Here is a 56665-nt window from a genome sequence, read left to right on the forward strand (position 1 = left end):
CCGCGAAGCTTCGCGGACCGCCGCCGGCCGCCGTCAGGGCCCGCTCTGCGACCGGGGCGCGAGCACGAGCATCGTGACGTCGTCCCGGATGTCCGGGCAGTGCCGGACGAGGTCGTCCCACACCCGCTCGGCGAGCGCCGCCGGCTCCTCCTCGGCGAAGCCCGGCAGCCGTTCGGCCAGCGGGTAGAAGACCCCGTCCGCGTCCCTGGCCTCGGTGACCCCGTCGGACGCGAGGAAGAGCCGGTCACCGGCGCGCAGCCGCACCGAGACGACCCGGGGCGGAGTCGCCTCGGCGAGACCGAGACCGAGCGGTGTGCACGGCTCGATGTCCAGCTCGACGGCCCGCCCGTCGCGCAGCAGCAGCGGCCCCGACTGCCCGCAGGCCACGATCCGCACCACACGGGCGTCGTCGGAGAACCCGAGCAGCACCGCCGTCGCGAACAACTCGGCGTGCGGCACTCCCGCCGAGTCCGCCACCAGCCTCCGGTCGAGCCGGGCCGCCACCGCCTCCGGATCCGGGTGGTCCAGCACCGCCTCCCGGAACGCCCCCAGCAGCGACGCGACCGTGGCGACGGCCGACAGACCGTGTCCCTGCACATCGCCCATGACCGCCCGGACGCCGTAGGGGCCCGCCCGTACGTCGAAGAAGTCGCCCCCGACCAGCGTCCCGCTCTGCGCGGCCCGGTACAGCCCCGCGCACCGCACCGGCCCGACCCGTTCCCGCAGCGGCGGCACGACGGCCCGCTGCGCCGCCTCGGCGACGGCCCGTTCGGTGACCAGCTGGGCGTCACGCCTGCTGCGGACGAACGACAGCAGCACACTCAGGACGGCCACGAAGCACACGGTCAGTAAATCGGTGCTGCCGGGGTCGTTCAGGCTGAACACCGGGATGGTCAGCACGACCACCACCAGCGCGCCCAGCACCGCCGTCGCCAACGGTCCGTGCGCGAGCACGGCCAGCGGCGGGATGGCGCCCAGCAGGAAGCCGATGTCGAGCGGCTCCGGACTGATCAGCTCCGCCGCGCACACGCCCGCCAGCAGCGCCGACGGCAGCACCCGAGCCCAGCCCGGCGGGGGCGCGCCGCGCAGCCAGCCGCGCCGGTCCCGGTCCCGGCGCGACAGCCGGCCGCGCACACTGCTCACACCACCACGCTGCTACGCCCGCCCGGGCGCCGCACGCCGGGCCCGCGCGTACGCCCCTGGGCCGGCCGGAGGGCGCGAGCCCCAGCCGGGCGTCGTGGTCGGTCAGGCCGCACGGCCACTGGGGCCGAGCCGGTAATTCAGTGGACGGTCCGTCGGCGGCCCCGTAGCCTGTGGCGCGCCACGCCCCGAGACCGTGGAAGGAGGGCAGAGCCGTGCAGTTCACACCGTTCCAGCGCTCCCTGCTCCCCGTCCCCGGCGTGTCTCGACCGACCTGACCGGGAGCGCTCCTCGCAGCATGCTTCCCGGAGGAAGTCCATGACCGACGTGGTCATCCGCGCGCTCGACGCGAGCGCCGCCGATCTCTTCGACACCCTGCCCGACCCGCTGGGCGCCCGTGAGGGCCACAAGCGGACCCTGCACCGCCCCGACTGGAAACGGGTGGCCCTGCGCGACGGCAAGGTCGTCGCACGCGGCGCCTGGTGGGGCGGCCCCGACGACACCGAACCCGTCAACCTCAACTGGTTCGACGTCGCGGAGGGCGAGGAGGAGGCAGGCGCCGCACTCCTGCGCTCCGCGCCCTGGCAGGTGGAACTCGAACTGAACCTGCCCCCCGGCTGGCGCGACACCCCGGCCCTGCGCACCGCCGCCGAGACCCGCTTCACCGCCGCACGGAAGGCCGGCTACGACCTTCTGGTCGAACGCCTGCTGTACCGATGGACCCCCGAGCACGGCCTGCCCGAACGGCCCGGGCGCCTCGTCTTCCGGGCCGAACCGGACGACGCCGTGTTCTTCGACGCGCTGCGCCGTATCCACTCCGTCACCCTGGACGCCCACGCGCTGAAGGACATCGAGGAGGGCGGACTCGACCGGGCGGCCCAGGAGGAACTCGACTTCTTCCACTGGTGCCCCTCGCCACGCGAGTGGTGGCAGGTCGCGTACACACCGGAGGGCGAGCCGGCCGGCATCCACATCCCGGCCCACAACCCGTCGGGCCCGTGCATCGGCTTCATCGGCGTCCTGCCGGACCAGCGAGGCCGCGGCTACGCCTACGACCTCCTGGTCGAGTGCACCCGCTTCCTGGTCGAACAGGGCGCGGAGTTCGTCGCCGCCGCCACGGACCAGGGCAATTTCCCCATGGCCGCGAACTTCGCCAAGGCGGGTTTCCCGGTGGTCAAGGAACGGCTCAACTTCCACCCGGTGTAGACAGGTGTTCGGCGGCGACGCGGACTAGCGTGCGCCGCCGTTCAGCAGGTCGTCGGCCGCCGTGAGGATCTCCGTGACACGGAGGCCGAACGCCGCGTCGCACGCGTGCGGACGGCCGGTGCGGGCCGCGGTGAGCAGGGCGTCCGCGGCCCGCGTCAAGGCGGGGACCGCTCCGTCGGAACTCTCCGGCAGGACCGCGACCCCGGCCTCTCCCCGCACCTCCAGCGCGGCACCGGCCGCGGCGGGCGGTGCCGTCAGGCTCAGGGTGAGGGTGCTCGACGCGCCACCGGAGTGGTCGAGGACGACATGCACCGTGTCCCCGGGGCCGTACGCGGCCGCCGTCACGCGCCGCACGTCGCCGAGCACGGGCAGCAGCACGGACAGGGCGTGCGGCCCGACGTCCCACAGGGCGCCCTTCTCCCGCCGCCACGGCGTCGCGAAGGGGCTCTCGCTGGTGAACACCGCCCCGAGCCACTGCGCGTGGGCCGTGAACCAGCCCGGCACTCCGGCCTGCTCGGTGATCCACGCCTCCGGCTCGGGCTGGAAGCGGGTCGTGAAGAACACGACCGAGGCGACCCCCGCCTCCTCGACGGCCTCGACCACGGCCCGCCCCTGCTCCACCGTCGGCGCGAGAGGCTTGTCGAGCAGCAGATGGCACCCGGCCCGCGCCGCGCGCGCGGCGAGTTCGGCCTGCACCTGGGGAGGCAGCGCCACGGCGACCGCGTCCACGTCGGCGAACAGCTCGTCGACGTCGTCGTACACTGGCACGCCGTGCCGCTCGGCCAACTCCTTCGCGGCCTCGGGGCGGCGGCCCCACACCCCGGCGAAGTCCAGCCCCTCGTGTCGGCTCAGTGCGGGTGCGTGGGCCATCTGCGCCCACGGTCCGGTGCCCAGCAGTCCTATCCGCATACCGCCGCCTCTCCACGGTGCCTGAACGAAGAGAGTGCCACACCAAAGGGACCGGCGACCGGGAGGGCCGCACAACAAGAAGGGCAAGGAGACGTCTCCTTGCCACTCTCAACTTATAGCGCACGGGGGGTCTTGCGGCAAGGCCCCCGTCGTGCCGCAAACTGTCCGGCCTAAGCCCAGGATCTGCGGAAACGGGAGCATCACGTGACCCCCCTGACCATGAGCGCGTTCGATCTTCCCGACCGGCTCTCCCACAAGTCCGACCCTGTGCTGATCGCCGGGGACGAGCGGCACTTCGCCGCCGTCGCCGAGTGTCTGAAGCAGTCGATCGCCGAAGTGTCCGACCGGCTGGTGGCCGAGCGGCGGGCACCCGGCGGCAAGGGCCGGCAGGCGATGGACCGGGACGCGGAGATCCACCGGCTGACCACCCGTCTGCGCGCACTGCGCCGCTTCGGACTGGACCTGTGCCTCGGGCACATGGTCGGTGCCGACGACTCCGAGCCCGTGTACGTGGGACGGCTCGGCCTCACGGACAGCGAGGGGCGCCGGCTCCTGGTCGACTGGCGTTCCCCCGCCGCCGAGCCGTTCTTCGGAGCCACCCACGCCGACCCCATGGGCCTGGCGAGCCGCCGCAGATACCGCTGGACCGGCGGCCGGATCGGCGACTACTGGGACGAGGTGTTCACCGCGGACGGCATCTCCGGCCACGCAGCGCTCGACGACCAGTCCGCCTTCATCGCCAGCCTGGGCACCGACCGCTCGCCCCGGATGCGGGACGTGCTCGGCACCATCCAGGCCGACCAGGACGCCATCATCCGCGCGGGTTCCCGCGGCGCCCTCGTCGTCGACGGCGGCCCGGGTACCGGCAAGACCGTCGTCGCCCTGCACCGCTCCGCCTACCTCCTCTACTCCGACCCGCGCCTCGGCCACCGCAAGGGGGGCGTGCTGTTCGTCGGCCCGCACCGGCCCTACCTGTCCTACGTCTCCGACGTCCTGCCCAGCCTCGGCGAGGAGGGTGTGCAGACCTGCATCCTGCGGGACCTCGTCGCCGAGGGAGCCACAGCGAGGGACGAGGCCGACCCGGACGTGGCGCGTCTGAAGTCGTCCGCGGACATGGTGGGGGCGATCGAGAAGGCCGTCAGGTTCTACGAGGAGCCGCCCACCGAGAAGATGACGGTCACGACCCACTGGTCCGACATCCACCTGAGCGCCCGGGACTGGGCCGTGGCCTTCGAAGCGGCCGAGCCCGGCACTCCGCACAACGAGGCACGCGATCAGGTCTGGGAGGAACTGCTCACGATCCTTCAGGACAAGCACGACGGCGACGTGTCGGCCGGCCTGCTCCGCAGATCGCTGTCGCAGAACAGGGAGCTGCGCACGGTGTTCAACCGCGCCTGGCCGCTGCTCGAAGCGAGCGACCTCGTGTCGGACCTGTGGTCGGTGCCCGCCTATCTGCGGATGTGCGCGCCCTGGCTCAGCCGGGACGAGGTCCAGACGCTGCAGCGCGCGGATGCCCAGGCCTGGACCGTGTCCGACCTGCCGATCCTGGACGCCGCACGGCAGCGGCTGGGCGACCCGGAGGCGGCCCGGCGCAAGCGCCGGAACAAGGCCATCCTCGCCGACCAGCGCGAGCACATGGCGCGCGTCGTCGACACCCTGATCGAGGCCACGGCCAACTCGGGCGCCGACGGTGACGAGGGCGAAGGCCTGGTGTCCATGCTGCGCGGCGAGGACGCCCAGGTCAGCCTGGTCAACGAGGCCGAATTGACCACCATCGAACCGGACGTGCTCACCGGCCCCTTCGCGCACATCGTCGTGGACGAGGCCCAGGAACTGACCGACGCGGAATGGCAGATGCTGCTGCTGCGCTGCCCGTCCCGGAGCTTCACCATCGTCGGGGACCGCGCCCAGGCCCGGCACGGCTTCACGGAGTCGTGGCGGGAACGGCTCGAACGGGTCGGGTTCGGCCGCGTCGACCTCGCGTCCCTGAGCATCAACTACCGTACGCCCGAGGAGATCATGACGGAGGCCGAGCCGGTCATCCGGACCGTGCTCCCGGACGCCAACGTGCCGACCTCCATCCGCAGCGGCGGCGTCCCCGTCGTCCACGGAGCCGCCGCGGAGCTGAGCTCGGTCCTCGACACCTGGCTGGCCGCCCATGGCGACGGGATCGCCTGTGTCATCGGCGATCCCGCGTTCCAGCCATCCTCGTCACGCGTCCGGTCGCTGACCCCGGAGCTGTCGAAGGGGCTGGAGTTCGACCTGGTCGTCCTCGTCGACCCGGAGGACTTCGGCACCGGCGTCGAAGGAGCGGTCGACCGCTATGTCGCGATGACCAGGGCCACCCGGCAGCTCGTCGTCCTCACGACCCCGCCAGCTCCTTCCGGATGCGGTCCAGCATGAACGCCGACGACTCCCGGGCCCGCTCCTCCCAGGCGAAGACACAGGCCGTGGCGACACCGTCGAAGCCCAGCTCGCGCAGGGTGCCGAAGAAGGCGTCCCAGTCGACCTCGCCCTGACCGATGTCGAGGTGCTGATGGATCCGGGCCGGCGTGCCCGGCGGGTTGAGGATGTACCGCAGACCGCTGGAACCCTTGTGGTTGAAGGAGTCCGCGACATGCACGTGCTGGAGCTTGTCACCGGCGTAGCGCATCATCGCCGCGATGTCCGCCGTCGGGTCGGAGCCCGAGAGATGGAAGGTGTGCGGGGCGCAGTACAGGTAGTTCACCCACGGCTTGTTGATCGCGCGGACGAGATCGACGGCCGGGGTGTTCTCCTCGCAGAAGTCGTCCGGGTGGGCCTCCAGATTCAGGGCGATGCCCTCCCGCTCGAAGACCGGCAGCAACTCCTCCAGCGAACGCCAGAAGGCGGACTCGCTCTCGGCGGCGCGCTCGGGCCGGCCGTTGAACTCCGAGTTCATCAGGGGGCATTCGAGATCCACGGTGATCTCGATCATCCGCTTCCAGTAGCGGACGGCCGTCTGCCGCTCGGTCTCGTCCGGCGAGGACCACTTGTACAGCGGCAGCACCGAGGACAGCAGCACACCGTACCGGCGCAGCGACTCCTTCAGCTCCGTCACCCGCGCGTCGTCCGCCCGCGGGTGCAGGAAGAACGGCATGAAGTCCGCACGCGGCGACAACTCGATGTGCTCGTAGCCGAGTTCGGCGACCGTGCGTACCATCTCGTCGATCGGCAGGGCACGGAACATGTACGGGTCGAGGGCGATCTTCACGCGGTGCCTCCGTAGAGCGCGGGGCGGGGCTTGATGTCGACGGTGACGATCTCTCCGCCGCCGGCCTCCTGGGAGCGGACGGCGGCGTCGGAGATGACCGTGGCGGCGTAACCGTCCCAGGCGGACGGGCCGGTGGGCTCGGTGCCGGCCGCCACGGTGGCGACCCACTCGCGGAACTCCGTGTCGAAGGCCTCCGCGAACCGGTCCTTCCAGTCCTGCAGCACACCCGTGCCGTGCCGGGCGGCGGTGCGGATCCCGACGGCCGCCGGGTCGGGCAGCCGGACCAGGCCGTCCTCGCCCACGACCTCGCACTGGATGTCGTAGCCGTACTGGCAGTTGACGAAGACCTCCAGGTCGATACGGACGCCCTCGCCGGTCTCGAAGACCATGATCTGCGGGTCCTTCAGGTGACCGAACCGCTTGCTGGTGGCGCGCGGGGTGATCACCTGGGCGGAGACGATCTCGTCGTCGAGCAGCCAGCGCAGCACGTCGATCTCGTGGACGGCGGTGTCCTGCGCGGCCATCGCGGAGTGGTACGACTCCGGGACGGTCGGGTTGCGGTGGGCGCAGTGCACGATCAGCGGGGCACCGAGCGAACCGGTCGACAGGACCTCCTTCATCTGGCGGTACCCGGCGTCGAAGCGGCGCATGAAGCCGACCTGCACCAGCCGGCGGCCGTGCGCCCGCTCGGCCTCGACGATCCGCAGACAGTCCTCCGCGGTCGTGGCCAGCGGCTTCTCGCAGAACACCGGCTTGCCGGCGGCGATCGCGTTCAGGACGTGCTCGGCGTGGGTCGGCCCCCACGAGGTGACGAGGACGGCGTCCACGTCGGGGGAGGCGACCAGATCCGCGCCGGTGGGCAGCGCGGTGGCACCGCACCGGGCCGCCACCTCGGCGGCACGCTCGGTGTCGACGTCGGCCACCGCCGTGACAGTGGCCCCGGTGACGACCTCGGTGAGCCGCCGGATGTGGTCCTGGCCGATCATTCCGGCGCCGATGACGCCTACACGTACGGTCATGGTGAACTCCTTGGAAGAGGTCAGGAAAAGCGCGTCCGGAGCTCCGCCTCGAGCGTCTCGAGGGTGCGGCCCTTGGTCTCGGGGACGTACAGCTTCACGAAGGTGAGGGACAGCAGGCCCGCCACCACGAACAGGAAGAAGGTGTTGGAGATCCCGATCCCGGAGACCAGGGACGGGAAGACAAGACCGATCACGAAGTTGGTCAGCCACAGCACCACGGCCGCGACGCCCATGCCGAAGCCGCGCATCCGCATCGGGAAGATCTCCGACAGCATCAGCCAGGTCACCGGCGAGATCGCGCCCTGCTGGAAGGCGAGGAACGTGACGGTCATCGCGAGCACGGCGAACGCCCGCGGATCACCCGACGGCAGCACGAGGGAGAACACGCCGATCAGCAACAGGGCCACGGTCGTGCCGAGCTGGCCGGTCATCAGCATCGGCCGGCGGTTGACCCGCCCGAGCAGCCAGATGCCGACGAAGGTGGCCAGCACCGAGATCACCCCGTTGGCGATGTTCGCCGTCAGCGCGCTGTCGGCGGCGAAACCGGCGTCGGTGAGGATCTGCGTGCCGTAGTACATGATCGTATTGACGCCGGTGATCTGCTGCACGATCGCGATGCCGAACCCGACGAACATCAGCTTCCGCACCCACGGCGTGCTCTTGATGTCCTGCCAGCCGCCGAGCTTCTCCCGCTCGTCCTTGACGGCCAGCGCGGAGACCTCCTTCAGCTCGGCCTCGGCCCGGGCCCGCGACCGCACCTGCTTGAGGACTTCGAGGGCCTCGCCGAAGCGGCTCTGGGAGGCCAGCCAGCGCGGGCTCTCCGGCATCACCAGCATGCCGAACCAGAGCACCACCGCCGGCAGTGTGGCGATGACCAGCATCCAGCGCCACACACCGCCGGACTCCCCGCCCACCTGCGCGATGATCGCGTTGGACGTGAACGCCAGCAGCTGACCGGAGACGATCATCAGCTCGTTCCGGGTGACGAGAGCACCGCGCCGCTCCGCGGGGGACACCTCCGCGAGATACACCGGCACGGTCACCGAGGCGCCGCCGACCGCGAGACCGAGCACGAGGCGCGCCACGATCATCACCTCGGTCGTCGGGGCGAGCGTGCAGCCGAGCGCGCCGACGAAGAACAGCACGGCCAGCAGCAGGATGTTGCGCCGCCTGCCGCGCGCGTCCGACAACCGGCCGCCGGTCACCGCGCCCAGCGCGGCACCCAGCAGCAGCGAACTGGTGACCATGCCCTCGGTGACCGGGGTCAGGCCGAGGTCGTCGGTCATATAGGGCAGGGCGCCGTTGATGACGCCCGTGTCGTAGCCGAAGAGCAGACCACCGAACGTGGCGATGATGGTGATCATCCGCAGCCGCCGGGAGACCGCCGGCGGGGTCTCGTCCGCGACGCCGGTGGCCGGGGCCGGTTCGGATGCTGGTGTCGTGCCGTCCTTGACGTCCATGGCCGCTCCTTACCTGCCGATGGCCGGGCGGCGGGTACCCGAAAGACCGCAGTCGGCCAGGTGCTCGCGGGTGCCGACCGCGATCGGCAGCGGCACCTCGGGAGCGCACGGGTACAGGTCCTGCTCGACGATCACGAACAACTCGGCATCGAGCCCCGCCAGTTCACCCACCACATCGGCCGGGGCCGGCACCCCTGCGGGCGGCGACACGCACACCCCGCGCTTCACGGCCTCACTGAAGGACAGGTCCTCGGCCACGACCTGCGCCAGGATCTCCGGATCCATCTGCTTGATGTGCACATAGCCGACCCGCTCACCGAACCGGCGGATCAGATCGAGGTTGTCCCCACCGCCGTACGCCACATGCCCCGTGTCCAGGCACAGGTTCGTGTAGCGGCTGTCGGACTCGTTCAGCAGCCGCTCGATCTCCGGCTGTGTCTGGAGGTGACTGTCGGCGTGCGGATGGACGACCAGCCGTACGTCGTACTCCTCCAGCAGCAGCCTGCCCAGCCGGTCGGCGGCCCGGCCGAACCCGGCCCACTGCTCGGCGGTCAGCTCGGGCGACTCGGTGAACGCGCCCGTCTTCTCGTCCCGGTACATGGGCGGAATGAAGACCAGATGACGCGCCCCCGCGGCCGCGGTCAGCGCGGCGACCTCACGGACATGGGCGAGCATCTCGTCCCAGGCCTCGGGCCGGTGCAGCGCGCCGAACGCGGTACCGCCGGAGACCTTCAGCCCCCGGGCGTCCAGCTCGGCCCTCAGCCGCCGCGGGTCGGTGGGCAGATAGCCGTACGGGCCGAGCTCCAGCCACTCGTATCCGGCCTGGACCAGCTCGTCGAGGAAACGGGTGTACGGCACCTGGTGCTCGTCCTCGGGGAACCACACCCCCCAGGAGTCGGGGGCGGAGCCGAGGCACAGATTGCCGACAGTGGTACGGAGAGGGACGGGCGCCGTTGCCATGGTCAGTGTCCTTGGAGGAGAGGGGGAGGGTGTCTGAGCGATGTGACGCGCGCTACTAGCGCGCTCTAGTCGAGTACGATGACCCCTGTCCAAATGTCATGTCAATAGGTTGTTGCCGGGAGATTGCGGGGCCCCATGGCGGGATCCCCGCGCGGGACACCCCGTAAGGTGGGCGCCGTCGGAGGGTGGGTTCACAGGTGGATGCATCGGGCAGGCAGCGGCCCACGATGGCGGACGTCGCCGAGAAGGCGGGCGTCTCCCGCGCGCTCGTCTCGATCATCTTCCGCAACCAGGCGGGAGCCGGCCGGGAGACCCGGGAGCGGGTCCTGCGCGTGGCCGACGAGCTCGGTTACCGGCCGGACAGCGCGGCCCGGCTGCTGGCCCGTGGCCGCAGTCGCACGCTCGGCGTGATGTTCACCGTGCACCAGACCTTCCACACGGATCTCATCACCGGCATCTACCCGGAGGCCGAGCGGCTCGGGTACGACGTCCTGCTCTCCGGTTCCACCCAGGGGCGCAGCGAGGCCAAGGCGGTCGAGGCGCTGCTCAGCCACCGCTGCGAGGCGGTGATCCTGCTCGGCCCGGACGCCCGGCCCGGCTACCTCGACGAGCTCGCGCAGCGCACGGTCACGGTCTCGGTCAGCCGCCGCGTGCCCCAGGCCCATGTCGACTTCGTCCACTCCGCCGAGGGCAAGGGCGTCCGGCAGGCCATGGACTACCTGGTGGAGCTGGGGCACCGCCGGATCGTGCACATCGACGGCGGACGCGGTCCCGGTTCGGCGGAGCGGCGGCGTGCCTACCGTGCGGCGATGCGCCGCCACGGGCTGGAGGACCGGGCCCGGGTGATTCCCGGCCACCACACCGAGGACTCCGGTGTCGAGACCGGCCGTCTGCTCCTGGCCGAGCGCGACAGCGGGCAGCCCTTGCCGACGGCGGTCCTCGCCGGCAACGACCGCTGCGCCATGGGTCTGCTGATGTCCCTCACCCGGGCGGGCATCGACGTCCCGCGCGATCTGTCCGTCGTCGGCTACGACGACAGTCACCTCTCCCACCTGATGCCGACCGGCCTGACCACGGTCCGCCAGGACGCGGCCCTGATGGCCGAGCACGCCGTCCGCTTCGCCGTCGAGCGGCTGGAGAACGGCGAACTGCCGCCGCGCGAGGCGGTGCTGGATCCGAAGCTGGTGGTACGGGGCACCAGCGGGCCGGCCCCGGCGGAGTAGGCGCGTCGCCAAGGCCGCCCAGGTCCGCCCAATGCCGCTCTAGCGCGTCCCCTTCTTCGCGAACTCCGCGACGGTGTCGGCGTTGTCCTTCGTGATGAACGCCGGCCCGGTGAGTACGGGAGCCGTGCCGCCGCCGCTGAAGTTGCCGTTCGTCCTGTACAGCCACAGTGCGTCGACGGCGAGATAGCCCTGGAGGTAGGGCTGCTGGTCGACGGCGAACTCGATGTCGCCGCCCTGGACGGCGGTGACGAGGTCCTTGTTGAGGTCGAAGGTGGCGACCTCGGCCTCGCTGCCCGCGTCCCGCACCGACTGCACGGCGGTCAGGGCGATCGGGGCGCCGAGCGTGACCACTTGGTCGATAGTGGAGTCCTTCTGGAGCTTGGCGGTCAGCGTCGACTTCACGGAGGGCATGTCGGTGCCGTTGACGTACAGGTTCTCCGTGGTGCCCTTGAAGCCCTTCTTCAGGCCGGCGCAGCGTGCCTCCAGCGCGACCTGGCCCTGCTCCTGGACCACGCAGACGGCGTGCTCGGCGCCCAGCTGGTTGAGGCGCTCCCCGAAGGCCCGGCCGGCGATGTTCTCGTCCTGGCCGAAGTACTCGAGCATGCCGAGTTCCTTCCAGTCGTCCAGGCCGGAGTTGAAGCCGACGACGGGGATGCCGGCCGCCTTGGCCTTGGCCACCGCTGCCTTCATGGCGTCGGGCTTGGCCGCGGTGAGCGCGATGCCGTCGACCTTCTGGTCGATGGCGTTCTGCACGAGGTTGGCCTGGTTTCCGGCGACGGGGTCGCTGGAGTAGACGAGCTTGATGTTGTCCTTCGCGGCGGCGGCCTGGGCGCCCTTGCGGATCAGGTCCCAGAAGGTGTCGCCGGGCGCCGCGTGGGTGACCATGGCGACGGTCATCCGCGGGGTGGTGGCCTTGCCCGCCGCGGCGTCGGTGCCCCCGGTCTCGGACTGCTTCCCGCCGGAGCCGCTGGAGCAGCCGGCGGCGAGCAGCGCGCCCACGAGGGCGGCGGCGGTCAGGGCGGCGGGTCTGTGGTGTCTGCGCATGTCGGGTGCACCTCGCTGTGCGGGGGAGAAGGGGGCCGCGGCCGGTCCGGGGCGGGATGGCTGGAGCGCGTTACTAGCGCGCTCTAGTGGCAGGTACTATGCGACCGCCTTCTGGGGATGTCAACAGCTTTGTCAGGACGTACCAACAAAGCGGAGGCGGCGGCACAGCGGAGCCGCCCGTGCGCGCCGGCCTGGGGGCGGCGTGTACGGGCGGCTCTGAGGCGGACGGTCCTGGAGCGTCCCGGTCGGTCCTGCTCAGCTCTCCGGTCTGCCGATGTTGACCATCCATGGGGTGCCGAAGCGGTCCGTGCACATGCCGAACTCGTCGCCCCACATCTGCTTCTCGAGCGGCACCGACACCGAGCCGCTGTCGGAGAGCTTCTCCCAGTAGCCGCGCAGCTCGGCGTCGTCGTCACCGCTCAGGCTCACGGAGAAGGGAGTGCCCGGCGCGGACTCCATGCCCGGCGGGTTGTCGGCGCCCATCAGGGTGAAGCCGCTGGTGGTCTCCAGCATGCCGTGCATGATCTTGTCGGCGTTCGGGGCGTCCGCCTGGCCGAAATCGCCGTAGCTGTTGAGGGTGAGGTTGCCGCCGAAGACCTCCTTGTAGAACTCCATCGCCTGCCGGGCTTCGCCGTTGTAGGTGAGGTACGGATTGAGGCGCGTGACCATGTGAACCTCCCGGAGGGACAAAAGGGTCATGTGCGCGCAGCGTAGCGCCGGGCACTGACAATGGCTCGCCGAGCGCGTCGCGCAGGGGGCGGGGGAGCGGGGTGCGAGGCGGGCGCCGGAAGGCCGGTGTGGACGTCAACCGACTTGTTAGCGTCGGCCCTTGAGCAGAGGGGGATGGAGACAGCTCATGACATCGACCACCTTCCGCGTCGGCGGGGATCTGGACGTACGCCGGCTCGGTTTCGGCGCCATGCATCTGCCGGCCGAGCCCGGACCCGATCGGGAGAACGCCCTCGTGGTCGCCCGGCGGGCCGTGGAGCTGGGCGTCACCCTGATCGACACGGCCCACCTGTACGGCGAGGGAGCCAACGAGGAGCTGCTCGCCGAGGCGTTGTACCCCTACCCGGAGGGGCTGCTGATCACCACCAAGGTCGGTGTCGCGCGCACCGGCCCGGGAGGCGAGTGGAAGTACGACGGACGGCCCGAGATCCTGCGCGCCCAGGTCGAGCAGGCGCTGCGCCGGTTGCGGGTCGAGCGGATCGAACTGCTCCAGCTGCACCGCATCGATCCCGACACACCGCTCGCCGACCAGCTCGGCACGCTGCGGGAGCTTCAGACCGAGGGCCTGGTCGGACGGATCGGGCTGTCGGAGGTCACCGTCGACGAGCTGGCCGGGGCCCGGGAGATCGTCGACGTCGTGAGCGTGCAGAACCGCTACAACCTGCTCGACCGCGAGCACGAGCCCGTTCTCGCGGAGTGCGCGGCGGCCGGTATCGCCTTCCTGCCGTGGCGGCCCGTGGCGTGGGGGAAGGCGGGTGCCGAGGCCGAGATCGCCGCCGTGGCCGCCGACCTCGGGGCCACGCCCACGCAGGTCGCCCTCGCCTGGCTCCTCGACCGCGCACCGGTCGTCCTGCCGATCCCCGGTACGGCCCGGATCGAGCACCTGGAGGAGAACCTCGCCGCGGCGGACCTCGACCTGACGCCCACCCAGCGAGCCCGCCTCGACCGGCTGGCCGAGGGGGCGGGGGCCGAGTCGGGGGCGGGCTAGGCAGAGACCTGTGTGTCGCGGGGAGGGGCAGACGCCTCGGTGAGTATGTGAGGGCGGGACACATCCGGGGCCGGGCCTGGAGGGATGCGCGGAGGGGCGCGTGCCTCGTCGGATGTCGGAGGGGCAAGGGCCGAATCGGGGGCGGGCGGGGCAGAGTCCGGGGGCCTCGCGGGGAGGGGTGCGCGCCTCGGCGGGTGGCTGAGAGGCAAGGGCCGAAACCGAAGCGGACCAGGGCAGGGCCCCGGGCGTCGCGCGGAGGCTCATGCCTCGTCGGAGCCGGACTCCCCGTTGTTCCAGTCGTACGGGCCTCCGCCGCGCCACTCGATCAGCTCGGTGTCGTCGACGGCCGTGTCGGCGGTGGGCAGGCCCTCGCGGTGCAGCAGGTCCAGTACGTCGAACAGGCTGTAGGCGACGCCCATGCGCTCGCCGTGGATGGTCACCAGCCGTCCGCCGTCCGACGCGGGCGGCTGCACGACCACGGGGGGTTGACCGTCCATAGCCCCACCATGCCCCCGAAACGGGCGGTTCGCAGCTCGGCCTGGACCATACGCGGGACGAACCGGCACGGCGCGTCGGTCCCGAGCCCCGGTGCCGGGTGCTCTGTGCGCCGGTGACAAGGCGCGACCGGGAAACTGAATTCTCGTCAGCACCCCCTGAGGGCCCTCCCGCCACCGCCCTAGCGTCCGTGGCATGGACATGAACCGCAGGAGCAGAGGGAAGTGGCGCGGTGCCGCACTCGCGGTACTGCTGACCGCCGGGACACTCACGGCCGCCGCCCCGGGCGCCCGGGCCGACGGGGCGCGGACCGAGACGCCCGTCGCCTCGACGTCCCCCGTCACCGGGGTGACCGAGTCGGTCGTACGGGTGAAGGTACCGCTGCCGGAGTCGGCCGGGCCTCGTCCGGCCGCGTGCGACTGGCTGTCGTATCTGCGCTACCGCTCGGCCGACGGGCCCGCCGCGTCGGCCGGCGCGGACCGGATCCTCATCGCCCAGCCCGGCATCCTGGAAGGCGCCGGGGCGTTCGACAGCGTCGCCCGCAACACCGTCACCAGGGCCGCCGAGCAGGGCGCGCACATCGAGTTCTGGGCGCTGGACCGGCGCTCCAACTGCCTGGAGGACCGCACCGGCATCGCCTCCGGCGACCAGCACAGCGCCGTCGACTACTACTACCGGGGCAAGCAGGTCGACGGCCGGACCTTCGGCGGCTACGCGGGCAACGGACAACTGGGCTGGATGGCGAAGCTCGGGATCGAGCAGACCGTACGGGACCAGTACGACCTGCTCACCGCCGAGTTGCCCGACCAGGCACAGCGCAAGCGGAAGGTGCTGTGCGGCGGGCACTCGCTGGGCGGTGTCGTCACCGGGTACTTTGCCGCCGCCGACTTCGACGGCGACCGGGCCACCACGGCGGACGCCGGGTACAACCAGTGCGCGGGCTACTTCGCCCTCGACACGACCGTCTCCACCTCGCTCGCCGACCTCAGCGGCAGCCTGCCCGACGACACCGACCTGCCCGACATCGGCCTCGGTTACGGCGTGGTCCAGGCCGGTCTGGACAGCGGGCTGCTGTCGCGCACCCTGTCCGCGCCGGTGCTGCTCAACCCCGAGACCATGACCCTGCTCGGCATCGCGGGCCTCGGCGCCCTCAAGGACCTGGAGGGTGAGGCCGACCTGCCGAGCTATCTGCCCTCCAACCTCAACGTCGAGGCCACCAACCGCTTCCTGTTCGCCAAGGACACCGCCGCCTTCCTCAGCGGCTCGCCGGCGGTGAAGGACTTCCGGCTCACCAACGGGGCGGTGCTCGGGGCGCTGCTGGACGACAACTCCGTACCGCTGGCGTTCCTGCAGACCAGCGTCGGCTTCTTCGACGGCGGGCCCATCGCCGACAAGAGCTTCCCCGTCGCCAACGGTGCGCGGCAGCCCGGTCTCTACGGCACCGCGTACAAGGCCATCCCGGACCGGCCGCGGGGTCCGCTCTACACCTGGCGCACCTACGACCGCGTCGGCGACCCCGACGACCCCGGCTACCGGTCGGCCGACGGCACCCCCTTCACCGGTGCGGGCGAGGAGGTCACCGACATCCGGCAACTGGCCCGCAGCCTCGCCGAGCAGCCGCTGGACTTCACCGAGCAGTACTTCCCGACCAAGCTGGTCACGGACATCCAGCTGTCCACCTCGCCGCAGGTCAAGAAGCTCGTCGTCCACCCGGGCGGGCTCACCGCCAACCCGGTGCTCACCGTCCTCGCCGGTGAGGGACTGCTGGCCGGCCGGGTGCCTCCCGAGCTGCATCCCGTGGTCGCCGACGGCTACCAGCACCTCGATGTGCTGACCGCCGCGCCCACGCAGAACAATGGCGAGCCCGAGATCGTCTCCACCAGCCTCGCCGGGTTCGCCCGGTCACCCCGCTAGACACCGGAAACGGGGCCCGGGAGGAGATCCTCCCGGGCCCCTCGGTGTGCCGGTGATGCTCAGAGCCTGGCCGCGGCGAACGTGGCGGCCGCGTCGGCGTCGTCGCGGTAGCTCAGATGCGCCCCGACGTCACCCCCGCCGTTCTCGCAGACGGGGTCGCCCTGGGCGCAGAGGTCCAGGGTGCGGCTCTGGTAGGTGCCGGTGACGCTCTTGCCGAGGGCCCGGATCGGGTTGCCGAACAGCAGCACCGCTGCGACCTTCGGCTCGACCGCTGCGGGCAGCGTGGCCACGATGGGGCTGCCGACCACCGCGCCCGCGCTGCTGATGCCGATCGAGTTGTCGACGACGTTGGCGCCCTGCGAATAGCCGACGAGAACGAACTTCTGGTTCGGGCAGGCGGCGGCCTGGCTCTTCACATGGTTCACCAGGTCCAGATTGCCCTGCGCCGCCGAGGTCGGGGAGAGGTCGGCGGGATAGTTCACCTTGTAGCTGGTCAGGTTTTTGCCCGCTGCTTTCTTCTGCAGGGCGGAAAGCACCGGGTCGCCGACGATGAAGCCGAGCGTCCCGGGCTCGAAGGTGCCGCGTGCCGAGACGAGTTCCACGTCGGAGCAGGCCGCGGCCGAGGCCGGGGGAGCCGAGAGGGTGGCGAGCCCGGCCCCGCCGACCAGCGAGAGCGCGGCGAGACACAAACGGATACGCATGGGGGATCCTCCGCGTGTGAGGCGCGTGAAGCGCCTGCGAAAAAGGACGGCCCGAACGTATTCGCTTTCCCTCGCCGGGAGTTATGGACGGGATTATGGAAACCCCGCCGTTTTTTGTCGCCGATTGAGTACGACGCCGAATGCGATCGTCAGTTCTGCGGTGTGTGCAGGGATTCCGCGCGCAACGCGAGAATGAGATCGAGGCGGGTGCCCGGATCGTGCAGGGCGTCGCCGAAGAGCTTCTCCAGCTGGCGCAGGCGGTAGCGGACCGTCTGCGGGTGGATGTGCAGCCGCGCGGCCACGTCCGGCACGTTGCTACCACTGAGCAGCCAGGCCAGCAGTGTCTCGGCGAGCCGGTCGCGCTGCCCCGCCGAGACCGTGTCGAGTGGCGCCAGGACGCGCGCCTGGAGCCGCTCCAGCAGCGGCTCGTCGCCGTACAGCAGCAGGGTCGACAGATGGTCGGAGCAGCGCTCCACGCCCTGGCGGGGCAGGATGCCACGTCCCATCAGCCCGAGCGCCCTGGTGGCCAGGCGCAGCGATCGCGCCGCCTCCGTGACCGCCACCGTCGGGCCGATCGCGGCGGGCCGGCCGCGCAGGGCGAGCGTGAACGCCCGGCCGAAGCGGCCGGAGCCGTCCGGTTCGGGCACCAGCATGCGCGGCGGCCGGGACTCCATGTCCACCAGCGCGCCCGCTGCCGCCAGCGGCCTGTCCTCCTCCCGCCGGTCCGGCGCCGCCGCGAGCGCCACCACGGCGACCGTCCGGGGCACCGGCCAGCGCGCACCGTGGGCCAGATCCTGCACGGCCTCCAGCGCCACCGGGCCGTCCTCCAGCAGCAGGTCGAGCAATCGCCTGCGACGTCGCTCCAACTCGTCGGTGCTGCGCAGCTGGGCCTCCGCGTAGCCGGCCGCGGCCGCCTGGGCGACCTCGTGCACGGTCCGGAACGCCAGCTCACCGAGTGCCGCGACGACGGTGGAGTCGAGGCCGAGTTCCTCCGCCGTGGAGCCCATCAGCCGCCAGGCGTGCAGCCCGCCCACCCGCAGCGCGGACTGCAACGCGTCCAGGCTGCGGCCCTCCAGGGCCTCGCCGCGCCCGAGTTCGTAGTACGTCGCCGCGATCGCGCTCCCGTCGTCGCGCGGGTCGGCGATGTGGTCGACGAACAGGGTGAGTGCCTGCACCACCCCGGACCGCAGGTTCTTGCGGTACGTCCCGTCGGCGGGACGCGCGTACTCGGGAACCTGACGGCAGACCTCTTCCTCCACCAGGTCCGCGACGGCGGCCAGTTGGGCGCGCAGCAGCTCCGCGAGCTCGGGCGGCACCGGCGGCGTGCCGGGGCGGTCCGGCACGCCGTGCGGGGTGGGCACGGCCATCACGGACACTCCTTTCGACCGGAAGCGGCTCACCCGCGGGCTGATGCCAGTGGGACGAGTGGGAAGTCCTGTGTTGGACGGACGTCCCCTCCGCTCCGTTCCGTGCCCCGACGGCACCCCCGTCACTCGGGCACGCCCAGTGCACGGGCGAGGATTGGCCACGAGGCTTTGAACTCCGGCTTCCAGTGGGCCCAGTCGTGTCCGCCTCCGCCGTAGAAGTGCGTGGTGGCCGGGATCCCCATGAGGGCCAGCGTGCGGGCGAAGCCCTGGGCCGAGGGCCACAGGGCGCTCTCCAGCACGCCGGGCAGCGGGTCCCCGCTGCCGCCGCCCACTCCGCTGCCCTGCGAGATGTACAGGGGGGTGCCGCGCAGCCCGGTGGCGCGGGCCCGCGGGTTGAAGTCCCGCCAGGTCAGGAGGTTGAGCACGGGATGACCCCACAGGGACGCGGCCGGCAGGTTCTCCCGGGCCACGATGGCGTCCATGATGGCGGGAACACCGGGGGCGGTGGTGTCGAGGATGCCGCTGTAGGAGGCCGCTGCCTTGAACGCGCCGGGGTGGCGGGCCGCGTGGGCCATCGCGCCGTAGCCGCCGGTGGAGACCCCGGCGACCGCCTGTGCGCCGGAGGCCCGGTAGTCCCGGGCGAGCAGCGCCGGCACCTCCTCGACCTGGAAGGTCTCGTAGTCGGGGCCGCCGCGCCAGACCGTGGGGATGCCGGTGGGGCCGGCGTCCGGCATCGCCACGATCAGGCCGCGGCCCTCGGTGAACGCCTCGATGTCCGTCTCGCGGGTCCAGGACGTGTAGTCGTCGTGAGCGCCGTGCAGCAGGTACAGCACGGGATACCTCCGCTCCGGCCGCGTGCCGAAGTCCGACGGCAGGATCAGCCGGACGGGCGCGCTGCGGCCGAGCGCGGCGGAGGGCACGGACACGTCCAGCGTGCGCGGCCCGAGCCGGGTGGCCGCCCCGGCACGGGCCGTGCCGCCCGCGGCCCCGAACAGGACGGCGAGGCCGGCGGCGGCCGTCGCTCTGGCGACGGTGCGCCGGGACACTCCGGCGGCGGGCTTCGGCGACAGGTCGGACATGGCGGCTCCTCGGGTTCAGGTGTCAGGGGGCCCGCTCGGCGAGCACCCGGCTCAGGTGGGCGGCGATCTCGTCGACGTGCGGCGGGTCGAGCAGCGACAGATGGTGACCGGGCACCGGTACGACCTCCAGGCGCGGGCACACCTCGTCCCAGCCCAGCGCCTCGTCGTCCCGCTCGTACGCCGGGTCGCGCACGGTGTGCGGCGCGGGCTCGGTGGCCCGGTAGAGGACCACCGGCCCGTCGTGGTCCCCGGGCCGGTGCGACTCCCCGATGCCCAGGTCCAGGTAGGAGGCCCGCTGGTGCTCCAGCGCGGCGGCCGGCACGTCGGCGGTCTCGCGCAGCGCCCGCAGCACGGTGTCGATGCGTGCCCCGTCGTCGTCCAGGGCCACCAGGTCGTCGTACGGCAGCTCCAGCCGCACGCCGTAGGTGTCGGCGACGTGGCGGGTGAAGCCCTCGAAATGTGCCCGGATCCGATCGGCCCGCGTCAGTCCCGGCCGGGGGAGGGGGCGTACGGAGTCGATGAGCACGACCAGCCGCACCTCCCGCCCCGCGGCGGTCAGGTGCCGTGCGGTCTCCTGGGCGACGAAGCCGCCGAAGGACCAGCCGCCCAGCACACAGGGCCCGTCGGGGTGGGCGGCGTTGATCGTCTCGGCGTAGCGCCGCGCCTTCTCCGGCACGGTCCGGGCCTCCTCGATCCGCTCCAGCCCGTACACCGGCCGGTCGTCCCCGAGCCGTTCGGCGAGCGCGCGGTAGACGGCGACCGGGCCGCCCGCGGCATGGACGAGGAACAGCGGGGGCCGCGAACCGGTCGCACGCAGCGGGCGCAGCGGGGTGTCCTCGCGGGGGAGGGCCTGTCGGATCCGGGCGGCGGCGTCCTCGACGGTGACGGCGAACAGGTCGCGCAGGGGCAGCGCGATGCCGAACTCGCGCTCCACCGCGGTACGGACCCGGACGGCCATCAGCGAGTCCAGGCCCAGGTCGGCCAGCGCCGTGCCCGGGGCGACACGGGTGGGCGGGTGGCCGGTGACGGCGGCGATGTGCCGGGTCAGCCGGGCCAGGACCGAAGCGGGCTCGGCGACTTCGGCGGGAGGCTCCTCCGGGACCGGCTCGGTGTGTGCCCGGCCGTCCGTCCACCAGTGCCGTACGTGCCGCCACCGGGGCAGGGGCAGGTCGACGACCCGGCCGGGCGGCACGGGCAGCCGCCCGCCCGCGACGTACAGGGCGCCGAGCTGTCCCGCGAACGCCTCCGAACCGTCGGCGTCCCGGCGCAGGGTGGCCAGGGCGAGGGCGCCGGGCACGGTGTCGGCGACCGCCCCCGTCAGGACCGGGTGGGGTGAGATCTCGACGAAGGCCGTGTGGCCGTCGGCCGCGGCCGAGGCGAGCGCCCGGTCCAGACGCACGGGCCGCCGCAGGTTGGCCGCCCAGTGCTCCGCGTCGAACCCGCAGTCGCCGCGCGGGTCGTCGAGGACGGTGGAGTAGACGGGGACACGCGGCTGCCGCCCCCGGATACCGGCCAGCGCGTCGACGAGCTCCGGCAGCAGCGGGTCCACCTGGGGCGAGTGCCCGGCACCGACGACCCGCATGGTCCGCGCCGCCCGGCCCTGCCCCTCCAGCCGGCGCACGAGCCCGGCCACGGCCGCTTCCTCTCCCGTGACGACCTTCTGCCGGGGTGAGGAGTGCACCGCGACATGCACACCCGGGAAGTCCCTTTCCAGAGAACGCAGTTCGGCGTCGTCCAGGTCCACCACGGCCATCGCGCCGCCGCTCAGCCCGCTCAGCAGCCGGGCCCGTAGGGCGATGATTCGCGCCCCGTCCGCCACGTCCAGCGCGCCCGCGCACACGGCCGCCGCCACCTCGCCCATGGAGTGGCCGATCACCGCCGCGGGCTCCACCCCGTACGAACGCCACAGCTCCGCCAGCGCCAGTTGCAGCCCGAACAGGACGGGTTGGGCGACCTCCAGTCGGTCGAGACCGGCACCGGACGACAGATGGTCGTACAGGGACAGGCCGCACTCCGGGGCGAGGTGCGGGTCGAGCTTCTCGACGGCGGCGGCGAACGCGGGTTCCTCCGCCAGCAGGCGGCGCCCCATGCCGGGCCACTGGCTGCCGTAGCCGGAGAAGACCCACACCGTGCCGGGCCCGACGCGGTCGCGGTCACCGGTCACCACCCGCGCGTCCGGCTGTCCTGTCGCCAACGCCCGCAGAGCGTCGGCCAGTTCGGCACGGTCCCGGGCGGTCACGGCGGCCCGTACGGGACCCCGGCCCGTGCGCCCCGCCAGGGTCCGGGCCACGTCGGCGGGGTGCGCGGCGCTGTCGCGCAGCCAGTCGGCCAGTCGGCCCGCCGTGTCGCCCAGGCGCTCGGCGTCGAGGTCGGAGAGCAGGTGCAGACGGGCCGCGGGTTCCTCGGCCGGCCGGGCCGGAACCAGGCCGGGCGGTCCCTCCTCCAGCACCACATGCGCGTTGGTGCCGCCGAAGCCGAACCCGGACACCCCCGCGACAGCGGTGCCGCCGTAGCGGGGCCAGGGCTCCGGCTCGGTCACCACCCGCAGCCGGTCATCGGTGAGGGAGCTGCCCTCCGCGCAGTGCAGGGACGGCGGGATGGAGTCGTGGTGCAGGGCCAGCACGGTCTTCACCAGGCCCGCGATGCCCGCGGCCGACTCCAGATGACCGAGGTTGCCCTTGACGGAACCGAGCAGCAGCGGCTGGTCCGGGTCACGGTCGGCGCCGAGCACCGCGCCGAGCGAGCCCGCCTCGATCGGGTCGCCCAACGGGGTGCCGGTGCCGTGTGCCTCGACATAGTCGACGTGCGCCGTGGCGAGCCCCGCCCGTGCGTACGCGCTCCGCAGCAACGCCTGCTGAGCCGCCGGGTTGGGTGCCATGAGGCCGTTGGAACGGCCGTCGGAGTTGACGGCGGTGGCGCGGACGACGGCCAGGACGCGGTCGCCGTCCCGCTCGGCGTCGGACAGCCGCTTGAGGATCACGGCCGCGCAGCCCTCGCCGCGCCCGATGCCGTCCGCCGACGCCGAGAACGGCTTGCACCGCCCGTCCGGCGCGAGGGCCCCCGCTCGCCGGAAGGCGACCGACACGGCCGGAGACAGCAGCAGGTTGACCCCGGCGGCGATCGCCGTGTCGCTCTCGCCCGTGCGCAGGCTGACACAGGCGTGGTGCACGGCGACCAGCGAGGACGAACAGGCCGTGTCGACGGCCATGCTCGGACCCCGGGTGTCCAGGACATAGGAGAGCCGCCCGGCGGCGACGCTCAGGGCGCCCCCGGCCGGCGCCCAGGGATCGACGGCGGCCGGGTCGGCGCCCGTGAGCTGCCCGTACTCGGGCGCGGAGACCCCGACGAACACGCCCGTGGCGGTGCCCGCCAGGGAACCGGCCGGAACGGCGGCGTGGTCGAGGGCCTCCCGCACAACCTCCAGCAGGATCCGCTGCTGCGGATCCATCACGGCGGCCTCGCGCGGGGTGATGCGGAAGAAGTCCGCGTCGAATCCGGCGATGTCGTCGAGATAGCCGCCGTAGGGGTGCGCCTCTGCGGGCGGGAAGGCGGTGAAGTCGCGCCAGCGGTCCTCCGGGACGCGCCGGATCGCGTCGACGCCCTCGGTGAGCAGCCGCCAGTAGTCGTTCGGGCCGTGCACCCCGCCGGGCAGCCGGCAGCCGATCCCGACGACCGCGACCGGCTCGGCCGTACCCTTCGGCGGTCCGGCTTGCAGGACCTGCGCGGCGTCGGATCCCGGGGTGTGCGGGGAACCGGCCCCGCACAGCCGCGCCACCAGCGCCTCTCCGGTCGGCGTCTCCCACAGCAGGGTCGTGGGCAGTTCCTGACCCGTGGCCCGGGACAGCTCACCGGCCAGGGCGACCGCGTCCCGTGACGACATGCCCAGGTCGGCCAGCGGCCGGTCCATCGGGACGGCCTCCGGGGACGTACCGCACCAGGCGGCCACCCGCTCGGCGATGAGCCGGCGCAGCGCGCCCTCGTCGACGGGCCTCATCCCGCGGCACCCGCCGTCGCCGCCCGGGCCCGGCCGCCATAGGCGCCCTCCAGATACCGGGCCCGGGTCAGCGCCCGCGACACCTTCCCGCTGGAGGTACGCGGCACCGTGCCCGGCGGCACCAGGACCACGTCGGCGAGCCGCAGCCCGTGCCGGGCGGAGACCGCACCCCGCACGGCACGCACCACGGCCGGCACGTCCAGCTCGGTGAGGCGCGCGGTCCGCGCGTGCTCCGCCACGACCACCACCCCCTCACCTGCGCCGCCCGGCACGGCGAACGCCGCCAGCCGGTCCCGGCGCACCGCCGGGTCCGCGTCCTGGGCGGTCGCCTCGACGTCCTGCGGATAGTGGTTGCGGCCGTCCACGATGATCAGGTCCTTCAGCCGCCCCGTGACGACCAGTTGCCCCTCCAGCACGGTCCCCAGATCGCCCGTCCGCAGCCAGCCGCCCGGACCGGCCGCGGAATCCGCGAACTCCGCACCGAACACGTCCCCCGGCCCCCGGTTCCAGTAGCCGCGTCCCACGTTCGGCCCCTGCACCCAGATCTCGCCGACCTCACCCTCCGACAACAGGGCCCGCGTCACCGGGTCGGCGACCCGGACCCGCTGGCCCGCCGGGGTGCCGCAGCCCGCCAGCAGCACGGCCCGGGGATCGTCCGGCCGCGCGGACAGGGCCTTCCCGGCCGCCAGGGCCTCACGGTCGAGCGCGAACCGGGTGAGCGGCTCACCCGGCCGGGCCGCGCAGACGAACACGGTGGCCTCGGCCAGGCCGTACGACGGGCAGTGCGTCTCCGGCGCCAGGCCCTGGCTGGCGAACGCCGCGTGGAAACGGTCGGCCGTGCCCGGACGGACCGGCTCGCTGCCGTTGATCAGCGCGGTGACCCTGTTGAGCCGCAGCCCCTCCTTCTGCTCGGCGGTCACGGTCGCGACGCAGTAGTCGTAGGCGAAGTTGGGCGCGGCGCTCACCACGTTCGGATGCGCGCCGAGCAGCCGCAGCCAGCGCACCGGCTCGTGCAGGAACGCCGCCGGGTCCATGAGGACCGACAGCAGCCCGCGCGTCACCGGGGCCGCGATGCTCAGCACCAGACCCATGTCGTGGTAGAGCGGCAACCAGCCCACGCAGGTCAGCGGGCCCGCGTCGACACCGTAGGCGGTCAGCGCCTGGCGGGCGTTGGCGACGACGTTGCCGTGGCTGATCTCCACACCCGCCGGGGCGCGGGTCGAACCGGAGGTGTACTGGAGGTAGGCGGTCGCCCCGGCGTCCGGTAGGACGGGCCGCCAGTCGCGGGCGGCGTCGTCGGGCACCTGGTCCGCCAGGACGATCCGCGGCCCGTCGGAACCGAGGAAGTCCCGCACCTCGTCCTGGACGCGGCTCGTGGTCACGACCACCGAGGGACGAGCGTCCGCCAGGACGCCCGCCAGCCGGTCCGCGTGCCCGGGCAGGTCAGGCGGATACAGCGGTACGGCTACCAGGCCCGCGGCCAGCGCCGCGAGGAAGGCGGTCACATACTCCGTGCCCTGCGGACACAGCAGGGCGACCCGGTCCCCGGGCCCGGCCCGCTCGGCGAGGTGCGCGGCCAGCGCCCGCACCCGCACGTCCAGGCGGCGCCACGTCTGGGTGCGGTGGACGCCGCGCGCGTGCTGTGCCGGATGCTCGACGAAGGTGAACGCCCGGCGGTCCGGGGTGGTCTCGGCCCAGTGCCGCACGTACTCCGGCAGCGTCGGGCACGCGGGCGCGAGCGGGGGGCGGCGGCTGTCCATCAGGCGGGGCTCCTCACGGCGTGCATCGGCCTACGAGTCGAAAAGGGCGAGGTCAGAGCGGGATGTTGCCGTGCCGGCGTTCCGGCATCGGCGCGCGTTTGCCGCGCAGGGCGCGCAGCGCGCGGCAGACCTGCTCCCGGGTCTCGCGCGGTGCGATGACGGCGTCGACATAGCCGCGCTCGGCGGCGAGATACGGCGTGCCGTGGGTGTGCTCGTACGCGGCGAGAAGCCGGGCGCGCAGCGCCTCCGGGTCGTCGGACGCGGCGAGTTCACGCCGGTGCAGCACGCCCACGGCCCCCTCGGCGCCCATGACGGCGATACGGGCGGTGGGCCAGGCGAGGTTGACGTCGGCGCCCAGATGCTTGGAACCCATCACCGCGTATCCGCCGCCGTACGCCTTGCGCACCACCACCGTGACCTTGGGCACCGTCGCCTCGGCGTAGGCGTACAGCAGTTTCGCTCCGCGCCGGATGATCCCGGCCTGCTCCTGCCGTACCCCGGACAGATACCCGGGCACATCGGCGAAGGTCAGCAGTGGGATGCCGAACGCGTCGCAGAACCGTACGAACCGCGCCGCCTTCTCCGACGCGTCGATGTCGAGGACACCGGCGGCGCACAGCGGCTGGTTGGCGACGACGCCCACCGAGCGGCCCTCGACCCGGGCCAGGGCGCAGATGATGTTCGGCGCGAACAGCTCCTGCACCTGGAGCAGTTCACCGTCGTCGACGACCGCGTGCAGGATGTCCCGCATGTCGTAGGCCTCACCGAGCCGGTCCGGGACGACGTCGTCGAGCCCGGCCCCGGGCGGAGCGTGGCCGGGCGCGTACTCCGGGGGCCGTTCCAGGTTGTTGGCCGGGAGGTACGACAGCAGGTCGCGCACGGTGTCGAGGGCGTCCTCCTCGTCGGCGGCCAGGAAGTGGGCGTTGCCGTTGACGGTGTTGCTGGTGCGGGCGCCGCCCAGTTCCTCGGCGGTGGTGCGCTCGCCGGTGACCGTCTCGATGACGTCGGGGCCGGTGACGAACATGTGCGAGGCGCCCTCCACCATCACCGTGAAGTCGGTGATCGCCGGGGAGTAGGCGGCGCCGCCCGCACACGGCCCCAGGACGACCGAGAGCTGCGGGATCACCCCGGACGCCTTGACGTTGCGGCGCACCAGCTCGGCGTAGAGGGCGAGGGCGGCGACACCCTCCTGGATGCGGGCGCCGCCGGAGTCGTTCAGGCCGATCACCGGGCAGCCGGTCTTCAGGGCGAGGTCCATCAGGGCCACGGTCTTCTCCCCGAAGGCCTCGCCCATGCTGCCGCCGAACACCGTCGAGTCCTGGGCGAACACGCACACCTGGCGGCCGTCGACCGTGCCGTACCCCGTGACCACCCCGTCGCCGTAGGGGCGGCGGGCGTCCTGACCGGCGGGCCGGGCCCGCACGAACAGACCCGTCTCGGTGAAGGAGTCCTTGTCCACGAGCCGTTCGATCCGCTCCCGGGCCGAGAACTCCCCGCGCCTGCGCGGCCCGCCCGGGGCCACCGCCCGGTCCCGTCGTGATGCCAGGCCGGCGACGCGTCCCGCGGTGCTCCCGCTCACCTCTGTGCTCACAGCCACCTCCGAAGGGGCTCTCGAATATGGCAGCGAGGCGGGGAGGTGCCGGGCGAATCACCGTTCTGTGTGGGGGAGTTGAGTCCTCCGGCAGGGGGTTTCATCCCCCGGTGACAACAGACCGATCAATTCCAGTCATTTCCACCCGGGGTGCGTAAAACATGTGAATGGTTCCGCGTGGTTCGGGCATACGCAGCGAAAACAGAGAGAGGGGCGCTACGTGCTCGTACCGGACCGGAAGGTCGTCAGGGAGTTGCTGACGCGGTACGCGTCGCTGAGGATCGCTCAGGCGGAGAGGCACGTGCCGACGGCGGCACGCGAGCTTGACGACGTCAGCTACACGCTGTGCGTGATGATGGGGACGTCCGTCATCCACGACGCCATCGCCAAGGCCGACACCCTGCTGCTCACCAAGGGGCGGTCCGAGGCCGCGGAGGCGGACGGCGAGAGCGGCTTGACGCTGGTCGGCTGACAACGTGTGAGACCCGGCGCACGGCCGGGTACCGCCCCGGTGGCCTATGGACGGGCCGCCGGGGCGTTCGTCTTCCCGTGGAACGCCGAGCGGTACGCGTACGGCGTGGTGCCCACCACCTTGCGGAACCGCTCCCGGAACGCCGTCGGCGAGCCGAACCCCGCCTGGCGCGCGATCCGTTCGACCGAGTGGTCCGTGTTCTCCAGCAGATACTGGGCGCGCCGCACCCGCGCCCGCAGCAGCCACTGCAACGGCGTGGTGCCGGTCTGCTCGCGGAAGCGGCGGCTGAAGGTCCGCTCGCTCATCCCCGCGCGCGCCGCCAGGGTGCCCAGCGTCACCTCGTGCGCGAGATGGTCCTCGATCCACTCCAGCAGCGGCTCGAACGCCGACCCCCGGGGCACGGGCGGGTGCTCGTGCACGATGAACTGGGCCTGCCCGCCCTCCCGTTCCAGCGGCATCACCGACATCCGGGCGATGTTCGCCGCGACGGCCGACCCCAGATCCCGCCGGATCATGTGCAGGCACAGATCCAGCGCCGCCGCCGCGCCGGCCGAGGTGAGGATCTGCCCGTTGTCGACGTACAGCACGTCCGGCTCCACCTCGACGTGCGGGAACCGCCGGGCCAGCTCGCCGGCGGCCACCCAGTGCGTGGTGGCACGCAGCCCGTCCAGCAGCCCGGCCTCCGCCAGCACGAAGGCACCCACGCACACGGACGCGATCCGGGTACCGGACTCGGCCGCCCGCCGCAGCGCCGCCAGCACCCGCGCGGAGGGCGGCGCGGCGTCGGGGGAGCAGCCCGGCACGATGACGGTGTCGGCCTCCGCCAGCGCCTCGAGACCCTGGTCGATGCGCAGGGTGAAACCGCCGTCCGCGCGCACCTCCGGCGTCTCGGCGCACAACCGGACCCGGTAGGCGGGACGCCCGTCCGGCATATGGGTCCAGGCGAACGTCTGCTGGGGCGCCGCCATGTCGAACGGCACCACTCGGTCGAGAACCAGGATCGCCACGGAGTGCATGCCCGTCACCCTAGGTGTGTTCCCGCCGGCGGTGTGACCCGGGGACAGGGCGGCCCGGGAAGCGAGGGCGCAGGTCGGACGAGTTGGCGGGAATCCGTTGGAAGCTGTCGTTCCAGCCGCTGGGCGATCACGCCCCGGCTCCCTAACGTGAGCCCGGCATCGTCGATCGCGTCATGGAAAGAGTTCCGGTGACCAAGTTCCTGCTGTCCCTCCATGTCCTGGCCGCCATCGTCGCCATCGGTCCCGTGACCGTCGCGGCCAGCATGTTCCCGCCGGCGGCGCGCCGCGCGGCCGCCGCGCCCGGCGACGGCCCCGACCCCTCGGCGGTCGGCACGGTCGCGCTGCTGCACCGCATCTGCCGCGTCTACTCCGGGGTCGGGCTGACCGTCCCGCTCCTCGGGCTCGCCACCGGTGCCGCGATGGGCGTCCTGGGCAGCGGATGGCTCGTCACCTCCATCGCGCTGACCGCGGCCGCCGCCGGGATCCTGGTCGCGTTCGTCCTGCCCCGCCAGGAAGAGCTGCTCGACCGGCTGAAGGGCGAACAGGCCGTCGATCGCCAGGGCACCGTTCAGCTCGCCATGTTCACCGGCATCTTCAACCTCCTGTGGGCGACGGTCACCGTCCTCATGATCGTCCGGCCGGGGTCCACCACGGGAGCCTGAGAGTCCCGCCACTCCACCTGGCACAGATGTCCGTTCTGCGTCAAGTCATCCCACGGAATTCACACTCCGGGATACCGGGCCGCCTAGACTCGTCAGTCTTGCCCCCGCACGGGGACGACAAGCAGAAAGGCACGTTGCCGGGTGTTCCAGGATTCCCCCATCTACGACCGACTCATCGCGGAGTGCGGCGATGTGCCCGCACAGGTTCGCCGCGAGGCCGAACGCGTGAGCAGGGAACTGGAGATGGTCATGCGGCCCTACCAGTCCCCCGGCTACGACCGCCCGCAGGCCCCGGGCACGGGCTGGCAGCGCACGGCCATGCTCCCCGCCCCGCGGCAGCCGTGAGCAGGGAGGCGGGGCCGTCGCCGTGAGACCGCCCGGGACCGGCGCGTGGCCCGGCCCGGTGCTCAACGGACCGTCGTGCTGGAGCCGTTGACATGCGGTGACTCGTCGGGGATCGGGCGGGCCAGCCACTCGGCGATGGTGCGCGCGATCGGCTGACCCGTCTCCACCTCGACGAACCCGAACTGCCCCGACTGGTTGCACTCCAGGAACCACCAGGTCCCGTCGGCGTCCTCGACGAAGTCGAAGGCGCCATAGGCCAGTTCGGCCCCACGCATGTACGACTGGACGCCCGCCGCGATGCACGACGGCACTTCGGTCGGGCACCAGGGTGAGCCGGGCGCGGCGAAGCGCACGTCGACGTCGTCCGGGTCCGCGTCCGCTGCGGTCGCCTTGCGGGCTGCCACCAACTGCTCACCCACGACGGTGAGCCGGATGTCGGCCCGCTTGGCGACCCGCCGCTGTAACAGCGTCGGCCCGAACGCGACGGCGGAGAAGTCCGTGTCCGGCGCGACCCGGCTGGTCGGCACCGCGCGGGGCGGGTCCTGCGGATGCGCGCCCGACACCGGCTTGACCACCAGGTCCGGGTAGCGCTCGGCGAACTCGCGGGCGGCCCGCGGGAAGGTCGTGATCAGCGTCGCCGGCACGGGCAGGCCGCACCGCTGGGCGAGACGCAGCTGCCACGGCTTGTGCCGGGCCCGGCGGGCCGCGTCGGGGTGGTTCATCCAGCGCGCGTCCGAGCCCCGCAGCATGCCGTAGAGGGCCTGAGCGGCCTCCTCGGTCAGCCATGCGGACGGCTGGGCCGCCCGCCCGGCCGGAGTGCCGGGCCGGCGCACCCAGACCGAGCGCAGTCCTCCGATGCTCACCAGCCGTCCCCCGGCGGACAGATGGCCACGGAAACGCCCGTGCACGTATTCACCGGACAGCGCGACACCGCCGGTCAGGTCGGCGGGATCGACGCGGACCACCGGAACCCCCGTCGCGTTCAGGTGCACGACCACCATGTCCGCGGTCACGTCCTCCTCGCAGGTGAGGATCAGTACGGTCATCTTCGGCGGCCCGTGGTCAGTCGTCGAAGTGGGTCTTGGAGCCCGCTGTGGACGTCGTGGTGCCCACCTCTCTCAGCAGGCCGAAGTCGCTGGCCGCGATTCGGCCGTCGAGGAGCACGTTCAACTGCAGTCCGGTGTCGTACACATACGGAATAGCAGCTTCCAACTCCACTGCCGGGCGCGCGTAGTTGAGCGCGAACGGTTGCATCGTCTCTCCCTCGTCGGTACTGCGCCGACCAAGCGTTGGTCATTGGGCGCGGCCCCCCGGCCGCTCGCTTGTTTCGGCTTCCAGAGACTTATACGAATCGAACGGGTGGTTGGTTTCCTTACTCTCCGTAGTTATTGGGCCGGTTCGTGGTCAGCCCGGCGTGTCGTCCTGCGATTCCGCTCGCCGAGAGAGCCACGGACGGTACGCAGAGCGAGCAACAGGACACCGATGTCGTCCAGGTACACCGGGTCGGGCAGCACGTCGGCAGGCAGGACGAAATAGAGAACCGCGCCCCAGAAGACCCAGCGCGGCCCCGTGGGCAGGCCCGCGCTCCGTAGGTCGCGTCGGGTCCGGACCAGTCTCAGGAAGATACGGATGGCGAGGATGAGGACGAGGGCCGCGAGAATCGCGGCCAGGGTGATCACCGTTGCGGTCGTATCCACGGGTTGCCCTCCTCCTGGCGTGCCGCGACACGGGGTGTCCCTACCTGGATTCCCGTTTCCGGCGGCTGTATTGCGGCCGGAGCCCGACATGTCGGCGAGTCGGAGGATTTTCCCGTGCGGGTGGTCATCCCGGTGGCTCACACGAGTGGCACGGGGTGAAGGGGGCGCCTAGTAATGGTCAGCGTAACGTCGCTCGTCACACGACGGGGGGCGCAGGAGCGGCCGCACTCTTCCCATGGAGGCGAGTATGACCACCTGCTCTTCATCACCCCGCTCGAACGGGTCCGCCATAACCGGCGAGTCGAACGGGTCCGCCCAGCCGTCCGCCGACACCACCGTTGCCACCGGCACGTACCAGGTGGAGCAGACGAGCACACAGCCCGCCGCCCCCTCGCACGAGACGTACCGTGCGGGCACCGAGCCTCCCGCCACATCCCATCCGGCGGGCCCGCCGGGTACGGAGCCGTCCGCCCCGCCTGCTGCCCCTGCCGTGAACGGGGCGGAGCAGGTGTCGGCGCCGACGGCTGCTTCTGGCGTGGACGAGGTGGCTCTGTCGTCTGCCGGGCCTGCCGCCCCTGTCGTAAACGGGGCCCATCCGACGCGGTCGGCTGTCGCCGCTGCGGACGAGGCTGCCCCTGCCCCTGCCCCTGCCCCTGCCCGTGCCTCGGACCAGGCGGCTGTGGCCTTCGACCGGTCCGCTGCTCCCGTTTCGGGCACGGCGACCGAGCGGTCTGCCGACCGGAGCGACCCGGCGTCCGCCCAGCCCGCTGACTCGGGGCCGCATCAGACGGACCGTCTGTCCGCGCCCGTGGGTCCCGGCTCGGACCCGGTGAGCCCGTCGTCTGTTGGGCCCGCTGATTCGGGGTCCCACCAGGCGGACCGTCCGTCCGCGCCCACCGGCTCCGGCCCGGACCCGGTGAGCCCGTCGGCTGTCGAGCCCGCTGACTCGGGGCCGCACCAGGCGGACCGCCCGTCCGCCGTGCCTGTGGCCCTCCGCAAGGACCTGGTGGACTCGCGGCCCGACCGGCTCACCGAGCCGGTGGACCCCGTGCCGGGAGAGGCCGCTCAGCGCGGTGGGTCCGGCGTGGGCGAGGCGGAGCAGTCGGGGGCGCGGCCGTTCGTGATCCGCTCGTTGGACGACAACCCGGTGGAACTGCGGCCCGGCACGGGGCCGGCCCCCGCGCCGTACGGTGACGCGGTCAGCGACCTGGTGCACGCCGCCGTGGCCGACCGGCCCCTGGAGGAGGTCGTCGCCCTCATCACCTCGCTGGAGAAGTCGCCCGACCACGCCGAGGCGATGGTCGACGCACTCCGCACGGCCGGCGTGGAGCGGCGCGTGGAGGACGTGAGCAGGATGATCGCCCTGCTGACGAAGCCCCCGCGCGACGCCGACAGCGCGGACGAGGCGATCCGGGCCGCGGCCGCGCACCGGCCGGTGGAGGAAGTGACCCGGCTGGTCGTCCTGTTGCACAGAGAGCCGCAGATGCCCCACGTCCGCGAGGAGGCACTCCGCGCGGCCGCCACCGGCAGGTCCGTCGGGGAACTGGTCGAGCTGATCGACCGCCTCGGCCTGGAGCGGCTGGACCGCAACGGCCGCGTCCCGACCGGCTCCACGCCTCCCGAGGCCGAGACCACACAGCCACTGACGCCCGTCCGGCCGGCCAGGCGCCGCGAGATCCGCCGGACCCTCGACTCCTCACCGTCGGACCGCGACCGCGCGACCGAGCGGCTCACCAGGTCCATGGCGTGGTCGAGTTGGCTCACGGCCCTCGCCCTGGCCGTGTGCGCGGTGGCCCACTTCCCGCTGCAGCGCGGCGGAACGTCCCTGGACCTGCACGCCATAGCTCTCGGCCTGTCCGTGCTGTGCACGGTGCTGGCGCTGCTGCTCGCCCTGCGCCCCGTCGCGCCGGTCCTGGTCGGGGCGGTGGTGGTACCCACGGTGCTGGCCGGGGCCCAGGCGTACGGGAGTTCCTTCCCGTCGGCGGCCCTGACCCGGGCCGTGGACCTCGCGGTCGCCCCGCCGTGGTTCGCCGCCGGTGCCGCCGTGTGCACGGCGCTGCTGGCCCTCGTAGCCCTGATCTTCCGCGCGGTGGCGCCCTTCGCGGGCGGACAGTGGTCCCTGCCGGCGACCGAGGCACGCAGTATGGCGGAGTGACGCCTACGACTGCCGTACCGGACCGGATCCGCTCGTAGCGGGTCCGGTCCGGACGTCGTTCGTCGCCCGGCGATCGAGCAGCCCGGCCAGCACCCGGTCCGGCGTCAGCGGGATTTCCCGGAAGCGGACGCCGGTGGCGTGGTGCACGGCGTTGCCGATCGCGGCGGCCGTCCCGACGATGCCGATCTCCCCGATGCCCTTGCTGCCCATCGGGTTGAGACGGGGATCGTCCTCGTCCAGCCAGTGCGCCTCGATCTCGCCGACGTCGGCGTGCACGGGCACGTGGTACGACGCCAGATCCGACTCGGTGAAGTCCCCGAACGCGGCGTCCATCGTGCTGCCCTCGGTCAGCGCCATGCCCAGCCCCATCGTCATGCCGCCGACGAACTGGGAGCGTGCCGTGCGGGCGTTGAGGATGTGCCCGGCGGCGTACACCCCGAGCAGCCGGCGGACCCGGACCTCGCCGGTGACCGTGTCCACCGCGACCTCGGCGAAGTGCGCCCCGAAGGCGTGCCGGGACCAGGCGCTCTCGGTGTCCGCCGCGCCCCTGGTGTCCGCGCGGACGTCGAGGCCCTGCTCCGGCAGCGGCCCCGCGTGCTCGGCCAGCCGCCGCGCCAGCTGGGCACAGGCCTCGTGGACCGCCCAGCCCCAGGAAGCGGTGCCGGACGAGCCGCCCGCCAGCGGCGCCGACGGAAGCTCACTGCTGCCGACCTCCGTCCACACCCGCTCCAGCGGCACCCCGAGGGCGTCGGCGCCGACCTGCGCGAGCACGGTCCTGGCCCCCGTACCGATGTCGGTGGCGTTGATCCGCACCAGGAACGTCCCGTCGGGCAGCGCGCGGGCCGTCGCAGCGGCGGGCCACACCATGACGGGATACGTCGCCGCCGCCACGCCCGTCCCCACCAGCAGGGGCCCTTCCCCACCGGAGCCCGGGCGGGGATCGCGCCCGGCCCATCCGAAGCGCCGGGCACCCTCGCGCAGACACTCGACCAGGTGCCTGCTGCTGAACGGCTTGCCGCTGTCGGGTTCGACGTCCGGCTCGTTACGGACCCGCAGCTCGACCGGGTCCATGCCCAGCTCGCCCGCGAGCTCGTCCATGGCGGACTCCAGCGCGTACATCCCCGGAGCCTCGCCCGGCGCCCGCATCCACGACGGCGAGGGCACGTCCAGCGCCGCGACCCGGTGCACCGTACGGCTGTGGGGCGTCGAGTACATCACGCGCGCGGGCACCGCCGCCTGCTCCACGAACTCCTTGATGCGCGAGGTGTGGGTGGTGACCTCGTGCACCAGGGACGTGAGGCGGCCGTCCGTGTCGGCACCGAGCCGCAGCCGGTGCAGGGTGGGAGCACGGTGCCCGACGACGGCGGGCAGATACCGGCGGGGGAGGGCCACGGTGACCGCCCGCCCGGTCTGCCGTGCCGCCATCGCGGCGAGCACCACGTCGGGCCGTGGCGTGCCCTTGGACCCGAAGCCGCCGCCGACGTGCTCGGCGGTGACGACGATCCGCCTCTTCGGCAGGGCGAACAGCCCGGCGAGCACGGCCCGTACGGCACCGGCGCCCTGACTGGAGGTGTGCACGGTCAGCCGGCCGTCGTCCCAGCGGGCGGTGCTGGCGTGCGGTTCCATGGGGTGGTTGTGCAGCGGCGGCACCCGGTACGCCACGTCCACCCGGACGGCGGAGGACTCGAAGGCCCTGTGGGGGTCGCCGCGTTCACGGACGGCCGGATGACCGGCGTTGGCCTCCTCGGGTACGTACACGCCCGGGTGCGAAGCGGTGAGCCGCACGTCGTGTTCCTCGGCGTCGTAGGCGACGCGGACCGCGGCGGCACCGGCCCGGGCCGCCTCCAGGGTCTCGGCCACCACCAGGGCCACGAACCAGCCCCGGTGCGGAACCCGAGCGTCCTGGAGCACGGCGAGCGTCGGATCGTCCGGCTCGGCGAGCCGCGGCGCGTTCTCGTGGGTGAGGACGGCGAGGACACCGGGCAGGGCCAGAGCCGCCGCCGTGTCGACGCCCGTCACGCGGCCCCGGGCGACGGTCGCCGGCACGGGCCAGGCCTGGGCCCGGCCGGGGGAGTGGTACTCGGCGGCATAGCGGGCGGTGCCACTGACCTTCTCCCGTCCTTCCCGGCGCTCGGCGGGAGCGCCCACGCCGCCGGTCATGGGGTCCTCCTCGTGAGCGCCTCGTCCGCGACCCGGGACAGCACGTCCACGGCGAGATTGCGGGCCAGCGGCACCTTGTACGCGTTGTCGCGCAGCGGCCGCGCGGCGGACAGTTCGAGGTCGACGGCGTGTTCGAACGCGGCGGCGGTCGGAGCGGCGCCCAGCAGCGCCTCCTCCGCCCGCCGGGCCCGCCAGGGGCGGTGCGCCAGCGCCCCGAAGGCGAGCCCGGCGTGGCCGACCACACCGTCCGACACCCGCAGCACCACCGCGACGGACGCGAGCGCGAAGGCGAACGAGGCCCGGTCACGGGCCTTGCGGTACGCCGACGGCAGTCCGGCCGTGGCAGCGGGCAGCACCACACCGGTGATCAGTTCGCCGGGGCGGATCTCGGTGTCCTGCTCGGGCCGGTCCCCGGGCAGCCGGTGGAAGTCCGCCGCCGCGACACCCCGGGCGCCCTCCGGCCCGGACAGCTCGACACGCGCGTCCAGAGCGGCCAGCGCCACCGCCATGTCCGACGGATGGGTTGCGACGCAGTGCGCGGAGTGCCCGAGCACCGCGTGATCGCGGTGGACACCGTCCCGCGCGCCGCAGCCGCTGCCCGGCTCACGCTTGTTGCACGGCTTCGACAGGTCCTGGAAGTACGGGCACCGGGTGCGCTGGAGCAGATTCCCGCCGGTCGTCGCCGCGTTGCGCAACTGCCCCGAGGCACCCGCGAGCACCGCCTGCGACAGCGCCGGGTACCGGTCACGGACGAGGGGATGGGCCGCGAGGTCGCTGTTGCGGACCATCGCCCCGATCCGCAGCGCACCGTCCGGCAGCTCCTCCACCGCGTCCAGCGGCAGCCGGGTGACGTCGATGAGGGCGGCGGGCCGCTCGACGCCGAGCTTCATCAGATCGACGAGGTTGGTGCCGCCGCCGAGATAGCGGGCACCGGCGTGCGAGGCGTACGCGGAGGTGGCCTCCTCGACGCTCCCGGCACGGACGTAGGCGAACTCCTTCACGGGATCACGTCCTCCACCGCCTCGGCGATCCGTGGATACGCGCCGCACCGGCACAGATTGCCGCTCAGCCGCTCCCGGATCTCCTCCCGGCCCAGCGGCACCGGCTCACCCGAGGGCGCCGCGGGGTCGGTGACGTGCGAGGGATGACCGGCCGCCGCCTCGGCGAGCACACCGGCCGCGGAGCAGATCTGGCCCGGGGTGCAGTAGCCGCACTGGAAGGCGTCACGCTCCAGGAAGGCCTGTTGCAGCGGGTGCGGCTCCTCACCGTCGCCGGACAGGCCCTCGATCGTGGTGACCTCGCAGCCGTCCAGGGCGACAGCGAACAGCAGACAGCTGTTGACGCGCCGCCCGTCCACCAGGACCGTGCAGGCGCCGCACTGGCCGTGGTCGCAGCCCTTCTTGGCGCCGGTGAGGTCGAGATCCTCCCGCAGGAGGTCCAGCAGGACCCGCCGGTGGTCGACGGTGAGGGTGTGGGGCTTGCCGTTGACGCGGAGTGCCGTCTCCGAGTGGTACTGGTCGTTGCCCATGGCGTGGAGGACCTTCCCGGGCGGGCCGTACTGCCGTACGGACCGCGTATCCACCTGGCCACGACTGACACGTGCGCCCCGCGAGGAAGGCTTCCTAGTGCTCGTCCCGGGACGGGGCCACGGGGCGCTGGGATTTGCCCTTGAAGCGTTCGAACGTCCGTGTGAGCTGCTGGAGCGGGGACCCGACGGGAGCACCGGAGGGCTGCTGCCGCGCGGGCGCGGTCCCGTCGGACTCCTGGTAGGCGGTCAGGGCCTCGTGGGCGCGCTCGGCCGCCTCCCGGTACAGGTCGCGGGACTTCGTCATGGCCTCCAGCGCGTCGGCGTACATCGCCACCAGACCGCGCTGGCGGTCCAGCTCCTCCTGGAGATTCAGCAGGTGCCAGTCCTCCCGCAGCGCCTTGAGGGCGTTCTCGGCGCCGTCGGGCAGGGGCCTCGGCAGCGCGGCGAACCGCTTCACCGCCTCGACGAGGTCGGCCGGCTCCGAGCCGTCGAGGAAGACCGCGCGGACCGAGAAGTCCTCGGCGTCGTACCCCTCCGGTGCCGGGGTGCCCGGCAGCACGACGGCGCCGCCGCGCGCCACCTGCACGCCGGAATCCCGCAGGGCCCAGTTGAGTCCCCGCGACTGCTGGGGGAGGGCGCGGTGCTCCACCACCCGGGGCCGCAGGCCCGGCGGCAGCCACCGCGCGATCGGCATGCGGCCCTTCTCGTCCGTGGTCATCGCCTCGTGGACGACCACATGGATGTGCCATCCGCCGCGCACCGCGTTCCGGAGCAGGCGCTTGGTCTCCTTGTCGTCCTGGGGGAGCGGATTGATCTCCCGCAGGGACAGGTCCACGGCGTCCCGGTCCCAGGCGGCGTCCGGCTCCTGCGGCCAGAACAGCCCGGTCGGCGACGGCCAGTCGTCGCTCCACGGCTCCTCGGCCTCCGCGACCAGGATCCACTCCTGCCCCTCGCCCTCCGGACCGGGCGTCACACTCAGCCGGGCCCGCACGGTCACCCCGTCACCGACCTGCCAGCGGGCCTCGAAGACCCGCTCCGACGGGCCGGCCTCGGCCTCGGACAATTCCAGAAAGTCGTCGATGTCCCGACTGTCCTTGCGCTGCTGGAGCGAGCGCCGGAGAACGTCTTCCGCGGCACCGGAGGCATGACGGCCGCGCGCCAGCCACACCGTGGCGGGCGTCTGGGGGCGGACGGTGGAGGAGATCGGCATGGGTCCATCTGTGAGCTGGGAGCAGGTGTGCCTGCCAGTATCGTCACCGCAGGCCGACCGGGATAACCCGGGGTCACACCTATGGGCGTACCCCTGATGAGCGCTGCCATGTGAGGTGCGCCCGTGCGCACGGGGTGTGCGCGCCGCGCGCACACCGACGGTTCACACTCATGGCCCAGCCGACCCGCGCTCCCGACAATGGACCCCACGAGCAGGACCCGCCCACCATCCGCATCGGGGCGGGTCCTGTTCGCTGCACCGGCACTGTCGTGTCGGCCGGGTGAGGGGTGTCCGGGCTCGTATCGTGCGAGACGTGATGGCTGACCGTCGACGGTTCCTGGCGCTGGTGAGCGCGGCAGGTCTTCTGGTGCCCGGGGCGCAGCGGGCCGCAGCCCATGGTCGTGCTCGTGAGGGTGCACGGGTGGTGGACGAGCAGCGGACGGAGAGTCGGATCGTCGACCTCACCGTGCGCTCGGCCGCCCTGGGACGCGACGCGCGCGTCCGGCTGCTGACCCCGGACGGCTGGGAGCGGCGCGGCCGGGACGACCGGTGGCCGGTGCTGTACCTGTTCATCGGAGGAGACGGCGACCACGAGGCCTGGACCCGGGAGTACGAGGTCCAGAAGAAACCGGAGTTGCGCGGCACCCTCGTCGTCATGCCCGAGATGCCGCTGTACGGCTTCTACAGCGACTGGTGGAACCACGGCCGCGGCGGACCGCCCGCCGTCGAGAGCTTCCATCTGCGCGAGGTGCTGCCCCTGCTCGAACGCGGCTACGGCGCCGGCACCCGGCGGGTGGCGGCAGGGGAGTCCCAGGGCGGTTTCGGCGCGCTCTCCTACGCGGCTCGGCACCCGGGACTCTTCCGTGCCGTGGCCGGCTACAGCGGATTCGTGCACCCGCTGCAGCACCCGCACGCCGTACGGGCGGGCATGACCTATCTGGGCCTCGACTGGCTGGCGTTGTGGGGCGATCCCGTGGCCCAGCGCGCCATCTGGCAGGCGCACGACCCCTACTATCTGGCCGAACGTCTGCGGGGCACCCGCGTCCATCTGTCCAGCGGCGATGGCCGGGCAGGAAAGCTCGACCCGCCGGGCACCGAACCCGATCCGCACGTCCCCGGTCTGGAGGACCCGGACCGTCCGTTCCCGGAGGACGTGATCTCGCCGACGGAGACCCTGATGGGGGAGGAGTCGCGTGCCGTCGCCACCCGTCTCAGGAGGGCCGGTGTCCAGGTGAGCACGCACTTCTACGCCGGTACCCACTCTCCGCCGTACTGGTGGCGGGAGCTGGACCGCACCCTGCCGATGCTGCTGAACCGCAGCCATGGTGTGGCTCAGTAGAACTCGACGGTGCTCACGCGGTTGACCAGTTCCTGGCCGTCTAGGAGCCGGGTGGCGTTGGCGGCGAAGAGTTCGGCGATGAGGCGGTCCTCCGACGCGTCCAGCGCGGCGGTGTGCGGGCTCACCAGTACCCGGTCGTGGTGCCAGAGCGGACTGCCGTCCGGCAGCGGCTCCGTCTCGAAGACGTCCAGCGCGGCGAAGCCGACCCGGCCCGAGCCGAGCGCGTCGGCGAGGGCCGCCTCGTCCACGACGGTGCCGCGCCCCACGTTGACCAGCGTGGCCCCGGGCCGCAGCGCGTCGAAGAACCGCTTGCCGAGGAGGTGTTCGGTCGCCTCGGTTCCGGGGAGCGTGTTGACGACGGCGTCCACGGTGGGAGCCACCTCGGCGATGCGGTCGGGATGCACCACGACGGAGACACCCGGGACGGTGACGTCCCTCCTGCTCGTACCGATGACCGTCGCGCCCAGCGCGTGCAGTGCCGTGGCCACGGCACTGCCGATCCCGCCCAGTCCGAGCACGAGAACGGTCTGCCGGCTCACCTGCCCCATCGTCCAGCGGCCGCTCCACTCCCGGTCGCGCTGCTGGCGGTTCAGACGGGGCAGATCCTTGGCGCCCGCGAGCACACCGAAGACGGCGAACTCGGCGAGCGGACGTCCGTGCACCCCGGCCGAGGTGGTGAAGAGGACCCGGCCGAGCTCTTCTGCGTTCAGCCCGGCGGCCTTGACCTGGCCGCCTCCGCCCGCGGCCATGGTGTGCACCCAGCGCAGCCGCGGGTTGGCCCGGACGGTACGGGCCAGGGCGGCCGGGTCCACATCGGGGATCCCGTACAGGGCGTCGGCCGAGTCGATCGCGGCCTCGTAGGCACGCTGCTGGTCGGGGCCGCGCCGCCAGTCCGGATCGCCCGCGAAGTCGGCGGGCCAGCGCATCGGGGGCAGCAGGGCGTGGTCGACGACGAGGTCGATCCGCGGTTCGAGACGCCGGACGAGCGCGGCGTTCTCCTCGGACAGCGGGGCGGCGACGGCGACGCGCAGGCGCCCCGGCACCCGGTCCCGGCCGGTCACCGCACGGCCTGGGCGCGCAGCGCCTCGACCTCGGCGTCGAGCGCGGCCTCGCGGGCGACGATCTCCTCCACGGCCCTGAGCGCCTCCTCGGCGCGGTGCGGCGGGATGACGATGACGCCGTCCCCGTCGGCGGCGACGATGTCGCCCGGGTGCACCACGACACCGCCGATGGCGACGGCTTCGCCGATCGTGCCCGGGCCGTTCTTGAAGGGCCCGGCGGGGATCAGCCCCCGTGCGAAGACCGGGACGCCGAGCCGTTCGATGATCGCGGCGTCGCGCACATAGCCGTCGACGACCGCGCCGGCGGCACCGTGCACGGCGAACCGCTGGGCGAGGTTGTCGCCGATGATCGCGCGGCCGTCGTAGCCGAAGGCGTTGATGACGAGGACGTCGCCGGGGCGGATGTGCTCGAGCGCCTCGATCACGGCCTTGTTGTCACCCGCGACGGTGAGGACCGGGAGCGCCGTGCCGACGGCCGCGGCGCCGTTCCAGACGGGGGCGATGCCTCCGTCGACGATGTTCAGCCGGTCGAGGGCGTCGCCGAGGTTGGCCACGGAATGGGCGCGGAACCGCTTGAGCACCTGCTCGTCGACGCGTTCCCACGCCGTGTTGACGCGCACGTTGTCCTGGGTCATCGCAGAGTCCTTCCAGAAAATGCGAAAGCTTTCGCGTTTCGCGTCAGTCAGTGTGCATCCATCGGACGTGCGGCACAAGGGGTGACTGACGGGCGCGATCGGGCGGGAGTGCGAGTTTGACCAGAGGGTGAACGGATCCTTGACCACCCGAGAATGCGAACCTATTCTCATTCGCGATTCCAGTCGCAACTCGGCTCCGGCGCTGTTCCGCGGTCTTTCACCGTGACATTTCCGCCCGCCCCCTCGGGCGCGGGGCGCATGCGAACAGCGTCGTAGTCACCCGCCCCTGAGGCACTGTCACCGCTTTCCCCTCCTGGCCCCACCTCCGTGGGCGCATCTCGGCGCATGAGCGATCACCGGCAACCCCTCCGCTCGGCGCACGATCCTCAGGACACCGTCCCCGGAGTCCGCGACACCGAAAGTGAACGCGTATGACAACGTCAGATCGGCTCGACATCCCCTCAGACCGTGACGAGGCATCGTCACCGACGCCCGGCGCGGCAGCGGTCGACGTCGTCTCCGCCAATCGCAAGGTCGTCCGCAAGGCCACCGTCGCGGGCTCGGTGGGCTCCTTCGTCGAGTGGTACGACTACGGCATCTACGGCCTGCTCGTCACCTATCTCGCGATCAACATCATGGGAGAGGCCGAGGCCGGAGGCCTCTTCCTCACCAACGTCGGTTTCCTGGTCAGCTTTGTCGCCCGCCCCTTCGGCAGCGTGATCTGCGGGTACCTGGGCGACCGGCTCGGGCGCAAGAGCCTTCTCGCGGCACTCCTGGTACTGATCTCCGCGGCCACCGCGGCGATCGGCCTCATCCCCTCCCACGCCGCCATAGGCGTGGCCGCGCCCGTCCTTCTGGTGCTGCTCCGGGTGCTGCAGGGCTTCTCCGCCGGCGGCGAGGTGGCCGGCGCCATGTCCTTCGTCGGCGAGTACGCGCCGGACGCCCGCCGCAACTACATGATGAGCTTCATCGCCGTCGGCTCGTTCGTCGCCCTGATGTTCGGCAGCGCCTTCTCCGCCGTCCTCATCACGACCCTCGGCGACGACTCCATGACCTCCTGGGCGTGGCGGGTGCCGTTCCTGCTCGCCGTCCCGCTCGGCTACGTCGGCTTCTACATCCGCCGCCGGCTGGAGGAGACCCCGCACTTCACGGCGCTGCGCGAGCAGAACACCGTCGTGCGCAACCCGCTCAGGGAGGCCTTCACCAACCGGCGCCATCTGAAGGCGATCGTCCTCACGATCTTCCTGCCCGCCCTCAACGGCCCCGGCTACTACCTGCTCTTCGTCTACATGCCGACGTACTTGAAGACCTCGCTCGGCGAGCACAACTTCTCGATGCTGCGGGCGCTCACGGTCACCGCCGTCAGCCTGGTCGCCATCGTCGTCTGTATCCCGCTCATGGCCCGCCTGTCGGACCGGATCGGCCGCAAGCCCGTGCTCGCCGGCTCGGCCGTCGCCATGGCCGCCGTCTCGTACCCGATGTTCCGGCTCATCACCACCGGCGAGTTCGGGCTCGCCTGCGTCGGCACCGTCGTCCTCGCGATCGCCTTCTCCGGGCACGCCGCCGTCGTGCACACCGTGCTCGCCGAGATGTTCCCGACGACCGTGCGCTACTCCGCCTACAGCATCGGCTTCAGCCTCTCCACGATCATCTTCGGCGGCAGCGCCCCGCTGGTGATGACCGAGCTGATCGAGTCGACCGGCTCCAACCTCGTCCCGGCGTTCGCCTCCATCATCACCGCCCTGATCACCCTGGTCGCGATCGCCTTCGTGCGCGAGACCAAGGGCCGGCCCCTCGCGGCCCGCTGAATCATCCCCCCACGAGGAGAGACACCATGGGAATCAACTCCGTAGCCGTCGTCGCCGACCTCGGCGAGAGCTTCGGCAACTACACGATCGGCGACGACGAGGCCCTGCTCGGCCTGGTCACCTCGTCGAACATCGCCTGCGGCTTCCACGCCGGTGACCCGCGCATCATGGACCGGACGGTCTCCGACTGTGTCGCGCGCGGCATCGAACTGGGCGCCCACCCCGGCTACCCCGACCTGGTCGGCTTCGGCCGCCGGCTCATCGAGGCGACCGAGGAGGAGATCCGCACCGACGTCCTCTACCAGCTCGGCGCCCTGGACGCCTTCGCCCGGGTGCACGGCGGCACCATCAGCCATGTCGCCCCGCACGGCCGGATGGGCTCGATCGCGCAGACCGATGCCAAGCACGCCCGCGCCATCACCGACGCGATCGCCGCGTACAACACCGACTACATCGTCATCTGCCAGCGCGGTCTGCTCGCGGAGGAGTCCCGCAAGCGCGGCCTGGAGGTCGGCTACGTCTTCCTCGCCGACCGAGGCTACGGCGACGACGGCATGCCCGTGCCGCGCTCCCACGAGGGCGGACTCATCCACGACCCGGAGCTGATCGGCGAGCGCTCGGCCCAGGTCGTACGGGAGGGGACGGTCCGCTCGGTCGACGGCAACGTGGTGCCGCTCGGCCACGACGCCGACGTCCTGCTGCTGCACGGCGACCACCCGTCCGTCCTCGCCAACGGCACCGCGCTGCGTGCCGCGCTCGACAAGGCGGGCATCCAGGTCGGAGGCCTGCGCGAGGTCCTGGCGCAGAAGGCGGAGGTCGCGCTCGCCGGCTGAGGGCGGGGCGCACCAGGTGATGACCACAGCACAGTACGGCGACCTCACCGTCGAGCCCTACGGCGACTCGGCGGTGATGGTGACCATCCCGCATACCGACCAGGCCGTCCGCAGGGCCGGGATCGTGGCGTTCCGCGACCGCTTCCTGGCGCACCGCCCGCACGGAGTGCTCGACGTCGTCTCCGGCCTCGAATCCCTGCTCGTCGAGTTCGACCCGCTGCTGACCGCGTTCGAGCACGTGGAGTACGCGGCGCGGCTGGTGGCACGGTGGGCACCGTCCCCTGCGGACGGACCGGCCCGCGCGCGGCAGGTGCGGACGTTCGCCATCCCCGTGGTGTTCGACGACGACACCGGCCCCGACCTGGTGTCCGTCGCCGAGGAACTCGGCCTCGCCACCGGTGATGTCGTCGAGGCGATCGCCCGGTCCACCTTCACCATCTGCCTCCTCGGGGCGGCGATGGCCCCGATGATGGACGGCCTCAAGGTGCCCCGGCCGGTGCGCCGGCGGGCCGAGCCCCGCACGGACGTCGCCCCCGGCGCCGTCATGATCGCCGGGACCAACGCGATCATCCAGCCGTTCCCCGGCCCGACCGGCTGGCGGGTGGTCGGCCGCACACCGCACACCATCGTCGACATCTCCCGCCCGGACCCCGTGTCCTTCGGCACCGGCGACGTCGTGCGCTTCGTCCCCGTCACACGGGACGAGGCCGAGGCGCTCGGCGAGGGCTTCCTGCTGCCGACGGAGGTGGCCGTATGACGACCGTGACGCTCGACTTCACCAGCACCGGCTGGGTCACCACGTTCCAGGACCTCGGCCGGAGCGGCACGGAACAGCGCGGCGTTCCCACCGGGGGAGCGGCCGACCAGCACTCGGCGGCCGTGGCCAATCTCCTCGTGGGCAACCCCCGCGACGCGACCCTGCTGGAGAACCTCGGCGGGGAGCTGGCCCTCGTCCCCGACGCCGACGTGCTGCTGGCGGTGACCGGCGCACCCGCCGAGGTCACCCTCGCGGGCTCGCCCGCCGACAGTTGGTCGCCGCTGGTCGTCCCCGCGGGCCACGAGGTGCGGATCCGCGGGGACATGAGCCGGGGGACGCGCACCTATCTGGCGGTGAACGGAACACTGAGCACCGAAAGGCTCCTGGGCAGTGCCGCCCCGGACGCCCGGATGGGCTTCGGGCAGGCCGTCGCACGCGGCTCCCGCGTTCTGCTGGATACGGCCTTCCGGGGATTCAGACACCGGCCGTTCGAGGCGCAGCTGTTCCGGCTCCCCGTGCCCGTGCCGCGCTTCGACGACGGACCGTGGGTCGTCGACGTCGTCCCCACCCCCGGCATGCGGACGATCGCGGGGATCCGCGAGGTGATCGAGGAGGCGACCTACGTCGTCACCCCGCGCTCCAACCACGTCGGGCTCAGGCTCGACGGACCGGTGCTGCACCCGGACACCGACACCGAGATCGTGTCGCACGGCGTGCCCATCGGGGCGCTGCAGATCCCGCACGCGGACGAGCTGATCGTCCTCGGCCGCTACCGGAGCCTGACCGCCGGCTATCCCATCGTCGGTGTCGCCGCACGGGCGTCCCTGCCCTTGCTCGGACAGGCCGGGCCGGGGCGGGAACTCAGGTTCCGCTGGATCGACCGCGAGACCGCGCTGTGCCGGTTCGCCCGTCGCGAGTCCGAGGTGCGTGCGCTCGCGGGGGCGGCGGCCGAGGCATTCGGCGCACTCGGATTCAACCTGCCCCTGCCCACGCCCTTGCCCGAACCCTTGCCCCAGACAATCTGAGAATCTATTCTCATATGCAAGGTGAATCTCATATCACCCATGGAGGAGGAACGGTGACGACATCGTCCGGCGCGATCGCGCTCATCACAGGAGCCGGCAGCGGAATGGGGCTGGAAACCGCCCGGCTGCTCGCCCGGGACGGTGCCGCCGTCGTCCTCGTCGGCCGCAGACAGGAAGCTCTCGACTCGGTCGCCGACACGATCCGCGCCGAAGGCGGGACCGCCCTCGCCCTCGCCGCGGACATCACCCGCGCCGACGACGTGACACGCGTCCTCGACCGGGTACGCACCGATCTCGGCCCGGTCGACATCCTCGTCAACAACGCGGGCAGCTCCTCCTCGGTGCTCAACCCGCAGTGGCTCCCGCACGACGAGTGGCGCCAGGTCCTCGACGTGAACCTCACCGCTGTCTTCCAGCTCACCCAGGCCGTCCTGCCCGACATGCTCGACCGAGGTGCCGGGACCATCGTCACCGTCTCCTCGCTCGCCGCCGTCAACCCCAACCTGCTCGGCGGCGCCGCCTACGGCGCGGCCAAGGCGGGCGTACGCAACTTCATGACCTTCCTGCACAACACGTTCCGCAACCAGGGCCTGCGCGCGATCACCGTGCTGCCGGGCGAAGCGGACACCCCCATCCTCGACAACCGCGCCCGCCCCCCGGCGCCGGAGGAACGCGCCGGCATGGTGCAGCCCGAGGACGTCGCCGAGGCCATCCGCCTGGCCGTCGCGCTGCCCCAGCGCGTCGTCCTCCAGGAGATCGTCGTCGCCCCGACCCGCCAGCGCGACGTCTCCGCCGACCTCGAGATCAGCCGCCGGGCGGGCGCCCCCGCCGACACCGCACCGCACGCCTGACACCCCGTCACCAGGAGGAGCGCATGCCGCCCACCGTCACCACACAGCCGCCTCTGTACGACACCGCCGCCGCCGTCGCCCGGATCGCCGCCGCCTCCCGCCGGACCCAGCAGCCGCAGTCCCGGTCCGACCTCGTCTCCCTCGCGATGGGCGAACCCGACTTCGACACCCCCGAGCGGGTGACCGAGGCGGCCCACGCCGCGCTGCGCGCCGGCCGCACCCACTACTCACCGCTGCTCGGCGAACCGGCCCTGCGCGAGGCCCTCGCCGCGAAGCTGACCGCCACCGCCGGGATCCCGGCCTCCGCAGGCGACGTCCTGATCACCCAGGGCGGCACCGCCGGGCTGGCCGCGTCGATCCTGTCCCTCGTCGACCCCGGCGACAAGGTGGTCGTCCCCGACCCGACCTACTCCCTCTACGGCGACCTGGTCGCGATGGCCGGCGGCACCGTCGTCCCCGTCCCGCTCGCGCCGGACCTGCACTGGGACCTCGACCGGCTCGCCGACGCCCTCACCGACGCCAAGCTCTTCGTCTTCTGCAACCCCGTCAACCCGACCGGCATCGTGCACGGCCGGGAGGAACTCGAAGCGCTCGCCGCCCTGCTCGACGGCACCCCCACCATCGTCGTCTCCGACGAGGCGTACTCCGACCTCGACTACACCGGCCGCCCCTTCACCTCGGCCCTCTCCGTCGACGGCCTGCGCGAGCGGACCGTCTACTGCCAGACCTTCTCCAAGAGCTACGCGATGACCGGCTGGCGCGTCGGCTACCTCTGGGGTCCGTCGCCGCTCATCCAGGCGGCCGCGCGCATCCACAACACCTTCAACGGCTCCGTCAACACGGTCATCCAGGATGCCGCGCTCGTCGCCGTCGAGAGCTGTGACGACGACGTCGCCCGGATGCGCGCCGCGTACCAAGAGCGCGGCGAACTCATGCGCAGGGAACTGTCCGCGATCCCCGGCCTCACCCTCAGCGCACCGGAAGGGGCCTTCTACCAATTCCCGCGCTACGACATCGATCTGCCGTCCGTGGAGGTCGTGGCGGCGCTGCGCACGCGGCACGGCGTCGCCGTCCGGCCCGGCAGCGAGTTCGGAGCGCGGGGTGAGGGGCACCTGAGGCTGTCGTACGCTGCCAGCCCGCAGTCCATCACCGAGGGTGTCCGCCGCCTGGCCGCCGGTCTTTCGGCCCTGCGATGAGCACCGTCCCGTACACGACGAGGAATCGACCCATGCGCAGTGACACCGAGCGCAACCGCAGGCACCTCATCAAGGCGGCCGCGCGACTGTTCGAGAACTCGCCCACGCCCGTCAGCCTCGCCGAGATCGCCAAGCACGCCGAGGTGTCCACCGCGACGGCCTACCGCCACTTCTCCTCCGTCGAGGAGGTGCTGCACGCCTTCCGCGCCCAAGTGGGCTCCGAACTGCGGGACTTCAGCGCCCGGCAGACCACCCGCGGCATGGCCAAGCTCGAAGCGGTCTCGCGGCACTGGGTCTCCCTGGTCCTCGAACACGGCGGCGCGATGGCCCAGATGCGCTCGCATCGCGGCTATCTCGAGCGCCTGCGCGAAGGAACCGGCTACCTCGCGCCGCAGGCCGAGGCGCTCGCCGAACCGTTGCGGCAGACCACCGAGGAACTCGGCCTCGACGACCTCGGCGACGAAGCCCTCTATCTGTGGAACGCGCTGTTCGACCCGCGCGACATCCTCGACCTCATCAAGAGCGGACGCACCGAGGACGAGGCCGCCGGCCGTCTGGTGGCCGCACTGCGCGGCGCCCTGACCGGCTGGGCGGCGGCGGAACAGCAACAGGCCGACTGACCGGCCGCACCGGAACGGAGAGAACAGCACGCATGGACGTCAGCGCCCACATCGAGGCCGTCTACGACACCCTCCGCCGACGGGACCCCGGGGAAACGGAGTTCCACCAGGCCGCACACGAAGTCCTGCACGCCATGGGCCCCGTGCTCCGGGCCCACCCGGAGTACGCCGAGGCCCGGATCGTGGAGCGGCTCTGTGAGCCCGAGCGGCAGCTGATGTTCCGGGTCCCGTGGGTGGACGACCAGGGCACGGTACGGGTCAACCGCGGTTTCCGGGTGGAGTTCAACAGCGCGCTCGGACCGTACAAGGGCGGCCTGCGCTTCCATCCCAGCGTGAACCTGGGCATCGTCAAGTTCCTGGGCTTCGAGCAGATCTTCAAGAACGCGCTGACCGGCATGGCGATCGGCGGCGGCAAGGGCGGATCGGACTTCGACCCCAAGGGCCGCTCGGACGGCGAGGTCATGCGCTTCTGCCAGGCGTTCATGACGGAGCTGTACCGCCACCTGGGCGAGCACACGGACGTGCCCGCCGGGGACATCGGGGTGGGCGCCCGCGAGATCGGCTACCTGTTCGGCCAGTACAAGCGGATCACCAACCGCTACGAGGCCGGCGTCCTGACCGGCAAGCCGGTCGGCTGGGGCGGTTCGCACGCCCGCACCGAGGCCACCGGCTACGGCGCCGTGTACTTCGCCCAGGCGATGCTCGCCACCCGCGGCCAGGACTTCGACGGACGCCGGGTCGTGGTCTCCGGGTCGGGAAACGTCGCCGTTCACGCCGCCGAGAAGGTCCACGCCCTGGGCGGGCGCGTGGTGGCCTGCTCCGACTCCTCCGGGTACCTGGTCGACGAGGACGGCCTCGACCTGGACCTGCTCAGGGAGGTCAAGGAGGTGCGCCGGGCCCGGGTCTCCGCCTACGCCGAGGCGAAGCCGACCGCGCGGTTCTCCGCCCGGGGATCGGTCTACGACGTGCCGTGCGACCTCGCCCTGCCGTGCGCCACGCAGAACGAGCTGGGCCGCCAGGACGCCGTAGCGCTGGTGAAGAACGGTGTGCTCGCCGTGGCCGAGGGCGCGAACATGCCCTGCACACCCGAGGCGATCGAGGTGTTCCGTGAGGCGCGGACCCTCTTCGCCCCCGGCAAGGCGGCCAACGCGGGCGGGGTCGCGACCTCCGCGCTGGAGATGCAGCAGAACGCCTCGCGCGACAGCTGGACCTTCGAGCGGACGGAGGACCGGCTCGCCACCATCATGGGACAGGTACATGCCCAGTGCCGGGTCAGCGCCGAGACCTACGGCGGCGACGCCGACGACTACGTCCTCGGCGCCAACACCGCGGGCTTCCTCCGCGTGGCCGAGGCGATGACGGCCCAGGGCGTCGTATAGGCGGACGGCCGGTCTCACCGCCCGGCGGCGGACCCCACGGCGAGGACACGATCACGCAGGACGGGGAGTTCGGAGCGGATCCGGGCGACCTCGCCCCTGTCGACCTCCACCGTCACCGTCTCCGCCGCGGTGCCGGCCTCGCCCAGGACGGTCCCCCAGGGGTCGACGGCCACGCTGTGCCCGCCCTGCCGCATACCGCCGTGGGTGCCCGTGGCGCAGCAGGCCAGCAGGAAGACCTGCTCCTCCAGGGCTCTCGTGCGGGTCAGGAGCTGCCAGTGGGCGAGCCGGGCCGCCGGCCAGGCGGCGGGCACCACGATCAGCTCCGCCCCCTCGTCGATCAGGCCCCGGAAGAGCTCGGGGAAGCGCAGGTCGTAGCAGATGGCGAGGCCGATCACCCCGAGTTCGGTGGGCACGGTGACGATGTCGCCGCCCCCGCCCATCATGGTCGCCTCACCCGTGTCGAAGCCGTACCGGTGGATCTTGCGGTAGCTGCCGCGCAGGTCACCGGCCCGGTCGAAGAGGAGCGCGGTGTTGTAGAGGGTCCCGTCCGCGTCCCGTTCGACGATCGAGCCGGCGTGCAGCCAGACCCCGGCCGCGCGCGCCGCGGCGGACATGGCCTCGGCGGTGGGACCGTCGATCCCTTCGGCGTCGTGCCCCCAGGCGTCGTACGACCAGGCGCCGGCCGCCCACAGTTCCGGCAGGACCACCAGATCGTCGCCGGTCCGGCCGCGGACCAGCGAGGACGCCCTGCGGCGGCGCTCCTCGGCGGAGTCCGACGCGTCCACGGACAGCTGTATCAGCGAGGCTCGCATGACTGTCACCTCCGGGAAAACCGGCTCCCTACGAGCGTAAGGAGCCGGACGCGCATCCCGCCTGTTCTCAGGGCTCGCGCACCAGGCCGGCGATGTGCGCGACGACCGTGTCGAGGATGCCCGACCAGGCGTCGTCGTCGCCGAGCACGAGGTAGTTGAGGGTCAGGCCGTCGGTCATGGCGGCCAGGTAGCGCGCCAGGACGGGGGCGGGGACGCGCAGGCGCAGGCCCATGGTCTGCCCCAGCTGGTCGATGAGCTCGATGTACGTCTCGGCGTACAGCTCGTACTGGCGCCGCGCCAGATGCTCGAAGCCGGGCTGGCGCAGCGCGTACTGCGTGAGCTCATAGGTGAGCATGTGCTCGTCGGGGTGGGCGCGGACGTGCTCCCAGTACGCCTGGAAGCCCGCCCGGACGGTCTCCTCGAGGGTGGCCCTGGGGCGCAGGGCCTCCTTCACCACCGTCACGTAGTGCCCGGTGATGGTGGTGATGACGGACTCGATCAGCTCCTGCTTGGAGTCGAAGCAGTAGTGGAAGACGCTCAGCGAGACGCCCGCTTCGGCGGCGATGGACCGGGTCGTCGTCCTGGGGACGCCGTCCCGGGCCATCGCCCTGATCGCCGCTTCGGTGAGCTGTCGCCGCCGCTCGGCGGACGGCAACCGTGCCATGGAGCCCCTCTCGTGGGTGTCAGCTGCCGTGGACCCCGACCTCGTAGAGGGAGTAGCCCCAGTCGGTGCCGCGTTCCAGCCCTTGGACGCGTACGTATCTGGCCGGTGTGCTGGTGAATCTCGCGGTGTCCAGGCCACCGTCGCCCGCTGTCGTGGACCAGGCGGTCCGCCAGTTCTCCCCGTCGGTGGAGAGCTCGACGCGGTACGACTTCGCGTACGCGTCCTCCCAGTCCAGGGTGACCCGCTCGACGCGCTTCGTGGACCCGAGGTCGAGCCGGTACCACTGGTCGTCGCTCCAGTCGCTCGCCCAGCGGGTGCCGCGGTCACCGTCGACGGCCCGGTGCGGCTTGTAGTTCGTGAACAGGCTCCACTCCGAGGAACTGGCCGACGTGGCCGCGCCGCGCGCGAGATCGGGCCCGGCCTCGTGGCTCTCGGAGGCCTTCCAGGTGTCGAGGTAGGACTCGGCGCCGCGGAAGAGGTCGTCCACCACGTCCTGGCCGCCGACCCGGCGGATGTCCTCGATCCAGTCCGGGACGAGGCCGTAGTGGGCGGCTCCGTCGGTGTTCAGGTCCCAGGTGCGCTGACCGGTGGTCTGCCGGTCGATGACGGAGCCGCCGTCGACGCTCTTGAAGGGATAGGTGACCTTGTTCGGGGCGTCCGCTCCGCGCGGGCCGGGCCAGCCGCCGACGCCGTTCATGTCGGTGCCGTAGCCGTAGCCCACCCCGTACTTGTCGCGCAGGGCCTCCGTGCGCTTGGCCTCCGAGATGAAGCCCTCGGAGCCGTGCATGTACTGGGCGATGAAGCCGCCGAGACCGTAGACCCGCTCGGTCCAGTCCAGGTCCATCCAGCTGTGCGAGGAGAGCACGCCGGGGTAGGACTCGGCCTCGAAGATGTCGAGCACCCGGCCGGTGGCCTTGACGCTCATGTGGTCGATCTCCAGCATCATCCCGCGTTGCATCATGCCGCGGACGGCGTACTCGCCCAGTCCGGTGAGCCCTCTGACGTTGCACTGGGCGTCAGCGCTGTACGAGGGGATCTCCTCGCCCGCCGGGAGCTTCTTCTCGGCCTCCGCCGCCGAGGCGTTGCCGATGGGGTTGTCGTGCTGGGGCCCCTTGCACTGCTCCGTCTTCCAGTAGGTGCCCGTCGACAGGAACTGCCCGACGTTGATGGCCGTTCCGAGCGAGCCCGAGTCGAAGCGGACACCGCACAGCGCGTTGTCGAACTTGTGGCACAGGAACATGCTGCGCACGCCCAGCGAATACAGCTCGTCCAGGCCCTTGTCGATGTCCGCCTTGCTGCACTGCGCGATGTCGAGGATCTGCTTGCAGCCGAAGGGCTCGGACGTCTCCACGCCGAGGACGACCGCCAGCTTGCCCTGCTCGGCGACCTCACGGGCCTGCGCGCTGTCGGTGACGATCCGGAAGAAGCCCTTGCCGGGCCCGCCGTAGATCTTGTCGATGTACGCCTGCATGTCGTACGTCAGCTTGGCCTGCAGCCGGATGGACGTCATCTCGTCGCAACCGCGGTCCTTGAAGAAGTACACGGAGCAGATCACGCCGTTGGTGACGAGGTCGTTGACCAGCACCCGCTGGCCGCCGCGCCAGGCCCGCTCCACCCAGGCGTAGTAGTTCTGCTGGTGCGTCAGCGAGTCGTGGGCCGGCCAGTCCTTGAAGGTCGGCCAGCCGTTCGGGTCGTGCTTGCCGTCACCGCCGTTGGTGATGAAGTCGAAGATCGCGAGCGAGCCGTCCGGGTAGTGCTCGGGACAGTCCTTGAGCGCGTCCGCGACGCCCTGCTCGGAGAACGGCTTTCCGCAGATCAGCCGGCCGCCGAAGGCCTCGTTGGAGAAGATGTGGTCGTGCGCGTCGACGAAACCGCGCACCTCGCCCCGGGCGTCGGTGCCGCTGAAGGGCTCCCCCGTGACATTGACCCCGGAGTCCGGCGCGGGCCGCGCGGTCGGGTTCCACCAGTCGGTTCCTGCCGCCGAACTCGGTGTGGGACCGAGCGCGATCGACAGCACGAGCAGGAGGAGCGACACAACGGTGATGTTCTTGCGTCGGCGGTACGGGCGTCCGGAACTGGTCACAGCCCACGTCCCTCGGTCGGCGGGATGGCGGGGTCGACGTATCGGGCTGTCCTTGGCCTTGTGGGCCGGGGAGCGACAGCCCGATTGTCATGACCTCGCCCATGGTGCGACGAGGATGACCACTACCGCCTTACGAGTCAAGAGTCCGGGACAGATGACCTACTGACGGGTCATCAGAACGACGTCACATGCGAGAGCCGGATCCGTGTCGATCGAGCCGTCGGCGCAGGGCCGCCGCCAGCCCGACCGGCGCCACGCGCAGCACCACGGCCCCCTTCGAGCTCCGGGGGAGCGGCTTGGCGTAGTAGGGGCGGCCGAGCCGGGCGGCGCGGAACCAGCGGGTGCCGGTCAGCACCTTCGGAGGCGGGACGGGAATCCGGCTGTCCGGCTCATCCGTACGGAGCGTCAGCGTCCACCGTCCTGGAGACAGCTTCCTGACCGGCAGGCGGGCGGTGAACCCGGTGCCGCCGTCCGGCGCGTACCGCAGGGGCACCTCGCGCACCGAGCCCGAGTCGCCTTCGGCGCGCAGGGCCGTGGGCCCGGGGCGGCGGGCGGCGTCATCGGTCAGGCGTCCGCTGACGACGAGCGCGCCGGGTGCGTCCCAGGCGATTGCCGTCACCTGGCAGACCGGCTCGTCCTCGGTGCGCCGGATGTCCAAGGAGACGTTCCCGTACGGAGTGAAGAACGGACGCGCGGTGGTGGCCGCGACCTCGCGCGGCGGCGGGGCGGTCCTCTGGCCGTTCGCGCCGGTCCCGGCCTGCCGGAGCCTGACGGTCCGGCTGACTCCCCTGGACCGCACATCCAAGTGGAGGTCCCACACCCCGGCGCCGAGCGGTGCGCCCGAGTCGACGGTCCTCAGGTCCACCTCGACGAGGAAGCCGGTGGCCTGGTCGTCGGGCTGGTGGGAGGAGGTTCGGACCGTCACGGGCACGCGGATGTCCGGGTGCGGGAAGCCGCGCGGGCGCAGGATCAGCCGGGTGGTGGGCTCCAGGGCGCCGAGGGACTCGATACGGGCGTGACCGGCGAGCCGGAGCACACCGCCGTCTCCCGCCCATGCCGCTTCGGACAGTTCATGACGGACCGGGATCCGGTCCGTGGCGTCGAAGCAGGCGTCCGGGACCGCCTTCACCGGGTCCCGGAAGAAGGGATGGCACCAGTAGACGCGGCCCTTGTCCACGACATTGCCGCGCGCCGCGTCCTCCTTGGCGTGCCGGGCCACGGTGATGAGGTCCTCGTACCGGTCCGCGCGCAGCAGGTGGACGATGAGCCGGTCCGGCGGGGCGAGCTGCTGGAAGACGCCTTCGGTGACATGGCTCAGCGCCCACTGCCGGAACTGCGGATAGAAGCGCTCCCGAGCCTGCTGTTCGCTCTCCTTGGGCAGCAGGGCGCGCAGCGGCCCGCACAGCTCCCACTCCACATGGCGGCGCATGATCTGGTCACGGCGCGGACCGGGTTCCAGGTAACGGGCGACCGTCTCGAAGCACAGCCGGGTGCCGTCCATGCGGTGGACGAGGTCGGCGGCGGTGAGGGTGAGATTGTTGCCGTTCTGGCGGTTGCGTGAGTAGTAGCAGTCGTAGTCGGCCACCACGGAGATGCCGTCGGCGTTGAGGAAGGCCGCGGCGGTGAACGGCTTGTCCTCGCAGTTGCGGAACGGCGGGAACCTCAGGTCCAGTCGCTCGATCAGCGAGCGCCGGAACAGCTTCCAGCAGCCCAGGGTGCGGTAGGCGGCGGAGGAGAAGACATCGGTCCGGGGCTGGTTGTGCGAGAAGACGGCGGTCGGCACGGCACGTCCGCCCACGGACACCATCTTGCCGAGGACCACGTCGGTGCGGTTCTCGTCCGCCATCGCGACCATGCGGCGCAGGGCGTCGGGGCCCAGGTAGTCGTCTGAGTCCAGGAAGAAGACGTACTCCCCGCCCGCCATGTCCAGGCCGGTGTTGCGCGGGCCGCCGGCTCCTCCGCTGTTGGGCTGGTGGACGACGCGCAGGCTGGGGCAGGTGCGCGCGAGCCGGTCCAGCTCGTCCGCGGTGCCGTCGGTCGAGCCGTCGTCGACCGCGATGATCTCGATCTTGTCCAGGCCGAGCGTCTGCTCCATGACGGAGGTGACGCACTTCGTCAGTTCCGGCATCGAGTTGTACGCGGGGATGATCACGCTGACGCGGGGCGGATTCGTACGGAGCATGATGACTCCAATCTCCTTGGAGCATCCGGCGCGCCCCGGCCCGGCCGCCCCCGCGAGAGGCGTCGTCCTACGCCGACGGAGTGTGTGAACCACCCGTTCGGGCCAGGGCCGCCTTCACGACTCCCGGTGCGCATCCGCGTTGCGTACGAACAACGCGTGCAGATCCCGCACGGCCCGGGGGACCGAGACGGCATGGCGGCGCTGCAGCACCAGCAGCACATCGGTCTCGTCCCCGGCCAGTGGCCGTACGGTGAGGGTGCCCCGCCGCTCCAGGGGATCGCCGATGACGCTGAAGTCGGGCAGCACCGTCGCCCCCAGCCCCTCGGCGACCATGAGCTTGCCCATCTCGGCGCCGTCGGTGGAGTACGAGAAGGTCGGTGTCCGGCCGCGCAGCAGCCGGTGGACGTAGCGGTGCATGACATAGCCGGACCGCATCACGATGAGCGGCTCGGCGAGGAGACTGTCCACGTCCACGGCGTCCATTGCCGCCAGCGGACTGTCCGGGCGTACGCACACCACCGGGCGCCCGCGCAGCAGCTCGGTCGTCTCGAAGCCGGGCGGTATGTCGTCGCCGTGGAGATAGTTCACCAGCCCCAGGTCGTAGGCGCCCTCCAGCAGTCCGCGGTGGATGTCGGCCTGCTGCGCGCCGACCACCTCGACCTGGGTGGCCGGGTGCGCGGAGCGGAACTCGCGCACGGTCGGGATGAGCAGCGGCACGGTGGCCGTGTTGACCGTGCCGAGCCGCACCATGCGGCTGATGCGGTGCTGGTCGCCGGCCGCGCCGCGCAGCCGGTCCACCGCGTCCAGCACCGTCATGATGTGCGGCAGCAGCTCCCGGCCCTCGTCGCTGACCTTCGCCCCCGACCGCTTGCGCTCCAGCAGGTCCACCCCGAGTTCCCGCTCCAGATTGCGCACGGTCTCGCTCAACGCGGGCTGGGACAGGTGGAGTTCCTCGGCGGCACGCCGCAGCGAACCGAACCGGGTGACGGCGGCGATGTATTCCAGCTGTTCTATACGCACGACAGGAGACTGCGTCCCCCGCGGGCCCGGTTCAAGGGAATCCCTGTCACAACCTCGTGAATACCGACTCTCACCATGTGGAATCACCACCCGGTCTGCTTGACCGGCCGGACCCGCGCTTGGTTGGATCGTTGACATGAAGCGACAGGACCTCACGCAGCGACGCCACGTCGATCTCGCGCGTGTCTCCAGCTCCTGCTGTCGCAGCCTCGTCTGAGCGCAGCGCACCGAGGGAAACCCTCCCACCCGCTTTCTGCGCCCTCTCCGTTCCTGAATTCCGGTCCCGGACGTTCTCCGTCGTGCTGACGGCTTTCCCGGTACCGCTGTTCCAGCGCGCCTGAATT

49 protein-coding genes are annotated in these 56665 nt (G+C 72.0%); 19 read left to right on the forward strand and 30 right to left on the reverse strand.

Annotation, left to right across the window (positions count from 1 at the left end; translation table 11 throughout):
• Positions 1-33: 33 nt before the first annotated feature.
• Entirely contained in the window at positions 34-1143 is a 1110-nt protein-coding gene (locus tag ACFT4A_RS35770) for a PP2C family protein-serine/threonine phosphatase (protein ID WP_382838945.1), read from the reverse strand.
• 315 nt (positions 1144-1458) lie between these two features.
• Here ACFT4A_RS35770 and ACFT4A_RS35775 point away from each other — a divergent pair, with 315 nt between their 5' ends.
• A complete protein-coding gene (locus ACFT4A_RS35775; protein ID WP_382838948.1) occupies positions 1459-2346 on the forward strand; it encodes a GNAT family N-acetyltransferase in 888 nt (295 codons plus the stop codon).
• Positions 2347-2370: 24 nt separating this feature from the next.
• On the opposite strand, the gene ACFT4A_RS35780 is transcribed toward ACFT4A_RS35775, so the two are convergent.
• Complete coding sequence (locus ACFT4A_RS35780) at positions 2371-3255, reverse strand: Gfo/Idh/MocA family protein (RefSeq protein ID WP_382838951.1); 885 nt, start codon at positions 3253-3255, stop codon at positions 2371-2373.
• A 204-nt stretch (positions 3256-3459) separates the two neighbouring features.
• On the opposite strand from ACFT4A_RS35780, the gene helR reads away from it, so the two are divergent.
• Positions 3460-5658 (forward strand): RNA polymerase recycling motor ATPase HelR, encoded by a 2199-nt coding sequence (helR, locus tag ACFT4A_RS35785; RefSeq protein ID WP_382838954.1) that lies wholly within the window; start codon positions 3460-3462, stop codon positions 5656-5658.
• On the opposite strand, the gene ACFT4A_RS35790 is transcribed toward helR, so the two are convergent.
• The 4 genes from ACFT4A_RS35790 to ACFT4A_RS35805 are packed head-to-tail and all read right to left on the reverse strand — an operon-like array spanning position 5618 to position 9926.
• On the reverse strand, positions 5618-6487 hold the full coding sequence (locus tag ACFT4A_RS35790; protein ID WP_382838956.1) for a sugar phosphate isomerase/epimerase family protein: 870 nt from the start codon (positions 6485-6487) through the stop codon (positions 5618-5620). The genes helR and ACFT4A_RS35790 overlap by 41 nt on opposite strands.
• Positions 6484-7506 (reverse strand): Gfo/Idh/MocA family protein, encoded by a 1023-nt coding sequence (locus ACFT4A_RS35795; protein ID WP_382838959.1) that lies wholly within the window; start codon positions 7504-7506, stop codon positions 6484-6486. Before ACFT4A_RS35795 ends, ACFT4A_RS35790 begins: the two co-directional genes overlap by 4 nt.
• Positions 7507-7526: 20 nt before the next feature.
• Positions 7527-8966 (reverse strand): sugar porter family MFS transporter, encoded by a 1440-nt coding sequence (locus ACFT4A_RS35800; RefSeq protein ID WP_382838961.1) that lies wholly within the window; start codon positions 8964-8966, stop codon positions 7527-7529.
• A gap of 9 nt (positions 8967-8975) precedes the next feature.
• Positions 8976-9926 (reverse strand): TIM barrel protein, encoded by a 951-nt coding sequence (locus tag ACFT4A_RS35805; protein WP_382838964.1) that lies wholly within the window; start codon positions 9924-9926, stop codon positions 8976-8978.
• 227 nt (positions 9927-10153) lie between these two features.
• On the opposite strand from ACFT4A_RS35805, the gene ACFT4A_RS35810 reads away from it, so the two are divergent.
• The gene (locus ACFT4A_RS35810) at positions 10154-11149 is read left to right on the forward strand and encodes a LacI family DNA-binding transcriptional regulator (protein ID WP_382839066.1); all 996 of its coding nucleotides are present in this window, start codon (positions 10154-10156) and stop codon (positions 11147-11149) included.
• Positions 11150-11188: 39 nt separating this feature from the next.
• Here ACFT4A_RS35810 and ACFT4A_RS35815 read toward each other — a convergent pair whose 3' ends face one another.
• The gene (locus ACFT4A_RS35815; RefSeq protein ID WP_382838966.1) at positions 11189-12193 is read right to left on the reverse strand and encodes a substrate-binding domain-containing protein; all 1005 of its coding nucleotides are present in this window, start codon (positions 12191-12193) and stop codon (positions 11189-11191) included.
• 255 nt (positions 12194-12448) lie between these two features.
• The gene (locus ACFT4A_RS35820; protein WP_382838969.1) at positions 12449-12862 is read right to left on the reverse strand and encodes a VOC family protein; all 414 of its coding nucleotides are present in this window, start codon (positions 12860-12862) and stop codon (positions 12449-12451) included.
• A gap of 187 nt (positions 12863-13049) precedes the next feature.
• Here ACFT4A_RS35820 and ACFT4A_RS35825 point away from each other — a divergent pair, with 187 nt between their 5' ends.
• A complete protein-coding gene (locus ACFT4A_RS35825; RefSeq protein WP_382838971.1) occupies positions 13050-13910 on the forward strand; it encodes an aldo/keto reductase in 861 nt (286 codons plus the stop codon).
• Between the two features lie 260 nt (positions 13911-14170).
• On the opposite strand, the gene ACFT4A_RS35830 is transcribed toward ACFT4A_RS35825, so the two are convergent.
• Positions 14171-14407, reverse strand: coding sequence for a hypothetical protein (locus ACFT4A_RS35830; protein ID WP_184586858.1), 237 nt, complete (start codon positions 14405-14407; stop codon positions 14171-14173).
• Positions 14408-14600: 193 nt separating this feature from the next.
• On the opposite strand from ACFT4A_RS35830, the gene ACFT4A_RS35835 reads away from it, so the two are divergent.
• On the forward strand, positions 14601-16319 hold the full coding sequence (locus ACFT4A_RS35835; protein WP_382838974.1) for a hypothetical protein: 1719 nt from the start codon (positions 14601-14603) through the stop codon (positions 16317-16319).
• A 59-nt stretch (positions 16320-16378) separates the two neighbouring features.
• Here the strand turns inward: ACFT4A_RS35835 and ACFT4A_RS35840 are convergent, their stop codons facing one another.
• The 6 genes from ACFT4A_RS35840 to ACFT4A_RS35865 all read right to left on the reverse strand — a co-directional run bounded on the left by ACFT4A_RS35840 (position 16379) and on the right by ACFT4A_RS35865 (position 26811).
• A complete protein-coding gene (locus ACFT4A_RS35840) occupies positions 16379-17020 on the reverse strand; it encodes a cutinase family protein (RefSeq protein ID WP_382838976.1) in 642 nt (213 codons plus the stop codon).
• Positions 17021-17169: 149 nt separating this feature from the next.
• Entirely contained in the window at positions 17170-18387 is a 1218-nt protein-coding gene (locus tag ACFT4A_RS35845; protein WP_382838979.1) for a PucR family transcriptional regulator, read from the reverse strand.
• 122 nt (positions 18388-18509) lie between these two features.
• Positions 18510-19466, reverse strand: coding sequence for an alpha/beta hydrolase (locus ACFT4A_RS35850; RefSeq protein ID WP_382838982.1), 957 nt, complete (start codon positions 19464-19466; stop codon positions 18510-18512).
• Between the two features lie 22 nt (positions 19467-19488).
• Positions 19489-23460 carry an acyltransferase domain-containing protein gene (locus tag ACFT4A_RS35855; protein ID WP_382838984.1) on the reverse strand — a complete coding sequence of 1324 codons (3972 nt, stop codon included), beginning with the start codon at positions 23458-23460 and terminating at the stop codon, positions 19489-19491.
• Entirely contained in the window at positions 23457-25220 is a 1764-nt protein-coding gene (locus ACFT4A_RS35860) for a fatty acyl-AMP ligase (RefSeq protein WP_382838986.1), read from the reverse strand. Before ACFT4A_RS35860 ends, ACFT4A_RS35855 begins: the two co-directional genes overlap by 4 nt.
• Before the next feature lie 52 nt (positions 25221-25272).
• Entirely contained in the window at positions 25273-26811 is a 1539-nt protein-coding gene (locus tag ACFT4A_RS35865; protein WP_382838988.1) for an acyl-CoA carboxylase subunit beta, read from the reverse strand.
• Between the two features lie 220 nt (positions 26812-27031).
• Between ACFT4A_RS35865 and ACFT4A_RS35870 the strand changes: the two genes are divergently transcribed.
• Entirely contained in the window at positions 27032-27283 is a 252-nt protein-coding gene (locus tag ACFT4A_RS35870; RefSeq protein ID WP_382838990.1) for a DUF5133 domain-containing protein, read from the forward strand.
• Between the two features lie 44 nt (positions 27284-27327).
• On the opposite strand, the gene ACFT4A_RS35875 is transcribed toward ACFT4A_RS35870, so the two are convergent.
• Positions 27328-28299: a GlxA family transcriptional regulator gene (locus ACFT4A_RS35875; RefSeq protein WP_382838993.1), complete on the reverse strand. Its 972-nt coding sequence runs from the start codon at positions 28297-28299 to the stop codon at positions 27328-27330.
• Positions 28300-28487: 188 nt separating this feature from the next.
• Here ACFT4A_RS35875 and ACFT4A_RS35880 point away from each other — a divergent pair, with 188 nt between their 5' ends.
• Together ACFT4A_RS35880 and ACFT4A_RS35885 are read left to right on the forward strand one after the other, a co-directional pair.
• On the forward strand, positions 28488-28961 hold the full coding sequence (locus ACFT4A_RS35880; RefSeq protein ID WP_382839069.1) for a hypothetical protein: 474 nt from the start codon (positions 28488-28490) through the stop codon (positions 28959-28961).
• Positions 28962-29102: 141 nt separating this feature from the next.
• Entirely contained in the window at positions 29103-29306 is a 204-nt protein-coding gene (locus tag ACFT4A_RS35885) for a hypothetical protein (protein WP_382838996.1), read from the forward strand.
• A gap of 62 nt (positions 29307-29368) precedes the next feature.
• On the opposite strand, the gene tgmB is transcribed toward ACFT4A_RS35885, so the two are convergent.
• The 3 genes from tgmB to ACFT4A_RS35900 all read right to left on the reverse strand — a co-directional run bounded on the left by tgmB (position 29369) and on the right by ACFT4A_RS35900 (position 31003).
• Positions 29369-30352 carry an ATP-grasp ribosomal peptide maturase gene (tgmB, locus tag ACFT4A_RS35890; RefSeq protein WP_382838999.1) on the reverse strand — a complete coding sequence of 328 codons (984 nt, stop codon included), beginning with the start codon at positions 30350-30352 and terminating at the stop codon, positions 29369-29371.
• A gap of 16 nt (positions 30353-30368) precedes the next feature.
• Positions 30369-30560 carry a putative ATP-grasp-modified RiPP gene (gene tgmA / locus ACFT4A_RS35895; protein WP_184586832.1) on the reverse strand — a complete coding sequence of 64 codons (192 nt, stop codon included), beginning with the start codon at positions 30558-30560 and terminating at the stop codon, positions 30369-30371.
• Between the two features lie 131 nt (positions 30561-30691).
• On the reverse strand, positions 30692-31003 hold the full coding sequence (locus ACFT4A_RS35900) for a YkvA family protein (protein ID WP_382839002.1): 312 nt from the start codon (positions 31001-31003) through the stop codon (positions 30692-30694).
• A 979-nt stretch (positions 31004-31982) separates the two neighbouring features.
• Between ACFT4A_RS35900 and ACFT4A_RS35905 the strand changes: the two genes are divergently transcribed.
• Positions 31983-33158 carry a hypothetical protein gene (locus tag ACFT4A_RS35905; RefSeq protein WP_382839004.1) on the forward strand — a complete coding sequence of 392 codons (1176 nt, stop codon included), beginning with the start codon at positions 31983-31985 and terminating at the stop codon, positions 33156-33158.
• Positions 33159-33161: 3 nt separating this feature from the next.
• Here the strand turns inward: ACFT4A_RS35905 and ACFT4A_RS35910 are convergent, their stop codons facing one another.
• From ACFT4A_RS35910 to ACFT4A_RS35925, 4 genes are all read right to left on the reverse strand, one after another.
• Positions 33162-35318, reverse strand: a complete 2157-nt coding sequence (locus ACFT4A_RS35910; RefSeq protein WP_382839007.1) for a xanthine dehydrogenase family protein molybdopterin-binding subunit — start codon at positions 35316-35318, stop codon at positions 33162-33164.
• A complete protein-coding gene (locus ACFT4A_RS35915; protein WP_382839009.1) occupies positions 35315-36319 on the reverse strand; it encodes an FAD binding domain-containing protein in 1005 nt (334 codons plus the stop codon). The genes ACFT4A_RS35910 and ACFT4A_RS35915 overlap by 4 nt, the downstream gene beginning before the upstream one ends.
• Complete coding sequence (locus tag ACFT4A_RS35920) at positions 36316-36846, reverse strand: (2Fe-2S)-binding protein (protein WP_382839072.1); 531 nt, start codon at positions 36844-36846, stop codon at positions 36316-36318. Before ACFT4A_RS35920 ends, ACFT4A_RS35915 begins: the two co-directional genes overlap by 4 nt.
• Positions 36847-36940: 94 nt before the next feature.
• Positions 36941-38056, reverse strand: a complete 1116-nt coding sequence (locus ACFT4A_RS35925; RefSeq protein ID WP_382839011.1) for a hypothetical protein — start codon at positions 38054-38056, stop codon at positions 36941-36943.
• A gap of 316 nt (positions 38057-38372) precedes the next feature.
• Here ACFT4A_RS35925 and ACFT4A_RS35930 point away from each other — a divergent pair, with 316 nt between their 5' ends.
• Entirely contained in the window at positions 38373-39395 is a 1023-nt protein-coding gene (locus ACFT4A_RS35930) for an alpha/beta hydrolase (protein WP_382839013.1), read from the forward strand.
• Here ACFT4A_RS35930 and ACFT4A_RS35935 read toward each other — a convergent pair.
• Both ACFT4A_RS35935 and ACFT4A_RS35940 read right to left on the reverse strand, forming a co-directional pair.
• A complete protein-coding gene (locus ACFT4A_RS35935; RefSeq protein WP_382839016.1) occupies positions 39389-40456 on the reverse strand; it encodes a D-2-hydroxyacid dehydrogenase in 1068 nt (355 codons plus the stop codon). The genes ACFT4A_RS35930 and ACFT4A_RS35935 overlap by 7 nt on opposite strands.
• On the reverse strand, positions 40453-41091 hold the full coding sequence (locus ACFT4A_RS35940) for an RraA family protein (protein ID WP_382839018.1): 639 nt from the start codon (positions 41089-41091) through the stop codon (positions 40453-40455). Before ACFT4A_RS35940 ends, ACFT4A_RS35935 begins: the two co-directional genes overlap by 4 nt.
• Before the next feature lie 431 nt (positions 41092-41522).
• On the opposite strand from ACFT4A_RS35940, the gene ACFT4A_RS35945 reads away from it, so the two are divergent.
• From ACFT4A_RS35945 to gdhA, 8 genes are read left to right on the forward strand one after another with little or no spacing between them, the layout of a single operon-like run.
• On the forward strand, positions 41523-42899 hold the full coding sequence (locus tag ACFT4A_RS35945; RefSeq protein WP_382839020.1) for an MFS transporter: 1377 nt from the start codon (positions 41523-41525) through the stop codon (positions 42897-42899).
• A 26-nt stretch (positions 42900-42925) separates the two neighbouring features.
• Positions 42926-43732 carry a LamB/YcsF family protein gene (locus ACFT4A_RS35950; RefSeq protein WP_382839023.1) on the forward strand — a complete coding sequence of 269 codons (807 nt, stop codon included), beginning with the start codon at positions 42926-42928 and terminating at the stop codon, positions 43730-43732.
• Between the two features lie 19 nt (positions 43733-43751).
• Positions 43752-44489: an allophanate hydrolase subunit 1 gene (locus tag ACFT4A_RS35955; protein ID WP_382839025.1), complete on the forward strand. Its 738-nt coding sequence runs from the start codon at positions 43752-43754 to the stop codon at positions 44487-44489.
• Positions 44486-45514: a biotin-dependent carboxyltransferase family protein gene (locus ACFT4A_RS35960; protein WP_382839027.1), complete on the forward strand. Its 1029-nt coding sequence runs from the start codon at positions 44486-44488 to the stop codon at positions 45512-45514. The genes ACFT4A_RS35955 and ACFT4A_RS35960 overlap by 4 nt, the downstream gene beginning before the upstream one ends.
• A 53-nt stretch (positions 45515-45567) precedes the next feature.
• On the forward strand, positions 45568-46365 hold the full coding sequence (locus ACFT4A_RS35965) for an SDR family oxidoreductase (RefSeq protein ID WP_382839029.1): 798 nt from the start codon (positions 45568-45570) through the stop codon (positions 46363-46365).
• A 23-nt stretch (positions 46366-46388) separates the two neighbouring features.
• Complete coding sequence (locus tag ACFT4A_RS35970; RefSeq protein ID WP_382839031.1) at positions 46389-47561, forward strand: pyridoxal phosphate-dependent aminotransferase; 1173 nt, start codon at positions 46389-46391, stop codon at positions 47559-47561.
• Between the two features lie 32 nt (positions 47562-47593).
• On the forward strand, positions 47594-48181 hold the full coding sequence (locus ACFT4A_RS35975) for a TetR/AcrR family transcriptional regulator (protein ID WP_382839034.1): 588 nt from the start codon (positions 47594-47596) through the stop codon (positions 48179-48181).
• Positions 48182-48213: 32 nt separating this feature from the next.
• Entirely contained in the window at positions 48214-49560 is a 1347-nt protein-coding gene (gene gdhA, locus ACFT4A_RS35980) for an NADP-specific glutamate dehydrogenase (RefSeq protein ID WP_382839037.1), read from the forward strand.
• A 14-nt stretch (positions 49561-49574) separates the two neighbouring features.
• Here the strand turns inward: gdhA and ACFT4A_RS35985 are convergent, their stop codons facing one another.
• The 5 genes from ACFT4A_RS35985 to ACFT4A_RS36005 form a co-directional block, all read right to left on the reverse strand.
• Positions 49575-50372 carry a nitrilase-related carbon-nitrogen hydrolase gene (locus ACFT4A_RS35985; RefSeq protein ID WP_382839039.1) on the reverse strand — a complete coding sequence of 266 codons (798 nt, stop codon included), beginning with the start codon at positions 50370-50372 and terminating at the stop codon, positions 49575-49577.
• A 67-nt stretch (positions 50373-50439) separates the two neighbouring features.
• Positions 50440-51036, reverse strand: a complete 597-nt coding sequence (locus ACFT4A_RS35990; RefSeq protein ID WP_382839042.1) for a TetR/AcrR family transcriptional regulator — start codon at positions 51034-51036, stop codon at positions 50440-50442.
• Positions 51037-51055: 19 nt separating this feature from the next.
• Positions 51056-53119, reverse strand: coding sequence for a discoidin domain-containing protein (locus ACFT4A_RS35995; RefSeq protein ID WP_382839044.1), 2064 nt, complete (start codon positions 53117-53119; stop codon positions 51056-51058).
• Positions 53120-53303: 184 nt separating this feature from the next.
• On the reverse strand, positions 53304-55301 hold the full coding sequence (locus ACFT4A_RS36000; RefSeq protein ID WP_382839047.1) for a glycosyltransferase family 2 protein: 1998 nt from the start codon (positions 55299-55301) through the stop codon (positions 53304-53306).
• 114 nt (positions 55302-55415) lie between these two features.
• On the reverse strand, positions 55416-56321 hold the full coding sequence (locus ACFT4A_RS36005) for a LysR family transcriptional regulator (RefSeq protein ID WP_382839050.1): 906 nt from the start codon (positions 56319-56321) through the stop codon (positions 55416-55418).
• A 136-nt stretch (positions 56322-56457) separates the two neighbouring features.
• On the opposite strand from ACFT4A_RS36005, the gene ACFT4A_RS36010 reads away from it, so the two are divergent.
• Positions 56458-56538, forward strand: a complete 81-nt coding sequence (locus ACFT4A_RS36010) for a putative leader peptide (RefSeq protein WP_382839076.1) — start codon at positions 56458-56460, stop codon at positions 56536-56538.
• Positions 56539-56665 lie beyond the last annotated feature (127 nt).

Source organism: Streptomyces sp. NPDC057099 (genome assembly GCF_042671245.1).
Lineage (GTDB): Bacteria > Actinomycetota > Actinomycetes > Streptomycetales > Streptomycetaceae > Streptomyces > Streptomyces purpurascens.

What these genes read in the sequence shown, in the direction of transcription:
- ACFT4A_RS35775 (WP_382838948.1), top strand. Translation starts at nt 1,459, where the DNA reads ATGACCGACGTGGTCATCCGCGCGCTCGACGCGAGCGCCGCCGATCTC.
- ACFT4A_RS35780 (WP_382838951.1), bottom strand. Translation starts at nt 3,255, where the DNA reads ATGCGGATAGGACTGCTGGGCACCGGACCGTGGGCGCAGATGGCCCAC.
- ACFT4A_RS35795 (WP_382838959.1), bottom strand. Translation starts at nt 7,506, where the DNA reads ATGACCGTACGTGTAGGCGTCATCGGCGCCGGAATGATCGGCCAGGAC.
- ACFT4A_RS35800 (WP_382838961.1), bottom strand. Translation starts at nt 8,966, where the DNA reads ATGGACGTCAAGGACGGCACGACACCAGCATCCGAACCGGCCCCGGCC.
- ACFT4A_RS35805 (WP_382838964.1), bottom strand. Translation starts at nt 9,926, where the DNA reads ATGGCAACGGCGCCCGTCCCTCTCCGTACCACTGTCGGCAATCTGTGC.
- ACFT4A_RS35810 (WP_382839066.1), top strand. Translation starts at nt 10,154, where the DNA reads ATGGCGGACGTCGCCGAGAAGGCGGGCGTCTCCCGCGCGCTCGTCTCG.
- ACFT4A_RS35815 (WP_382838966.1), bottom strand. Translation starts at nt 12,193, where the DNA reads ATGCGCAGACACCACAGACCCGCCGCCCTGACCGCCGCCGCCCTCGTG.
- ACFT4A_RS35820 (WP_382838969.1), bottom strand. Translation starts at nt 12,862, where the DNA reads ATGGTCACGCGCCTCAATCCGTACCTCACCTACAACGGCGAAGCCCGG.
- ACFT4A_RS35825 (WP_382838971.1), top strand. Translation starts at nt 13,050, where the DNA reads ATGACATCGACCACCTTCCGCGTCGGCGGGGATCTGGACGTACGCCGG.
- ACFT4A_RS35830 (WP_184586858.1), bottom strand. Translation starts at nt 14,407, where the DNA reads ATGGACGGTCAACCCCCCGTGGTCGTGCAGCCGCCCGCGTCGGACGGC.
- ACFT4A_RS35835 (WP_382838974.1), top strand. Translation starts at nt 14,601, where the DNA reads ATGGACATGAACCGCAGGAGCAGAGGGAAGTGGCGCGGTGCCGCACTC.
- ACFT4A_RS35840 (WP_382838976.1), bottom strand. Translation starts at nt 17,020, where the DNA reads ATGCGTATCCGTTTGTGTCTCGCCGCGCTCTCGCTGGTCGGCGGGGCC.
- ACFT4A_RS35845 (WP_382838979.1), bottom strand. Translation starts at nt 18,387, where the DNA reads ATGGCCGTGCCCACCCCGCACGGCGTGCCGGACCGCCCCGGCACGCCG.
- ACFT4A_RS35850 (WP_382838982.1), bottom strand. Translation starts at nt 19,466, where the DNA reads ATGTCCGACCTGTCGCCGAAGCCCGCCGCCGGAGTGTCCCGGCGCACC.
- ACFT4A_RS35855 (WP_382838984.1), bottom strand. Translation starts at nt 23,460, where the DNA reads ATGAGGCCCGTCGACGAGGGCGCGCTGCGCCGGCTCATCGCCGAGCGG.
- ACFT4A_RS35860 (WP_382838986.1), bottom strand. Translation starts at nt 25,220, where the DNA reads ATGGACAGCCGCCGCCCCCCGCTCGCGCCCGCGTGCCCGACGCTGCCG.
- ACFT4A_RS35875 (WP_382838993.1), bottom strand. Translation starts at nt 28,299, where the DNA reads ATGCACTCCGTGGCGATCCTGGTTCTCGACCGAGTGGTGCCGTTCGAC.
- tgmB (WP_382838999.1), bottom strand. Translation starts at nt 30,352, where the DNA reads ATGACCGTACTGATCCTCACCTGCGAGGAGGACGTGACCGCGGACATG.
- tgmA (WP_184586832.1), bottom strand. Translation starts at nt 30,560, where the DNA reads ATGCAACCGTTCGCGCTCAACTACGCGCGCCCGGCAGTGGAGTTGGAA.
- ACFT4A_RS35910 (WP_382839007.1), bottom strand. Translation starts at nt 35,318, where the DNA reads ATGACCGGCGGCGTGGGCGCTCCCGCCGAGCGCCGGGAAGGACGGGAG.
- ACFT4A_RS35920 (WP_382839072.1), bottom strand. Translation starts at nt 36,846, where the DNA reads ATGGGCAACGACCAGTACCACTCGGAGACGGCACTCCGCGTCAACGGC.
- ACFT4A_RS35925 (WP_382839011.1), bottom strand. Translation starts at nt 38,056, where the DNA reads ATGCCGATCTCCTCCACCGTCCGCCCCCAGACGCCCGCCACGGTGTGG.
- ACFT4A_RS35930 (WP_382839013.1), top strand. Translation starts at nt 38,373, where the DNA reads ATGGCTGACCGTCGACGGTTCCTGGCGCTGGTGAGCGCGGCAGGTCTT.
- ACFT4A_RS35940 (WP_382839018.1), bottom strand. Translation starts at nt 41,091, where the DNA reads ATGACCCAGGACAACGTGCGCGTCAACACGGCGTGGGAACGCGTCGAC.
- ACFT4A_RS35945 (WP_382839020.1), top strand. Translation starts at nt 41,523, where the DNA reads ATGACAACGTCAGATCGGCTCGACATCCCCTCAGACCGTGACGAGGCA.
- ACFT4A_RS35950 (WP_382839023.1), top strand. Translation starts at nt 42,926, where the DNA reads ATGGGAATCAACTCCGTAGCCGTCGTCGCCGACCTCGGCGAGAGCTTC.
- ACFT4A_RS35955 (WP_382839025.1), top strand. Translation starts at nt 43,752, where the DNA reads ATGACCACAGCACAGTACGGCGACCTCACCGTCGAGCCCTACGGCGAC.
- ACFT4A_RS35960 (WP_382839027.1), top strand. Translation starts at nt 44,486, where the DNA reads ATGACGACCGTGACGCTCGACTTCACCAGCACCGGCTGGGTCACCACG.
- ACFT4A_RS35970 (WP_382839031.1), top strand. Translation starts at nt 46,389, where the DNA reads ATGCCGCCCACCGTCACCACACAGCCGCCTCTGTACGACACCGCCGCC.
- ACFT4A_RS35975 (WP_382839034.1), top strand. Translation starts at nt 47,594, where the DNA reads ATGCGCAGTGACACCGAGCGCAACCGCAGGCACCTCATCAAGGCGGCC.
- gdhA (WP_382839037.1), top strand. Translation starts at nt 48,214, where the DNA reads ATGGACGTCAGCGCCCACATCGAGGCCGTCTACGACACCCTCCGCCGA.
- ACFT4A_RS35985 (WP_382839039.1), bottom strand. Translation starts at nt 50,372, where the DNA reads ATGCGAGCCTCGCTGATACAGCTGTCCGTGGACGCGTCGGACTCCGCC.
- ACFT4A_RS35990 (WP_382839042.1), bottom strand. Translation starts at nt 51,036, where the DNA reads ATGGCACGGTTGCCGTCCGCCGAGCGGCGGCGACAGCTCACCGAAGCG.
- ACFT4A_RS36000 (WP_382839047.1), bottom strand. Translation starts at nt 55,301, where the DNA reads ATGCTCCGTACGAATCCGCCCCGCGTCAGCGTGATCATCCCCGCGTAC.
- ACFT4A_RS36010 (WP_382839076.1), top strand. Translation starts at nt 56,458, where the DNA reads ATGAAGCGACAGGACCTCACGCAGCGACGCCACGTCGATCTCGCGCGT.